General features: G+C 60.1%; 46 protein-coding genes (1 of these 46 running past the window's edge). 24 read left to right on the top strand and 22 right to left on the bottom strand.

Features of this window, described 5'->3' with window-relative positions:
• A protein-coding gene (locus E4021_RS16030; protein ID WP_168797653.1) for a BamA/TamA family outer membrane protein crosses the window boundary here: on the top strand, positions 1 to 2,270 show its 3' portion. The gene continues 1,393 nt to the left of window position 1, outside the view; the window shows 2,270 of its 3,663 coding nt (coding positions 1,394-3,663); its start codon lies beyond the left edge, outside the window; the stop codon is at positions 2,268 to 2,270.
• Position 2,271: 1 nt separating this feature from the next.
• On the opposite strand, the gene E4021_RS16025 is transcribed toward E4021_RS16030, so the two are convergent.
• Complete coding sequence (locus E4021_RS16025) at positions 2,272 to 3,276, bottom strand: NADP-dependent oxidoreductase (protein ID WP_136460393.1); 1,005 nt, start codon at positions 3,274 to 3,276, stop codon at positions 2,272 to 2,274.
• Positions 3,277 to 3,420: 144 nt separating this feature from the next.
• Between E4021_RS16025 and E4021_RS16020 the strand changes: the two genes are divergently transcribed.
• On the top strand, positions 3,421 to 4,527 hold the full coding sequence (locus E4021_RS16020; RefSeq protein WP_136460392.1) for an acyltransferase family protein: 1,107 nt from the start codon (positions 3,421 to 3,423) through the stop codon (positions 4,525 to 4,527).
• A 49-nt stretch (positions 4,528 to 4,576) separates the two neighbouring features.
• The gene (locus tag E4021_RS16015; protein ID WP_136460391.1) at positions 4,577 to 5,323 is read left to right on the top strand and encodes an SDR family oxidoreductase; all 747 of its coding nucleotides are present in this window, start codon (positions 4,577 to 4,579) and stop codon (positions 5,321 to 5,323) included.
• A gap of 169 nt (positions 5,324 to 5,492) precedes the next feature.
• Here E4021_RS16015 and E4021_RS16010 read toward each other — a convergent pair whose 3' ends face one another.
• On the bottom strand, positions 5,493 to 5,936 hold the full coding sequence (locus tag E4021_RS16010) for a hypothetical protein (RefSeq protein ID WP_136460390.1): 444 nt from the start codon (positions 5,934 to 5,936) through the stop codon (positions 5,493 to 5,495).
• 140 nt (positions 5,937 to 6,076) lie between these two features.
• On the opposite strand from E4021_RS16010, the gene E4021_RS16005 reads away from it, so the two are divergent.
• The 5 genes from E4021_RS16005 (at position 6,077) to E4021_RS15985 (ending at position 11,506) form a co-directional block, all read left to right on the top strand.
• The gene (locus E4021_RS16005; RefSeq protein ID WP_136460389.1) at positions 6,077 to 6,697 is read left to right on the top strand and encodes a class I SAM-dependent methyltransferase; all 621 of its coding nucleotides are present in this window, start codon (positions 6,077 to 6,079) and stop codon (positions 6,695 to 6,697) included.
• 3 nt (positions 6,698 to 6,700) lie between these two features.
• Positions 6,701 to 7,597, top strand: coding sequence for a sugar phosphate isomerase/epimerase family protein (locus tag E4021_RS16000; protein WP_136460388.1), 897 nt, complete (start codon positions 6,701 to 6,703; stop codon positions 7,595 to 7,597).
• A 208-nt stretch (positions 7,598 to 7,805) separates the two neighbouring features.
• Entirely contained in the window at positions 7,806 to 9,221 is a 1,416-nt protein-coding gene (locus E4021_RS15995; protein WP_136460387.1) for an AMP-binding protein, read from the top strand.
• Positions 9,222 to 9,431: 210 nt separating this feature from the next.
• Complete coding sequence (locus E4021_RS15990; RefSeq protein ID WP_136460386.1) at positions 9,432 to 10,793, top strand: D-arabinono-1,4-lactone oxidase; 1,362 nt, start codon at positions 9,432 to 9,434, stop codon at positions 10,791 to 10,793.
• A gap of 62 nt (positions 10,794 to 10,855) precedes the next feature.
• Positions 10,856 to 11,506, top strand: coding sequence for an SDR family oxidoreductase (locus E4021_RS15985; protein WP_136460385.1), 651 nt, complete (start codon positions 10,856 to 10,858; stop codon positions 11,504 to 11,506).
• A 220-nt stretch (positions 11,507 to 11,726) separates the two neighbouring features.
• On the opposite strand, the gene E4021_RS15980 is transcribed toward E4021_RS15985, so the two are convergent.
• Positions 11,727 to 13,916 carry a DUF5916 domain-containing protein gene (locus E4021_RS15980; protein WP_211097047.1) on the bottom strand — a complete coding sequence of 730 codons (2,190 nt, stop codon included), beginning with the start codon at positions 13,914 to 13,916 and terminating at the stop codon, positions 11,727 to 11,729.
• A gap of 777 nt (positions 13,917 to 14,693) precedes the next feature.
• Here E4021_RS15980 and E4021_RS15975 point away from each other — a divergent pair.
• The 4 genes from E4021_RS15975 to E4021_RS15960 all read left to right on the top strand — a co-directional run bounded on the left by E4021_RS15975 (position 14,694) and on the right by E4021_RS15960 (position 18,971).
• Complete coding sequence (locus E4021_RS15975) at positions 14,694 to 15,260, top strand: cupin domain-containing protein (RefSeq protein ID WP_211097046.1); 567 nt, start codon at positions 14,694 to 14,696, stop codon at positions 15,258 to 15,260.
• Positions 15,261 to 15,622: 362 nt separating this feature from the next.
• Positions 15,623 to 16,069 (top strand): VanZ family protein, encoded by a 447-nt coding sequence (locus E4021_RS15970; RefSeq protein WP_136460383.1) that lies wholly within the window; start codon positions 15,623 to 15,625, stop codon positions 16,067 to 16,069.
• Positions 16,070 to 16,201: 132 nt separating this feature from the next.
• Positions 16,202 to 17,641 carry an amidohydrolase gene (locus E4021_RS15965; protein WP_136460382.1) on the top strand — a complete coding sequence of 480 codons (1,440 nt, stop codon included), beginning with the start codon at positions 16,202 to 16,204 and terminating at the stop codon, positions 17,639 to 17,641.
• Between the two features lie 34 nt (positions 17,642 to 17,675).
• Positions 17,676 to 18,971, top strand: coding sequence for a metal-dependent hydrolase family protein (locus tag E4021_RS15960; RefSeq protein ID WP_136460381.1), 1,296 nt, complete (start codon positions 17,676 to 17,678; stop codon positions 18,969 to 18,971).
• 24 nt (positions 18,972 to 18,995) lie between these two features.
• Here the strand turns inward: E4021_RS15960 and E4021_RS15955 are convergent, their stop codons facing one another.
• Complete coding sequence (locus E4021_RS15955; protein ID WP_136460380.1) at positions 18,996 to 21,440, bottom strand: TonB-dependent receptor; 2,445 nt, start codon at positions 21,438 to 21,440, stop codon at positions 18,996 to 18,998.
• A gap of 35 nt (positions 21,441 to 21,475) precedes the next feature.
• A complete protein-coding gene (locus E4021_RS15950) occupies positions 21,476 to 22,282 on the bottom strand; it encodes a C1 family peptidase (protein ID WP_136460379.1) in 807 nt (268 codons plus the stop codon).
• A gap of 403 nt (positions 22,283 to 22,685) precedes the next feature.
• Here E4021_RS15950 and E4021_RS15945 point away from each other — a divergent pair, with 403 nt between their 5' ends.
• Together E4021_RS15945 and E4021_RS15940 are read left to right on the top strand one after the other, a co-directional pair.
• The gene (locus tag E4021_RS15945; protein ID WP_136460378.1) at positions 22,686 to 23,369 is read left to right on the top strand and encodes a transposase; all 684 of its coding nucleotides are present in this window, start codon (positions 22,686 to 22,688) and stop codon (positions 23,367 to 23,369) included.
• Between the two features lie 334 nt (positions 23,370 to 23,703).
• Positions 23,704 to 24,459 (top strand): glutamate--tRNA ligase family protein, encoded by a 756-nt coding sequence (locus tag E4021_RS15940; protein ID WP_168797652.1) that lies wholly within the window; start codon positions 23,704 to 23,706, stop codon positions 24,457 to 24,459.
• On the opposite strand, the gene E4021_RS15935 is transcribed toward E4021_RS15940, so the two are convergent.
• Positions 24,449 to 25,372, bottom strand: a complete 924-nt coding sequence (locus E4021_RS15935; RefSeq protein WP_168797651.1) for a YihY/virulence factor BrkB family protein — start codon at positions 25,370 to 25,372, stop codon at positions 24,449 to 24,451. The genes E4021_RS15940 and E4021_RS15935 overlap by 11 nt on opposite strands.
• Positions 25,373 to 25,458: 86 nt before the next feature.
• Here E4021_RS15935 and scpA point away from each other — a divergent pair, with 86 nt between their 5' ends.
• Positions 25,459 to 27,525 carry a methylmalonyl-CoA mutase gene (gene scpA / locus E4021_RS15930; protein WP_136460375.1) on the top strand — a complete coding sequence of 689 codons (2,067 nt, stop codon included), beginning with the start codon at positions 25,459 to 25,461 and terminating at the stop codon, positions 27,523 to 27,525.
• A gap of 192 nt (positions 27,526 to 27,717) precedes the next feature.
• Here the strand turns inward: scpA and E4021_RS15925 are convergent, their stop codons facing one another.
• From E4021_RS15925 to E4021_RS15915, 3 genes are read right to left on the bottom strand one after another with little or no spacing between them, the layout of a single operon-like run.
• The gene (locus tag E4021_RS15925) at positions 27,718 to 27,978 is read right to left on the bottom strand and encodes a hypothetical protein (protein WP_136460374.1); all 261 of its coding nucleotides are present in this window, start codon (positions 27,976 to 27,978) and stop codon (positions 27,718 to 27,720) included.
• Between the two features lie 10 nt (positions 27,979 to 27,988).
• Positions 27,989 to 28,849: an HAD-IIA family hydrolase gene (locus E4021_RS15920; RefSeq protein ID WP_136460373.1), complete on the bottom strand. Its 861-nt coding sequence runs from the start codon at positions 28,847 to 28,849 to the stop codon at positions 27,989 to 27,991.
• Positions 28,846 to 29,886, bottom strand: a complete 1,041-nt coding sequence (locus E4021_RS15915) for an aminoglycoside phosphotransferase/kinase family protein (protein WP_246050315.1) — start codon at positions 29,884 to 29,886, stop codon at positions 28,846 to 28,848. Before E4021_RS15915 ends, E4021_RS15920 begins: the two co-directional genes overlap by 4 nt.
• Before the next feature lie 92 nt (positions 29,887 to 29,978).
• Here E4021_RS15915 and E4021_RS15910 point away from each other — a divergent pair, with 92 nt between their 5' ends.
• Positions 29,979 to 30,371 carry a hypothetical protein gene (locus E4021_RS15910; protein ID WP_136460372.1) on the top strand — a complete coding sequence of 131 codons (393 nt, stop codon included), beginning with the start codon at positions 29,979 to 29,981 and terminating at the stop codon, positions 30,369 to 30,371.
• A gap of 10 nt (positions 30,372 to 30,381) precedes the next feature.
• Here the strand turns inward: E4021_RS15910 and E4021_RS15905 are convergent, their stop codons facing one another.
• Positions 30,382 to 31,719 carry a glutamine synthetase family protein gene (locus E4021_RS15905; RefSeq protein WP_136460371.1) on the bottom strand — a complete coding sequence of 446 codons (1,338 nt, stop codon included), beginning with the start codon at positions 31,717 to 31,719 and terminating at the stop codon, positions 30,382 to 30,384.
• Between the two features lie 53 nt (positions 31,720 to 31,772).
• Here E4021_RS15905 and E4021_RS15900 point away from each other — a divergent pair, with 53 nt between their 5' ends.
• Positions 31,773 to 32,465, top strand: coding sequence for a TVP38/TMEM64 family protein (locus tag E4021_RS15900; protein WP_136460370.1), 693 nt, complete (start codon positions 31,773 to 31,775; stop codon positions 32,463 to 32,465).
• Between the two features lie 6 nt (positions 32,466 to 32,471).
• On the opposite strand, the gene dnaX is transcribed toward E4021_RS15900, so the two are convergent.
• The 3 genes from dnaX to E4021_RS15885 form a co-directional block, all read right to left on the bottom strand.
• The gene (gene dnaX / locus E4021_RS15895) at positions 32,472 to 34,211 is read right to left on the bottom strand and encodes a DNA polymerase III subunit gamma/tau (RefSeq protein WP_136460369.1); all 1,740 of its coding nucleotides are present in this window, start codon (positions 34,209 to 34,211) and stop codon (positions 32,472 to 32,474) included.
• A gap of 90 nt (positions 34,212 to 34,301) precedes the next feature.
• Complete coding sequence (locus tag E4021_RS15890; protein ID WP_136460368.1) at positions 34,302 to 34,628, bottom strand: hypothetical protein; 327 nt, start codon at positions 34,626 to 34,628, stop codon at positions 34,302 to 34,304.
• A complete protein-coding gene (locus E4021_RS15885; RefSeq protein WP_136460367.1) occupies positions 34,625 to 35,122 on the bottom strand; it encodes a SixA phosphatase family protein in 498 nt (165 codons plus the stop codon). The genes E4021_RS15890 and E4021_RS15885 overlap by 4 nt, the downstream gene beginning before the upstream one ends.
• A gap of 100 nt (positions 35,123 to 35,222) precedes the next feature.
• Here E4021_RS15885 and E4021_RS15880 point away from each other — a divergent pair, with 100 nt between their 5' ends.
• The 4 genes from E4021_RS15880 (at position 35,223) to E4021_RS15865 (ending at position 39,512) form a co-directional block, all read left to right on the top strand.
• Positions 35,223 to 35,912, top strand: coding sequence for a response regulator transcription factor (locus E4021_RS15880; RefSeq protein ID WP_136460366.1), 690 nt, complete (start codon positions 35,223 to 35,225; stop codon positions 35,910 to 35,912).
• Position 35,913: 1 nt separating this feature from the next.
• Complete coding sequence (locus tag E4021_RS15875; RefSeq protein ID WP_136460365.1) at positions 35,914 to 36,963, top strand: sensor histidine kinase; 1,050 nt, start codon at positions 35,914 to 35,916, stop codon at positions 36,961 to 36,963.
• Positions 36,964 to 37,108: 145 nt separating this feature from the next.
• Positions 37,109 to 37,525, top strand: a complete 417-nt coding sequence (locus tag E4021_RS15870) for a BlaI/MecI/CopY family transcriptional regulator (protein WP_168797650.1) — start codon at positions 37,109 to 37,111, stop codon at positions 37,523 to 37,525.
• On the top strand, positions 37,518 to 39,512 hold the full coding sequence (locus E4021_RS15865; RefSeq protein WP_168797649.1) for a M56 family metallopeptidase: 1,995 nt from the start codon (positions 37,518 to 37,520) through the stop codon (positions 39,510 to 39,512). Before E4021_RS15870 ends, E4021_RS15865 begins: the two co-directional genes overlap by 8 nt.
• Here the strand turns inward: E4021_RS15865 and E4021_RS15860 are convergent.
• The 4 genes from E4021_RS15860 to E4021_RS15845 all read right to left on the bottom strand — a co-directional run bounded on the left by E4021_RS15860 (position 39,509) and on the right by E4021_RS15845 (position 43,155).
• Positions 39,509 to 40,276 (bottom strand): menaquinone biosynthetic enzyme MqnA/MqnD family protein, encoded by a 768-nt coding sequence (locus E4021_RS15860; RefSeq protein WP_136460363.1) that lies wholly within the window; start codon positions 40,274 to 40,276, stop codon positions 39,509 to 39,511. The genes E4021_RS15865 and E4021_RS15860 overlap by 4 nt on opposite strands.
• A complete protein-coding gene (locus E4021_RS15855; RefSeq protein WP_136460362.1) occupies positions 40,270 to 40,911 on the bottom strand; it encodes a histidine phosphatase family protein in 642 nt (213 codons plus the stop codon). The genes E4021_RS15860 and E4021_RS15855 overlap by 7 nt, the downstream gene beginning before the upstream one ends.
• A 350-nt stretch (positions 40,912 to 41,261) precedes the next feature.
• On the bottom strand, positions 41,262 to 42,452 hold the full coding sequence (mqnE, locus tag E4021_RS15850; protein ID WP_136460361.1) for an aminofutalosine synthase MqnE: 1,191 nt from the start codon (positions 42,450 to 42,452) through the stop codon (positions 41,262 to 41,264).
• A gap of 73 nt (positions 42,453 to 42,525) precedes the next feature.
• Positions 42,526 to 43,155, bottom strand: coding sequence for a hypothetical protein (locus tag E4021_RS15845; protein WP_136460360.1), 630 nt, complete (start codon positions 43,153 to 43,155; stop codon positions 42,526 to 42,528).
• 111 nt (positions 43,156 to 43,266) lie between these two features.
• On the opposite strand from E4021_RS15845, the gene E4021_RS15840 reads away from it, so the two are divergent.
• The gene (locus tag E4021_RS15840; protein ID WP_136460359.1) at positions 43,267 to 45,006 is read left to right on the top strand and encodes a sulfatase-like hydrolase/transferase; all 1,740 of its coding nucleotides are present in this window, start codon (positions 43,267 to 43,269) and stop codon (positions 45,004 to 45,006) included.
• Here the strand turns inward: E4021_RS15840 and porU2 are convergent.
• Positions 44,993 to 49,987 (bottom strand): putative type IX secretion system sortase PorU2, encoded by a 4,995-nt coding sequence (porU2, locus tag E4021_RS15835; RefSeq protein ID WP_168797648.1) that lies wholly within the window; start codon positions 49,985 to 49,987, stop codon positions 44,993 to 44,995. The genes E4021_RS15840 and porU2 overlap by 14 nt on opposite strands.
• A gap of 98 nt (positions 49,988 to 50,085) precedes the next feature.
• Entirely contained in the window at positions 50,086 to 51,783 is a 1,698-nt protein-coding gene (locus E4021_RS15830; RefSeq protein WP_168797647.1) for an ArnT family glycosyltransferase, read from the bottom strand.
• 1,078 nt (positions 51,784 to 52,861) lie between these two features.
• Between E4021_RS15830 and E4021_RS15825 the strand changes: the two genes are divergently transcribed.
• A complete protein-coding gene (locus E4021_RS15825; protein ID WP_136460356.1) occupies positions 52,862 to 53,356 on the top strand; it encodes a hypothetical protein in 495 nt (164 codons plus the stop codon).
• A gap of 6 nt (positions 53,357 to 53,362) precedes the next feature.
• Here E4021_RS15825 and aspS read toward each other — a convergent pair whose 3' ends face one another.
• The 3 genes from aspS to E4021_RS15810 form a co-directional block, all read right to left on the bottom strand.
• Complete coding sequence (aspS, locus tag E4021_RS15820) at positions 53,363 to 55,120, bottom strand: aspartate--tRNA ligase (protein ID WP_136460355.1); 1,758 nt, start codon at positions 55,118 to 55,120, stop codon at positions 53,363 to 53,365.
• A gap of 145 nt (positions 55,121 to 55,265) precedes the next feature.
• A complete protein-coding gene (locus E4021_RS15815; RefSeq protein ID WP_136460354.1) occupies positions 55,266 to 56,255 on the bottom strand; it encodes a hypothetical protein in 990 nt (329 codons plus the stop codon).
• Positions 56,256 to 56,949: 694 nt separating this feature from the next.
• The gene (locus E4021_RS15810) at positions 56,950 to 57,414 is read right to left on the bottom strand and encodes a transposase (protein WP_136460353.1); all 465 of its coding nucleotides are present in this window, start codon (positions 57,412 to 57,414) and stop codon (positions 56,950 to 56,952) included.
• A gap of 18 nt (positions 57,415 to 57,432) precedes the next feature.
• Between E4021_RS15810 and E4021_RS15805 the strand changes: the two genes are divergently transcribed.
• A partial coding sequence (locus E4021_RS15805; RefSeq protein WP_136459663.1) for a transposase occupies positions 57,433 to 57,671 on the top strand: 239 nt, incomplete at its 3' end.

Genomic DNA, 57,671 nt, shown 5'->3' with positions numbered 1-57,671 from the left:
TCAGTTACGAACTGCGCAATACCCTGATCGGGGATGCGGTACGCGACCAAACCTCCTCGGGCCACCCCTACGGTGGAGTCATCGTAGCGCCCCTGCTTGAGGAAATTGACATCCTCCACGCCACGCCGACCCTGTACTCCCTCGCACCGGATCCCTTGCTGGGCGACTACAACGCCACCTTCGGCAACATGCTCGGTACCCTGGAGATCCGGCCCCAGGGGGACAGTCGCAAGCAATCGCGGGAAGGCACATTCGGCGCCGACGAGGTCCTGAAAAGCTTCGAACTCTTTCGCGGCCGTTTTGACGACCAGGAGGTAAGGATCGACGATGCGGAGTTCGTCCGCGCGCGTCTGTTCGACCTGCTGATCGGCGACTGGTCGAAGCACGAAGACAATTGGAAGTGGGCCCGGTACGAGGAAGGCGGCGTGGACCGGATCCGGCCCATTCCTCGCGATCGGGACAATGCCTTCTCCCGCCTCGACGGACTGTTCCCCTGGCTGGCTTCCCGGCGCTGGGCGGTACCGAACCTCGAAAACTTCGGCTACGGGCAGCCCGATATCCGCAGTCTCACCTTTCAGGCCCGGCACATGGATCGCCTGCTGCTCAGTGGGGTGTCGCGGGAAACTTACCGGGAACAGGCGGCGATGGTTCAATCGGCCCTCACCGATGAGGTCCTCGCCCGGGCCGTGGCGCAGGTGCCCGACCCGGTATCCGATGGGCCACAGTCCGAGAAGTACCGGCGGGAGCAAGCCATCCTGCTCGAAAAACTGAAGCGAAGACGCGACGATCTGCCGGCCTACGCGGATGCCTACTACGCGCTGCACGCCCGGATCGTGGACGTTGTAGGGACCAACGACGAGGAAGCCTTTCTGCTGGAGGCCCTGCCCGATGGGCGACTGACCGTTACGGTCATCGACCTGAAGGGGAAAAGCGAAGGACAGGTGCTGTACCAACGCACCTTCCTGCCGGGGGAAACGGAAGAAGTAAGGGTTTACGGCCTGGGCGACGACGACACCTTCGCCACCCGCGGTGAGGTGGGCGATGAAATACGGGTACGCCTCATCGGGGGCAAGGGCGACGATGCCTTCAACGCCGGCCACCCCAATGATTACCCGGAAAAAGTATTCGTCTACGACGACCAGGATGCCGCCGAGCCCGACGTCGCGGTTCCCGGCCTGAAGTTCGTGAAGAGCTGGCGCGACGAGCTCTACTACTACGACCGCACCGCCTTCAAATACAACACCCTGACCCCCCTGGCCAGTGCCGGCTTCAATACCTACAACGGCGCTCAACTCGGCGTAGGCCTGACCTACACCCGCCGCAGCTTCACCCGCCGCGACTTCAGCACCCGCTACCGTTTCTTTGCCCAGGCAAGCTCATTGGGTAACGCCGCCCTGGATGCGAGTGTGGAATTTGGTGAGGTACTGCGCTACGCCGATCTTGTACTGGCCTCGCGCCTCGGTCGGCCCGATCTGTACAACTTCTTCTACGGCCTGGGCAATACCTCCGTGCAGGATCCCAACCTCGACCGCAATGTGTACTACCTGGTCAGCCTGCAGCATTTTTCAGTGGAGGGCGCGCTGCGCCGTCGGTTCGCGGGCCGGAGTTTCGTGAGCCTGAGCACCGGCTACCAGAACAATAAAACGACCGACCGGGAGGGGACTATCCTGGATCGCCCGGACCGGCTCTACGGCGACGGCGACCTGGTGTTCGCCTACCTCGAACCCGAGATGGTGGTGGACCTGCGCGACCATCCGATCTTCCCCTCGAAGGGCGTAATGCTGGAAGCCGGCCACAAGCAGGCATACGGCAAGGACGAGGCCGCCAATTTCGGCGTGAGCCGGATCGCCGCCGAGATCCACTTCAGTACCCGCCGCTTCCCGATCTCGCTGAGCTTCCGCACGGGCTACGCCTCCAGCAGCGGTAAGGCACCTTTCTACGAATTGCCCTCCCTGGGGCGGCAGAACGGACTCAGGGGGTTCCAGCGCCACCGCTTCGTGGGCGACGGCTATTTCTTCTACAATACGGAATTCCGCACGCCCCTGGCCCTCATCCGCAGTCGTATCGCCCCCTTCGCCATCGGCATCCGGGCCTTTTACGACCGCGGCAAGATCCTGCAGGACGGGGAGGAGCCCAGCGATTACCATTCCGCCTACGGTGGCGGCTTCTACGTGATCCCGCTGTCGCGTTCCTTCACGGTAAGTATGCTGCTGGGATTTTCCGAGGAGGAGACGGGTCTGGTACAGCTCGGGGTAGGGACCAATTTCTAGGTCACTCCTTCACCTTCAGCACCAGCTTTCCCTGCTTGTCGCCGGTGAATAGCCGGGTGAAGGTGGCGTGGAAGTTTTCGATGCCCTCGTAGATGTCCTCGCGGCTCTTGAGCTTCCCGGCCTGCATCCAGCCTCCCATTTCGCGGGCGGCGGTAGCGTAATTTTCGGCGTAGTCCATTACCACCATGCCCTGCATGGTAGCGCGATTGACGAGCAGTGACAGGTAATTGGAGGGGCCCTTGACGTTGTCTCGGTTGTTGTACTGGGAGATGGCTCCGCAGATGACCACGCGGGCGTGGCGGCGCAATCGGGCGAGTGCGGCGTCGAGTATCTCTCCGCCTACGTTGTCGAAGTAGACGTCGATCCCGTCCGGGCAGTGGCTTTTCAGGGCCGCGGACACCGATTCGTTCTTGTAGTCGATGGCCGCGTCGAAGCCCAGTTCGTCGGTCAGGTAGCGGCACTTCTCGGGTCCGCCGGCAATGCCCACCACGCGGCACCCCTTGATCTTCGCTATCTGGCCGACCACGGAGCCGACTGCGCCGGCGGCTCCGCTGACCACCACCACTTCCCCTTCCTTGATCTTGCCTACCTCGAGAATGCCGAAGTAAGCGGTCATGCCCGGCATGCCCAGGGTGCCGATATAAGTGGGCATGGGGGCCAGGGAAGTATCTACGGGGTAGTATCCCTCGCCGTTCGTAATGGTATACTGCTGAACGCCGCCCCAGCCGCTGAGCACGTCGCCTTCCTTGAACTGCGGATGGTTTTTGGCCCGGATCACTTTCCCGACGGTGCCGGCGCGCATCACTTCCCCGATGCCTACCGGGGGAATGTAGGAGCGGGAGTCGTTCATCCAGCCGCGCATGGCCGGGTCGAGGGAGATGTAGTGCTGCTCGATGAGGACCTCGCCGTCTTTCAGTTCGGGCACCTCACTTTCGGTGAGGGTCCAGGTGTCGGGGCCGGGCATGCCGGTGGGGCGTTTGGCGAGTATCTGCTGCTTGTTGATCATGTATGGGTCGTTTTCGGTTGGTCGTAAGGTACGCAGGCGCGGCCGCAGGTGCCGGGGGGCGGACCCAGGACATCCAGGTACGGTGGGAGGCACGTTTCCACCGGTAGGTACGCGCAGTATATTAGGCGCCACAAGTCGCCCTGCATGCACGATACGCCGCCCCCCCTGCCGCCGCGGGTCCTTTCCATCGATGTCCTGCGGGGCTTTGATATGCTGATGATCATTTTTGCGGATCGCTTTTTCTGGAGCCTCTACGAGGGGGTGAATACGCCGTTGACCGGGGCAGTGGCGCGGCAGTTCGATCACCCCGAGTGGTTCGGGTCTACCTTCTACGACATCATCATGCCCCTGTTCCTTTTCGTGGTGGGGGCGGTTATCCCGTTTTCGCTTTCCGCGCGGACCCAGGAACGACTGCGCCGGGGAGAGATCTATGCGAAACTGCTCCGCCGCTTCGTGATACTGTTCGTCCTGGGCTGGATCGTACAGGGCAACCTGCTGGCCTGGGACCTGGAACGCTTTCACGTCTTCAGCAATACCCTGCAGGCCATTGCGGTGGGCTACCTAGTCTCCTGTATCGCCTGGCTGCACTTGAGCCGGCGGGGCCGCTACGCCTTGTTCGCGGGTTTGCTGGTGGGCTATGCCTTGCTGCTTACCCTGCCGCACGTCCCCGGGGTGGGGCAGAGTGAACTGCTTCTCGATCGCAACTTCGCCCTTTACGTCGACCGGCTCGTTCTCGGTCGCTTCGACGACGGCCTGCAGTACACCTGGTTGCTGAGCGGGCTGGGCTTCGCGGCCACCACGCTTTCGGGACTCTTTGCCGGCGAGCTCATCAAGTCGGACCTTCCACGCAACAAGGTGGCCCTCTACCTCGCCGCGGGCGGGGCGGCCGCGCTGGCGGTCGGACTGATCTGGGGCATCTGGCACCCCATCGTCAAGAAAATCTGGACGAGCACCTTCGTCCTGGCCTCTTCCGGGGTGTGTGCCCTGCTCCTGGCCCTGTTCTATTACGTAATCGACGTCAAAGGACGAACCGGCTGGACCTTTCCCCTCAAGGTGATCGGCATGAACGCCATCGTGGCCTACGTGATCTCCCACGTCATCAGCTTTCCGGGCATCGCCGATGAATTGCTTTACGGGCTGGAGCCGTACCTGGGCGGCTACTATCCGGCGCTCACCGTACTGGGAGGTTTCGGGTTGCTCTACCTGATACTCTGGTACATGTACCGCAACGGCACCTTCGTGAAGGTTTGAAGTAGCGGGCAATTGTAAAAAAGAATCAAACCGGCTCAGGCCGTGATCAATGGAAAAACGAGTAATCATCATCACGGGAGCCGGGCAGGGTATTGGTCGCGCCACCGCCGTCTACCTGGCCGGCCGTCAGTACCGCGTGGCGCTCTTCGAGCGGGACGCAGAGGCAGGCCGTGCGGCCCTGGCGGAGGCGGAGCGTCAGGGAGAGGCCCGCTTTATGGAGACGGATGTCTCGTCGGAATCGTCGGTACGCGACGCGATCCGGGAAGTGATTGATGCCTGGGGCCGGATCGACGGGCTGGTCAACAACGCCGGCCATTTCGTGCACCAGCCACTCGAGGAGCTATCCCTGGGGGACTGGAACCGGATCATCGGGACCAACCTGACGGGTGCCTTTCTCTGCGCCAAGTACGCCGCCCCCCACTTGCGGTCCGGCAGGGGTGCGATCGTAAATATGTCCTCCACGCGCCGCCTGATGTCGGAGCCCCATACCGAAGCTTACGCCGCTTCCAAGGGGGGCATCTTTGCCCTCACCCACGCGCTGGCCGTGAGCCTCGGCCCGGAGGTGCGGGTGAACAGCATCAGTCCGGGCTGGATAGACGTAACGCCCTGGCAGAAGGACGGCGAACCCACCGAGCTTTCACAAGCCGACCACGACCAGCATCCCGTGGGGCGGGTAGGGGTGCCGCTCGACGTGGCTACCATGGTAGAGTATCTGCTCTCGGAAAAAAGCGGATTCGTGACCGGGCAGGACTTCGTGATCGACGGGGGAATGACCCGCAAGATGATCTATGGATGATCCAGCGATCGACTGAACGGTTGCCGCCAGCCAAATCCGTAAGGTTTATCCTGCTTTGCCCGGCACCCGCGTCCGCGCCCCTTTCATTTCGGCCACGTTTTAGCCTCAAGCGACCAAGGTGCCAAGAGCAGGCCACCTTGGGAAGGGCAAGTGAGAGGCTTCTCAACGCTTACCCATCACCGCACCGGCAATATCGTCCCTCGGCATCGATGGCCGCCTTGGCCATGTCCAGGGCCTTGTAAATCGCGGTCAGGGCATCGGCGGCGGACAGTGCCGCGATACCAACCCCGATGGGCCCCAGAAAGGCAGCACCGAGCGACTTGGTGCTTTGGGCCGCCGCCGCCTTTGCGAGGGATTTGGCTAATTCCTTGATGATGATGCCGCCGGCACCTTTGACGATGCCTACACCGGCCAGGGGCAGCACTTCGGACAGCCCGGCCAGCAGTTTCCGCTGTACGCAGCGGGCGCAGTCCTGGGCAGCAATTACGGGGTCGGATTCGCACGCTTCCTCGGTGGGAGCGCATCCGGCGTAGTCCTCGACGTCTTCACCGTTGATCGGGTTGGTGAGCAGTTGGTAAGCGGAATATCCCGGGATCAGGTCGGTCCATTCCATGGGGAAGTGATTTGTAGGGAATAAATGGGTGAGCCTCTATAATATAAGGGGGTCAAACCGCACATTCGGTGGACGTTTGGGACACTTTGCCGGCGACCGCAGGGAAAAACCGATATTGGACGTCCAATTTCTACCTCGATATGCAAGTTTTCGACCGCACCCGGCACTGGGACCAGATCTACCGGACCAAGAAGCTGGAGGACGTGAGTTGGTACCAACCCGACCCCGTGACCTCCCTGGCGTTCGTTGAGGAATTAAAAATCGGTCCGGAGGCCCGTGTCATCGACATTGGGGGCGGCGACAGCCTGCTGGTCGATCGCTTGCTGGACCGCGGGTACCGCAACCTCTCCGTACTCGATATTTCCGCCGCGGCGATTAACCGCGCCAAGGAACGGTTGGGAGAGCGGGCCGCGGCCGTGGAATGGATCGTGGCGGACGCCGCGGACTTCCACCCCACGGAGCGCTACGACTTCTGGCACGACCGCGCCGCTTTCCATTTTCTGACCGATGAGGAGGAGATCGAACGGTATTTAGCTACGGCCCGGGAGAGCCTGGTGCCGGGTGGGGCGCTGGTCATCGGAACCTTTTCGGAGCAGGGGCCCGATAAGTGCAGTGGCATCCGGGTTAAGCAGTATTCCCAGGACTCCATGACGCGCCGGCTGTCGGCCAGTTTCGAAAAGATCAAGTGCATTCAGGTGGATCACCGGACGCCCGCGGCTACGCTGCAGAACTTCGTATTTTGTAGTTTCCGCAAATCCTGAGTTATGCACCGCAGAACGTTCATCACCGGATTGGGCCTGCTGGGCGCCGGCACCTTACTGTCCCGTACTTCCCACCCGCCACGGCCGAACCCGCGCTTTAAAATGGGCCTGCAGCTCTTTTCTGTCAATGAGGACATGACCCGCGACGCCGCGGATACGCTGCGTCGGGTGGGAGAGATGGGCTACCAGGACTTCGAGATCTACGGGTTTGATGCAGACAAAGGCACCTTCTACGGCCACCCGGCGCCCGAGTTCCGGCAGATGCTGGACGACCTGGGCCTGACCGCCTCCAGCGGCCACTTCGGATTTTCTTCCTTGCTGGACGCCGGGGAAGATGCGATGCTGCGGTTCGTCGACCAGTGCATTGAAGGGGCGCACACCCTGGGCCTCCGCTACCTCACCTGGCCCTGGATGGCCCCCGAACAACGTACCGCAGCGACCTTCCGCGCCCTGCCCGACCTGCTGAATACGATCGGCGAACGCACCAAAGCAGCCGGTCTCGGCTTTGCCTACCACAACCACGGCTTCGAATTCGAGGAATACGACGGCAAGACCAGCTACGAACGCATCCTGCAGGAAACGGATCCCGCGCTCGTGAAGCTGCAGATGGATATGTACTGGGTGATGCACGCCGGCCGGACCACCCCCCAGGCGCTGGTGGCTGACCAGCCGGGGCGCTTCGTGATGTGGCACATCAAGGACATGCACAAGGAGAGCCGCGACTACACCGAACTGGGCAACGGGTCGATCGACTACGCTGCGGCGCTGCCGGATCCCGTTCGCTCCGGACTGGAGTTCTACTACCTCGAGCAGGGTGGAAATTTTACGCACAGTGCCCTGCGGAGCGCGGCGGATAGTGCCGACTATTTCCGGAAGCATTTGCTAGCCCATTTCTCGTAAGCGAAGCATATCCCCGCTCACCGGGCAGTTGTGCACGGTCTGAGCCTCAGTATTACCGATAAATAAATCTTCGAAACACGGGCTCAATTCGCGGCATTCGGGTTATTTCCGCTATTTTATTTCGGATTTCGGTGGTTAGACATCTTGTCTGCCATCGCTCTCCTGCCGGCTGTTCGGGCGGGATGTAACCCGTAAAAGGACTATCGTCATGCTGAAAGAAGACCAAACCCAGGCAGCACCCCGTGATGAAACGGCGGGGGAGGTACAACGGCTGCTGCAGATGTACCAGGGCTCGGAAATCCGGGTAGCCCACCTCCTCTGCGACCGCCACGCGGATGCAGCCAACGGCCTGGCCCTGATCTACGAGGATGCCTCGGGCGGGGGCACCAGTTGTACCTACGCCGAGATCCGTGACCTGTCGGTAAAATTCGCCGCCGTACTGCGCCAGTTGGGGGTGACCCGCGGCAGTCGGGTAGCCACGCTGCTGCCGCCCATCCCCGAGTTGCTCATCACTACGTTGGCGATCTGGCGACTGGGAGCCATACACGTGCCCCTGTCGGCCAACCTCGACGCCGAGGGCGTGCAGCAACGCCTGGAACACTCCGGTGCCGGGGTGGTGGTGACCGACGCCGACCGCCGATCCAGATTAAGGACCCGGGCCGAAGCACAGGGTTCCGATAACTCCCCCGGAGTAGTGACCATCACGGGGCGGCGGCAAGCGGATGAAGCCTTGGCCGACGAATCCGATACCCCGTTCTGGCCCAGTCTGCACTCAGCGAAGGAGGATGTAAATTCGGCTACCCTCAGCGGTGACGATCCCTTTGTCCTGCTCTATCCCCCCGGGCGGGTTGAGGCCTTCAATGGGGTTGAAGTACCGGTGCGAAAGCTGGCTTCGATCGAGGCCTATATGCGTTTCGGTCTTGGCTTGGAGGAGGCCGACCGTTTCTGGAACATTGCCGATCCCGGCGGGGCCTACGGGCTGTTCTACGCCCTCATCGGGCCGCTGCTGCTGGATCAGACTACCTTGTTCTACAACGCCCCCTTCAATGTGCAATCCAGCTACCGCATATTGATGAAGCACGGCATCACCAACCTGGTGGCCTATCCGAGCGTCTACCGCAGAATGCGCGCCGAGGGCCTGCCCGAGGGCTTCCGCAAGCAGATCCACCTGCGGGCGGCCTCATCCGTGGGCGATGCCCTGTCGTCGGAGGTGATCGAATGGGCGCAGGACCATCTGGGGGTGCGGATACACGAACACTACGGCTGGCCGGAGGTCGGCATGATCCTGGCCAATCACCAGTTTCCCGCCCTGCAACGCCCCTCGCGTGCCGGCTCCATCGGACACGCCGCGCCAGGTTTCCGGATCACCATCCTGGATGATGACGGCCGGGAAGCCCCGCCCGGACAGACGGGCCGCCTCGCGGTGGATACGGGGTCGCCCTTTTTCTTCCTACGGGAGCACCACCTGGGCGATGACCCGGCCGACCGCCGCTTTACGCAGGACGGCCACTACTACCTCACCGGGGATACGGCCAGCCAGGACGCCGACGGCTACTTTTTTCTCTCCGAAGGTTCTGGTGACACTACGAGCCGGGCTCATGGACACGCGCAGTCGGTGCATTAGTAGCGAGGCTGAACCACCTTGCCCGGCCCCTTGTCGGAATCACAGGACCCGCGACCGCGCCCCGGTTGCTTTATTGCGGCGGAGCGCAGGTGCAGAGTAATGCCATAGCACCCCGGGCTGTCCGGCACCCAGCGCCGCGTCGGGAACATGGGTGGCCGCCCTACGCAGGATTTCCGTAAGTTGGTAGGGGTCAAATCCCCCCGCACGCCTATGAGACGCAACGACTTTCTGAAATGCACCGCGGTGACCGTTGCCGGTGGAATAATCCTGCCCCTGGCCTCCTGCTCTACCCGGCCCCCCTCCGCGCTGGTCGAAAGCCCCGGGGTCCGGCAAAATTGGGCGGGTAACTACACCTACCGGGCCGACAACCTCTACGAACCCACGACCGTGGAGGAAGTCCAGGACCTGGTCCACCGGCTGGACCGGCAGAAGGCGCTCGGTTCGCGACACTGTTTCAACAGTATTGCCGACAGTCCCGAAAACCAAATCTCGACCCAAAAGCTCAACAACATGCTCGGGCTGGATGAGGCGCGGCAGACGGTTGACGTACAGGCCGGGGCGCGTTATGGCGACTTTGCCGAGGAGCTGCACGCTCGCGGCTACGCCCTGCACAACCTCGCCTCCCTGCCCCACATCACCGTGGCCGGGGCCTGCGCCACCGGCACCCACGGTTCGGGCGTTACCAATGGCAACCTGGCTACTTCGGTGGTCTCACTCAACCTGGTCAAGGCCGACGGTGAGTTGGTTACGATCGACCGGAAGCACCCGGACTTCCCGGCGGTAGTGGTAGGACTGGGAGCCTTCGGAGTAGTGACCCGGTTGACGCTGGCCGTACAACCGGCCTTTGAGGTGCGGCAGGATGTGTTCACGGACCTGCCCCTGGCGGCGGTTACTGATCACTTTCAGGCCATCATGTCGGCGGGGTACAGCGTGAGCCTGTTCACCGACTGGATGGACGGAAAGGTCAGTGAGGTCTGGATCAAGCGGCGCATGGACGCGGCGCCGGACGACCTGGGCGACGACTTCTACGGGGCCAGGGCGGCCACCGAGAACCTGCACCCCATCGCGGGCCTCTCCAACGAAGCGGTGAGCGACCAGTTGGGCCGCCCCGGTCCGTGGTACGATCGCTTGCCCCACTTCCGGATGGGCTTCACGCCGAGTGCGGGCAAGGAACTGCAGTCGGAATACTTCGTGCCCCGGGACCGGGCGGTGGAGGCTTTACTGGCCATAGAGGCCCTGCGCGACCAGATCCACCCCCACCTGATGATCTCGGAGATCCGCACCATTGCCGCGGATGAATTTTGGGCGAGCCCCTGCTATCAGCAGGATTCGGTGGCCATCCACTTTACCTGGAAGCCGGATGGACCGGAGGTCATGGCCCTGCTGCCCCGGATCGAGGCGACCCTGGAACCCTTCGGAGTACGGCCGCACTGGGGCAAGCTGTTCACCCTGGAGGCTGCCACGCTTCGCCAACGGTACCCCCGGCTGGCGGATTTCGCGGCGCTGGCCGACCGGTACGACCCGGCGGGGAAGTTTCGGAACGACTTTCTCAAACAACGGGTATTCGGTTGAGGGTGTCCGCAGGTTGAACATTGGGGGTTGGGAAGCCATTGGATCAGGACAACCCCAGCAAAATGAAGAATGTACTGATCGTCGGCGCCCACGGACAAGTGGGCCAACTCCTCACCGACAAACTGAATGAGGCCCCGGACTTCACGCCCGTAGCCCTCATCCGCAAGGAAGAGCAGCGCGAACTCTTCGCCGAGAAGGGAGTGGAGGCCCGCGTGGCCAGTCTGGAAGACAGCGTAGCCTCTCTGTCGGCCAACATGCAGGGCATTGACGCCGTGGTCTTTTCCGCCGGTTCGGGGGGGAGCACCGGTTCAGACAAAACGTTGACCATCGATCTCGACGGGGCGGTCAAATGCATGGAAGCCGCGCAGCGGGCCGGGATCAGACGCTTTGTCATGTTGAGTGCCTTGCACACCGACGACCGCAACCGCTGGACCGACGCGGAGGGGATGAAGCCCTACTACGTGGCCAAGCACTACGCCGACCGGGTGCTGAAGGGCACGGGCCTGGACTACACCATTGTGCGGCCGGGCGCACTGAAGAACGAGGAAGGTACCGGCCGCATCAACACCGAAAATCCCGACGAGACGAAGAGCGTCCCGCGCGACGACGTGGCGCAGGTCATCCTGGAGGTGTTGCAGCAGGACAGCACGATCGGCCAGATCATCACCTTCAACCGGGGGGATACCCCGATCGAGGAGGCGCTGACGGAGTGACAGACGTCGGACGTGGTCCGGCTGGGAGTTTGCTGGACGTCGGACGTGATGATCCAATTTGGGCCCGCGTTTTATCATACTTAAGAAAAATCGGGTACCACTACGAGAATTAAACCCGATTTAGGATTTAGACTGGGTCAAGAAGACCTAGAATAGGTCAAAAACGTCCGATGTGTATATGGTGACATTTTGGCAGACGTCCGACGTGTCACACCCACTACTACAGGTTCAGCCAGTACGTAACCTTGAGATTAATGGACCGGTAACGGGGCGAAAAGGTATCCGTGTAGTAATTATCGTTGTAGACCAGATAAAGGTCGGATAGGGGAGCGAAGCGCCACTGCAAACGGGAGTTGATGCCGAGGTTGTTGCGCTGGTTGCTGTATTGCAGCAGGGTGAGCCAGAAAAGTGATTTGGAGAAGGTCACGTCAAAACGCGGAGTCAGCAACCACAGATTGGCGTCGGGCTGGGGTTCCGGCAGGCGGATTCCGTCGTAGTTGAGGGCCAGGCTCAGCTGTGCCCAGGGTTGGATGCGCATTCCGATCAGTCCGCCCGCGGAATAACGCTGCCCATTAAAAAACTCACCCACCCCGGCGTTCGCGGCAAAGGTGACCAGGCTGCCCTGATTGGATTCAAACTCCGCGGTGACCTGATTAAAGTAATATCCCTGCTGGCCCGGTATCGGAACTCCCCCGGGCGTGCGGGTCGGATCAAAGGGGGCCGTAAGGAAAATGTAGTTGTGGAACGCCTGTACTTCAAAGGTCGACTGATCCCGCAGGTTGGCCGCCCACGAGAACCGCAGGGTGTAATCGGTCAACTTCAGATCAAGGCTGGGTCTGCGCCAGGTCAGGGCCAGTACTTCAAAGCTGTGGCTGGCCAGCGGTCCTTTCCGGGGATAGAAGTTGCGGCCGACGAAGTTGCCGGTCTTGAGAATGTCCTTCCGGGGAATGAAGCCGAGATCGGAGCGGAAGTCCTCGTTGACGTAGACCAGGTCGGCGGCAAAGCGCCATTTCCGGGTATCGCGGATGAGGAAGGCTTGCGAGGAAAAGTTCCCGTCGCTGTCGCCGGGCTGGAAGGATTTGTGCAGGTAGAACTTGCCGGTCCAGACGTTGTCGTCCGATGCCAGGTTATAATCGATGCCTACCACCCGGTTGTATTGGTCCTCTTTGCTTAGGAATGCGTGGTCACCGAAGGCTTGCCGGTTGACGATAAAGGCTCCCAGGTTAGAGCGGCTGAACACCCGTCGCTGGACGGCCAGCATGGAGTTGTTATTTGAGGCAATTTCGTTGCGGGGATCGGCCTGTCCCTGAATATTTAGGAAACCTAGACGCCAGTCTTGATTAAGTTTGCCGCTCAGGCGTGCCCCACCGAGAATGCCGTTCTCGATCAGGTTGCCGGCGGTATCGCGCGCCAGACCGATGCGGCGCGAAAAAAAGGGGACCGCGTCGCGTTCGCTCCCGAAACTGGCGAAGAGGTCGCTATTGTCGATGAAGAATTGCCGCTTTTCGGGCAGGAGCACCTCGAAGCGCGTCAGGTTGGTGAAGATGTCGTCCACCTCCACGTTTGAGAAATCGGGATTGACGGTCAGGTCCAGGTTCATCCCGTTGCCAATGGCCACCTTGGCATCACCACCGAAGGAGAAATTGTTGTCCGAATCGTCGGTAGTGAAGTCCTTGCCGGCTTGGGTATTCACGTAGGGAATCAGGGCCAGGGGAGTGCGCGACCGGGCCAGGGGGCGCTCGAAGACGAGTTCACCCATGAAAGCCAGGCTGGACATCCGCTGGTTTTGCGGCACTCTTACCCAGGTGGTCTGCTCATTGGTCAAAATGTTCCAACGGTAGGGTCGAAACCCCCACCGGTCGCCCGCATCGGGAAACTTCAGGGAAGTGAAGGGGATGGCCATCTCGATTGTGTAGTGATCGTCGTGCATCTCACTCTCTGCCAGCCACTTTATGTCCCAGGTGTTGTCAAAGCCTTCCCCACCTTCGGACACAAGTCCTTCCCGCTGCACGCCGTAGGGCGTCACCCCGAACATGAAAGCATTGATGCCGTCGCGGAAGGTGTCGAAGAACATGCTGACGTTATCGTTGCGTGTACCACGGAAGTCGCGCCGCAGACTGGTCACTACGTAACCCTGGCCGTTCGTCTCAGCGCGGATGCCGACGTAGAGCATGGTTTCCGAGTAAAGGATGCGGACTTCGGTCCCGTATTCAGCCTCTGCCGAATCGGTGGGGAAGTATTGCAAAAAGTCATCGATGGGTTCCGCCGTTGCCCAGGCCGCTTCGTCGAGCCGGCCATCCAGGGTTATCTCGGCCTCCGTGAACCGTGCAGTTACCGACTTCAGCGAGTCCTGCGCTAATACTGATTCTTGACCACCCACCACACCGGCGATGGCAGCGAGAAGTGCCAATAAAAAACGATGGCGCGCGGGGGAGGTCCTGAAAATTTGCATGAACAGTAGTAATACGGAGTGGCAAGGTCGGCCTATCGCGAGCAGAAAGCAATCGATTGTCAAATTTCTGTTTTAAGAAAAATAAATGTACGGACATTAATTCAAGTTAACAATCACGTCCGACGTTGATGGGGTGACCTTTTGTCAGACGTCGGATGTAGTCCGGCGTATTCAGGAGCCTGTTGGCAGGTTAAACGCTAAATAATTGCAGCTGGAAACCACAAATCGTTGCAATTAGGGTAGCGACATTTTGGCAGACGTCCGACGTCTGTCAATCCGTCACACCTGACACGTCCGACGTCTGCCACGTCCGGCCCACCGGTAGGGCTTCTACTATTCAGCTTGGCACCCGCGGAACCGCCCAATGATGTATCGATGGTAATGAACTGGAGCAGAAACTCATCCTGCGGCGGCGCGCGGGATCTGTATAAAACCTGAATGGCCGTACTCGTGGGTAGCCGCCCCGGCAAGACTCTGCCGGGCTAAAATATTCTGACTTTCTGTTTTCGAAGCCGTAATTTAGGAAGACAGGCAACTGCAGACTAGCCTGCTCCGCCGACGGACCTTGTGATGGCGTGGCGCATGAGTAGACTGTCGTTCAGTACCGTGCCCTTGTACCCTGGTGACGCCCCAATAGTGGCATGCTGGGTACCTTTTTCAATAAATATCGATCGACTGCACCCTTGCCGTAGGCCAAGGGGTAATCTGGCAATTGCTTGCCGCTAACCATGTAGTATGAAACGTAGGGATATGCTTTTGTCTTCGTTGGCAGTCCTTTCGGTGATGGGGTGTGCTGCCGAATCGGATGACGATGAGAACCGGTTGGATAATGGGTTTCAGGTCAGGAAAGGGGAGCCCCGACCGGGCAAACAGTACCATATGAAAGCCGTGACGAGGAATCGTATGGACGTAAAGATTTCCGGAGACGACACCCGGGGTTCCCTGGCGGTTTTCGAGCAACAGGGCCAGTCGCCCGGGATTGGACCGCCGTTGCACATTCACCCGCATCAGGATGAGTGGATGCATATTCTGGAAGGATCTTACCTGTTTCAGGTAGGTCAGGCAGAATATCAAGCCGGGGAGGGCGATACGATCTATATGCCCCGCGGTGTACAGCACGCCTTTGTGCAGCTTTCCGACCAATCAAGAATGCTGGTCTCCTACGCCCCGGCGGGCAAGATGGAGGCGTTTTTCAAGGCAACCAGTGAGGCCTCCGAGACACTCAATCCGGATCAGATGGCCCGGTTATTCAAGGATCACGACATGGAGATTGTGGGAGGGTTGCTGAGCGCGCGCGGGTAGACGTCGGGCGTAGTGGTGCCGTCAATTTGGCAGACGTCGGACGTGTTTCCCCAGGTTCTCCCCATGTTTTGTCAATTATCTATGCTTTAGACGGCAAATTGCATTGGGAATGGTCGGAAACCTTAGGGTGTCATTTTGACAGACGTCCGACGTCTGTCAATCTGTCACAACTGACACGTCCGACGTCGGCCACCTAAATCCCCTACCTTATATCCCTCACTCCGCTAACCTCCATGTGGCACCTCACCTCCCGTCGGGAACGACGTCTGTGGCTGTAGACCCTGGCTGCCGTTGCCGCTATCTTTTCCACCTTGGGTCTGGCCGGGGTGCTATCCGATGCCGTACGCGGAACGCCGCTAAATGTGTTTCTCTTCTTGACGGGCTGCTTCCTGGTATCGGCTACGGTCGTAACGCAGGGGCTCAAGACGTGGCCCGGGCCAGCTGATGCCGCCCTCGTCATTGGGGTAGCCACTGCCTATTTCATGATTCTGGTCAGAATGACCTCCCCCGTCGAGCGTAGCCACCTGATCGAGTACGGGGTAGTGGCAGTGTTTATCCTAGAAGCGCTCAGGGAAAGAATACGGCAGGGTCACCGGGTAGCCGCTCCCGCTCTGTTAGCTATCCTTTTCACCACCCTGATCGGCGTGGTCGACGAAAGTCTGCAACTGTTTATCCCCGACCGGGTATTCGACCCCGTCGATATGCTTTTCAACGCCGGTGCCGCTGCGCTGGCGGTGGGTATGAGTTTGCTGCTAAACCGGTGGCACAGGCGGCGCTCCGGTGATGGTGCCGGTAATTTTGAGGCATGAGCCTGGGAATAGGCAGCGACCGGCCCAGCATGAAGGCAACCTTCGCTGGCAGCTAAGGGGAACCTTACTCAAATTTATCCAATTCGCTACCTTGTACAATCCAAGTCCCCCAAACCCAAAGTCACCGTACGTATGAAAATTGCCTTTCTCCTGCTTTTCAGCTCCTTCATTGTCCTGCCCCTTTCCGCGCAATTCAGCGGACCGGAAACGAAGGTGCTACAGGAAATTGACCGCAACGCTGATGACTACTTCCAGGTAGCCAAGAAGATCTGGGACTTCGCCGAAGTAGGGTACCAGGAAACCCAAAGCTCCGCACTGCTGCAGGAAATGCTCGCAGCGGAAGGTTTTACCGTCGAGGCCGGTGTTGCCGAGATTCCCACGGCCTTCGTGGCCAGCTTCGGCAATGGAAAGCCGGTCATCGGTATCCTGGGTGAATTCGACGCCCTGCCGGGAATCACCCAAACGAGCAGCCCGGTCCGGGAAGAACGCACCGACGTACATGCCGGTCACGCCTGCGGCCACCACCTATTTGGGGCAGGCTCCGCGGCCGCCGCCATTGCCGTCAAGCATTGGATGGAGGACAACCAGGTATCCGGCACGGTCCGTTTCTACGGTACCCCCGCTGAGGAAGGCGGCGCCGGCAAGGTTTACATGGTGCGGGAAGGACTATTCGACGACGTGGACGCCGTCATTCACTGGCACCCGGCCGACAAGAATTCCGCCCACGCGGCCTCCTCCCTGGCGAATAAATCCGCCAAGTTCCGCTTCTACGGCGTCTCCGCCCACGCCGCTTCCGCCCCCCAGAACGGGCGGTCGGCCCTCGACGGCGTGGAAGCCATGAACTACATGGTCAACATGATGCGTGAACACATGACCATGGAATCGCGCACCCACTACGTCATCACCCGCGGCGGAAACGCACCGAACGTGATCCCTGACTTCGCCGAAGTATTCTACTACGTCCGTCACCCCGATATGGAGATCGCCGCGCAGAACTTTGACCGGGTGGTGAAGTGCGCCGAGGGCGCCGCCCTGGGCACCGGTACGACCATGGACTATGAGGTCATCCACGGCGCCTACAACCTGCTACCCAATGTCGCCCTGGCCGAGATCATGCACGAGAACCTCAGCCGGGTGGGGGGCGTGGAGTACAACGCTGAGGAGAAAGCGTTCGCCGAGACCATAGTTGAGTCCCTCCCCGATCCGGGTAAGGTAGACCTGGCCTCCGCCGGTGAGGTGGAGCCCTTTGAGGTGATCCGGAAGGGCACGGGTGGGTCTACGGACGTAGGCGACGTCAGCTGGGTAGTGCCGACCGTCGGACTGCGTACGGCCACCTACGTGCCCGGTACCTCCGCCCACAGCTGGCAGGCCATAGCTGCCGGCGGTACCTCCATCGGACAAAAGGGAATGATCGTGGCCGCCAAAACAATGTCCCTGACCGCCATGGAACTCTTCCAGAACCCGGAACTCCTCCAGAAGGCCCGGCAGGAACTGACCGAACAGCGTGGCAAAAACTTCGAATACCAGGCCCTCCTCGGTGACCGCGAACCGCCGCTGGATTACCGCGACTGATCCGGCGACACATCGGAAGTTCTATATTGGCGGAATGTACTACTCCCTGCGTGTTGCCGTCTCGTCTGTCCTTTTACTACTCGCTTCTCCCCTATTGCGCGCGCAGGAAGGACCGGAGTGCATGTTGCTCCAACCCCAACGCGTTTTCGACGGCAGCGAGATGCTGGTCGAACATGACGTACTGGTGGTAGGTGATACCATCTCCGCGGTCGGGCGTCGGGGCACGCTGTCCACGCCTGCCAACTGCTCCGTGCGGGAATATCCAGCGTCTACCGTGCTGCCGGGACTCATCGAAGGCCACGCCCACCTCCTCCTGCACCCCTACGACGAAACGCCGTGGAACGACCAGGTCCTGCGCGAATCCTACGCCGAACGGGCCATCCGCGGCGCCCTCCACGCCGGGCGAACCCTGCAGGCCGGCTTTACCACCGTGCGCGACCTGGGATCGGAAGGAGCGGGGTATACCGACGTAGGGCTCAAACAAGCCATCGAAAAGGGCGTGGTGCCGGGGCCACGACTCCTGGTGGCCGGCAAAGCCATCGTAGCCACCGGAAGTTACGGACCGAAGGGATTTACGGAGCAGGTCACGGTGCCCCTGGGCGCGGAGCAGGCCGACGGCATCGACGAACTCACGCGCGTGGTCCGCGACCAGATCGGACAAGGAGCCGACCTCATCAAGGTGTACGCCGATTACCGTTGGGGCCCCGACGGCACGGCGCAGCCCACCTTCACCCAGACTGAACTGGAGCTCATCGTAGAAGTGGCCAGTAGCAGCGGTCGCCCAGTTGTCGCCCACGCGGCCACCGCGGAGGGTATGCGGCGAGCCACCCTGGGCGGCGTAGCCACCATCGAACACGGCGACGACGGTACCCCGGAGGTGTTCGCGCTGATGGCCGAACGTGGGGTCGCCCTCTGCCCGACCCTGGCCGCCGGCGATGCCATCTCGCAATACCGGGGATGGAAAAAGGGCGTGGACCCGGAACCCGCCCGCATCACCGCCAAGCGCGCCTCCTTTGCCCAAGCACTTGCAGCCGGCGTGACCATCGTGGCCGGGGGCGACGTAGGGGTATTCACCCACGGGGATAACGTACGGGAGCTGGAGATGATGGTCGATTACGGCATGCCCACCATGGATGTACTGCGAGCCGCGACTTCGGGCAATGCGGATGTATTCGGCCTGGCCGATCGGGTCGGCCGGCTGCGGCCCGGGTTGCTGGCCGACCTGATTATTGTTACGGGGAATCCAGAAGCAGACATTTCTGCCCTGCGCCGCGTAGAGTTGGTATTACTTGGCGGCGAACAAGTCTTCACTGAGGGCCAACAGGATTAAACCCGCCTCGCGACTACTTTCACCTTACCACCGCCAGGTAGCCCCCACACCAATGTCGATACCGGGCGCGGCAATACCACTGGCGAAGGGTTGGTAGAAACGGTCGAGGGCATTTTCCACCTTCAGCTGCAGGGCCAGCCGTTCGCTGGTCCGGTAGTTGGCATAGCTGTTGAGCGTCCACCAGCCGGGAGTGCCCTCCCCGAAGGGTGTGAGCTCGGGATTATCCGCACTGCCAACCAACTCGAACGTGTATCCGTCCTCCGCCGATCCCTCGATGCCGTTGACGGCATAGTCGTCAAATTGCTTTCGGACCTGGAAATTCACCCGTAGTTCGGCGTCCCATCGGCCGGAGAGGTAACGCAGCCCGGTACGTCCGTAGGCCGGGGGGATGTGATCCTGGGGCAGTGTCAGGTAAGCTCCATCGGGTGCCAATTGCCGGCGACGGCCGCGGAGCCAGTGGACGTCGGAATGAAGTTCCCAACGCCGGCTAAGCCTCCACGCGAAAGCCGCATCGAAGCCGTAGATCCAGGCCTTCTCGGCGTTCACGTTGGTGTCGACAAAGAGGGTATCGCCCCGGCTGACGAAGTACGGAAGCCCGTTCGGCAGGGTGCCGGTACTCCGGATGACGGCGTCGCTCAAAAGGGTGCCGTAAGCCGTAAATTCAAGGCGCAGCGGACCTTCCGTACGGGCGTAGCCCGCTTCGAGGGTATTCGACCGCTCGGGTCCGAGGGCCGGATTAGGTACTTGTACCCGTCCGCTCTGCTCGCGGAACTTGGCGAAATCGTCCACGTTCGGGGCCCGGAATCCCTGGGCAAACAACACGCGCAGTTGGTTTCCGGAGCGGCGGTACTGCAGGCCGAGGGCACCGGTGAGGGCATCGGAGGGGTTCACGATGCCGTTGAGGTAGTCGACGGGCCAGGCGATCGGGTCGCCGGCTCCGAAGGTGGCGCGAAGTTGCTGGTAGCCGTAGCGCATCCCCCCCCGGAGTTGCCAGAAAGAATCCAGGTCGTGGCTGAGATCGACGTAGGCACCGCCGCCCAGCAGACTGCTGCCGCCGCTGGGGTAGCGGGTAGCTTCGGCGGTCGGGGTGGCGGTGGAGGTTACCCGGTCGTAGCGGGCATCCAGGCCGTAGCGCAGGTTTGTGTGCCCGCTCAGGCTCTTAGCATAATCAACCTGCAGAGTAGTGGCTCCCACGTCTTCCAGGTTTTGGGTGGTTACGGGGTCGCCGAGACGGCGCTGGATGCGGTCCTCCTCTACGTACTGGTGGGCTACCAGGTAGGTGGCTACATCGTAGAGGCCGGTGGCCCGCCGGTCGTCGAGCCGCAGGCTACCCAGGGCGCGGGTCTGGGGACCGTAGTCCCACCGGGCCCACCGTAGCCGGCCATTGCGCCGCTCGGCCAGGGCGTCGTATCGGGGCACGTCGCCGGTGGTGGAGAACTGCAGGTTGGAGGTGAGCTCCAGCTGGTCCCGCAGGCGGAATCGGAATTTCTGCAACACATTGTACTGCTCGTAGCCGCTGCCTACCTGCCGGTTGGGGTTGTCGTTGGTGACCACTTCGTCGCCGACCACGTATTCGTTGCGCAGGCCGAAGTCGCTGTAGTTGGCGGGCCGGTTGCCGCCGGCGCGCAGGTCGCCAAAGCGGGTAAACGATACGTTGGTTACGCCCGCCCAGTGCTGGCCGCCGTATTCGATCCCGCCGGACAGGTTGGCGGCGTAGGCCGCACTGCTCAGATTAGCCGTGGCGTAGCCCGTAGTTCCCCCGTCGGCCCGGAAGCGCGGCTGGCGGGTCCGGAAGTGGACCACCCCCCCCAGGGCGTCGCTGCCGTAGGCGAGGGCTCCGGCACCGTAGATGACCTCGATGCGTTCCAGGGCGTTGGGGTCTACGGTAATGGCGTTCTGCAAATGGCCACTGCGGTAGATGGCGTTGTTCATGCGCACGCCGTCGACGACCAGCAGCACCCGGTTGGCCTCAAATCCGCGGAGTACGGGGCTGCCGGCCCCGAGTTGAGATTTCTGGACGTACACCCCGCTCAGGGAAGAGAGGGCATCGACGGTGGTCAGGCTCTGCACGCGGCGGCGCTCCTCGTCGCTGATGGTCTGGATCTGGTACGGCAGGTCGGCGGCGGTTTCATCGCGACGGCCCACCACGGTGGCGGTGTTCAGGGAGATGCCCTGAGGATTAACCGGCAACGCCAGCGTTACCTCAGCACCCTGCACCCGCGTTCCCGCCAAAAGAGTGGTTTGAAAGCCTAGAAAGCTGACTTCCAGGGTGTCGCCGGCATCAATGGTAACCGCCAGCTCCCCCTGGCGGTCGGTCAGCCCAAGAAACTGCTCGGGCAGACGCACCACGCTGGCTCCCACCAGGGGATCGCCCCCTTCATCGGTGACGCGCAGGGTGGTTTGGGCGGTCAGGGAGAAGGAAAACAGCAGAGCAACCAACAGGCTGGGGACGATGGAGGGCAAACGCATGTCGCGAAGGTACCCCGCCGCTGGGAATCAAAAACTCACTCTTTCGGGATGAGCACGTAGCCCGTCTGGGCCAGGTCGCCGAAGTCGTCGTAGGTCATCGTGATGTAACCGCCGTTGCCCCAGTTGCGGCCCAGGGAACTGCGCAATTCGAAGGTTTCCCGCTCGCCGTCGTAGCCGATGACCGTCAGGAAGTGGGTCTCCGTGATGGGGCCCGAGGGCTCGTATCCGCTGCCCTTCAGGTTGCTGAAGGTGTTGTCGGTTGCCATCTCAACGATGACGGGGTTGCCGCGACTGAGGGCCTTGCGGGTCTCGAATATGCGGTTGCGCGCCTTGGTCTCCGGCCGGAAGAGGTAGCCGAAGTTATTGATGCCGAAGCGGGCCACCGAGTAGACCGAATTGGGGATCGTATTGCTGTTATAGGGCACGATGGCGGCTGAGACCGTGCCGGAGTTCATGAGGAGACCGAGGCCGTCGACGAGGTTCGGGCGGGTACCGGCGTTGGCCAGGCTCATGGAGATGTAGTCGGGACTCAGGTTGTCCTTGAAGTTGCTGTTCAGGTTCACGTAGTATTCCAGGGCATCGGCCAGGGCGTAGGCCCATTCCATACCCATTTGCGGTACCTGGCGGATGGGCATCATGTAGGGCTTGATGTTTTGCCGCAGGAGGTCTTCCCGCGCCGAGCTGCCGATGCCGGGGATGTAGTACATCATCTGGTCGATGACGGCCAGGTCGCTCAGTCCCTGCAGCTTCTCGGCGCTCTTGGCCGTCCCGTAGGGCTGCTGGGCGCGTACGCCGGTGCAAAGGAATACCAGTAAAAGCAAGGAAAGGAGGTATCGGTACATAGTGATCGTAGTATCTGAAAGTGACTGCACAACTTGTAACGTCAAAGGTAAAGACTCGCGTATCTAACAGGTCGAGGCCTTGCAGGCCGAGTTGTCGGGGCCTGTTTCGGATGTTACGTGTTGTGCTCGACCCATAGGGTTGCGACCGTAAATGAGTCGAGGCCTAACAGGCCGAGTTAGTGAATACCGCTGCGGAGTCTTCGTATTGGGCTCGACCCACAGGGTGTCGATCATAAGGGGTCGACGCCTTACAGGCCGAGAGGTTAGGTGTTGTTGCGAATTTTCCGTGCTTGCCTTATCAATATCACCTAGCCACCAAGATTTACTATCACGAGGGTTTCATAAATTTGTAAAAACTACATATTGTTTTAAATTAAGGCCGAATTACTTTTACTATTGAGTTATGCACCCATCACCTTTATTAGCTACTATAACCGACCGCGATCGCGGCAACATTTCTCATTTCTGGCTAGGTCATCGTCCTGTGCACATCACCTATCGTTTGCATGGCAGCATTCCACGGGTTGAACTATTACGGATTGCGCAGCACAGAACGGAAGCACTATTGGCCCGCGATAAGAGAATGGAAAAAGTGTCTTCGCGGTATCATGCTGAAGCACTTGCTCAGGAAACGCACCGTATCAGTAGCCACGTGGAACTTGAACTGGAAGCGGCCCTCCACCGGGGTAGCCAAGGGCCATTTCACCTGGAGCAGACCGAATTGCGCAACATCGTGCTCGACTCCTGGAAATTCCTTCAGAAAGAAATTGAGGTTTATGCGGTATGTGTGATGTCCAACCACGTACATGCAGTTGTGGGCGCACCTCCCAGTTCCCATTCGATAGACCTGGGTAGGCTTATGGATCGACACAAGTCCCACACCGCAAGGCACTGCAACCGGATTTTAGGGGCGACCGGACAACCTTTTTGGGCCACAAACTACTTCGACCGTACCGTCCGCGACGGCAAGTTCTTAACCGTGATGTGGTACGTACTGAATAATCCGGTCAAAAGTGGATTGGTCACATCCTGGGAAGCCTGGCCCGGTACTTATCTGAACTCGCGTTATTTGGCCCATTTCGTTTGAGGTCGAGGCCTTGCAGGCCGAGTGGTTAGATCCGGCTGCGGAGTCTAGGTTTGTGCTCGACCCATAGGGTCTCGACCAGAAACGGGCCGAGGCCTTACAGGCCGAGTGTTTAGGTATTGTTGCGGAGTTTACTTGTGGAGCTCGACCCAAAGGGTCTCGACCAAAAATGGGTCGACGCCTTGCAGACCGAGTGGTTGAGTCCGGCTGCGGATTCTACGTGTTGTGCTCGACCCACAGGGTCTCGACCTTTGAAACTCTACCCACAGGGTATCGGCGATGCACGCCTCAGCTGCGGCCGGTTCCGTACTATTGTCCGCAATACCTTTTAGATGAAATGGTAAGAATTGCTCCCACCCCCTCCGGATTTCTCCACCTCGGCAACGCGGCCAACTTCGCGGCCAATGCCTTGTTGGCCGACGGTGGCCGGTTGCTCTTGCGGATCGATGACCTGGACCGGGCGCGGTTCCGGCCCGAGTACCTGCAGGATGTGTTTGACGTGCTGGAGTGGCTGCAGATCACCTGGACCGACGGGCCGCGGGATGCGGTGGACTTTGCAGCCCACTGGTCACAGGAACACCGCATGCCGCTCTACCATGAAGCACTTGATCGCCTGGCCGGATCAGAACGAGTTTTTGCCTGCCCCTGTTCCCGCCGGGAATTGGCGGAGGGAACCCACCAACACGGATGCCTGACCCAAAAAGTGGCACTGAATTCGCATGGCATTGCCTGGCGCATGGATACCCGCGGAACCGCCCTACACGACACTATCCCCTGGTTCGCGGTGCGGAAGAAAGACGGTAGGCCCAGCTACCAGCTGGCCTGCACGGTGGACGACCAACATTTTGGGATTACGGCCTGCGCCCGGGGGGCCGACCTGCTGGCGAGTACGGAAGCACAGGCCCTGGTATCGGACTTGCTGGGCTACCCGCCGCTGCGGGAACGCATCCGCTTCGTCCACCATCCATTGTTGACCGATGGGGGAGAGAAGATATCGAAAAGCCAGGGAGCGCGTAGCGTCCGCGATTGGGGGGTAAGCCCGGAGGAGGTGTTCCACATCGCGCGGGAGTGGATCGCTGCCGCTACACCTTGATGCCGTCCACCTTACGTACCTCCTTGATCACCCGCACGGCGTGCTTGTTGGGGCGGATGGGGAAGCCCCGGCGCTCGGCCCACACGAAGGTGAACTCCGCGCCAAGGAACAAAATGAGACTGTTGTAGTAGGTCCAGACCAGCAAGGTGACCAGGGCCCCGGCCGCACCGTATGTGCTGCTGAAGTTGGAATTGCCGATGTACAGGCCGATCAGGTAACGCCCCAGGCCGAAGAGTAAAGCCGTGAAGATGGCCCCCGCCCAGATGTCTTTCCACCGGGCCCGGGCGTCGGGGAGGTAGCGGAAGAGCAGCGCGAAGATGACCGCGGTCACCGCCGTGCCAATCAACCAGGTAGCGGACGCCAGGACCGCTGGCCCGAGGGCGGGAAGCATACTGGCGAGCTGATCGATGAAACCAATAACGAGGGTGTTCACGATGAGGGTGATCATCAACAGAAAGCCCAAGCCGATCACGAAACTGAAGCTGAGCAGACGGGTCAGCAGGAAGCCTATGATGTTATTGGTGGGGCGCGCCTCGATCTCCCAGATCTTGTTGAGGCTCATTTTTAGCGTCGCGAAAACCGTGGAGGCCGTGAAGAGCAGGGTAGCCACACCGATCACGGTGGCCAGCACGCTGTCGCCAGTAGAATAAGCGTTGCTTACGATCTCCTGCAGGGTGCTGGCCGCATCCGGGCCGAGTAAACCCTCCAGTTCTCCGTACAGGCGACCGGTTACGGCCTTCTCTCCTACGAAGTAGCTGGCAACCGCGATCGCCACCACGAGCAGGGGCGCAAAGCTGAAGACAGTGTAGTAAGCCAGCGCCGCCCCAAGTGTGAAGGCGTCGTCTCCCCCGTAATTGTTGAACAGTTCTTTTGTAAAAGATAGGGTACGCTGGAAAAAATTCTTTCGGGCCACTAAACGCTGATTTCTTGTTACAAAGCAGTTGGGCCCGATAGTGTTCGACCCATCGATTTACGTATTTTGCCCGCCACCCTAACCATATGGAACGTCCTACTTTTCCCGCCCGGCCCGATCACGACCTCGCCCGCGAAAGCGCGGCAGCGCCCCCCCCGGAACCCCTGCGGTCGGTTGCCGGCTACCCTCCTTATCTGCGCGGCCCCTACGCCAGTATGTACGTGGGCCGGCCCTGGACCATCCGACAGTACGCCGGCTTCAGTACCGCCGCCGAATCGAATGCCTTCTACCGCCGCAACCTGGCCGCCGGGCAGCGGGGGCTGTCCGTAGCCTTCGATTTGGCTACCCACCGGGGGTACGACAGCGACCACGAGCGGGTGCGCGGTGATGTCGGCAAGGCCGGCGTAGCGATCGATACGGTGGAAGATATGGAGCGCCTCTTCGACCAGATCCCGCTGGAAAAAATGTCCGTCAGCATGACCATGAACGGGGCTGTATTACCCATTATGGCCTTCTACATCGTGGCGGCCGAGCGGCAGGGGGTGGCTCCGGAACGGCTGTCCGGCACCATCCAAAACGATATCCTGAAGGAGTTCATGGTGCGGAACACCTACATCTATCCGCCCGCCCCTAGCATGCGCATCGTCTCGGACATCTTCGCTTACACGGCGGCCCATATGCCGCGCTTCAACAGCATCAGCATCAGCGGTTACCACATGCACGAGGCCGGCGCGCCGGCGGAGGTGGAGCTGGCCTATACCCTGGCGGACGGACTCGCTTACGTGCGGGCCGGGGTAGCGGCCGGACTGGATGTCGACGACTTCGCACCCCGCCTCAGCTTTTTCTGGGGCATCGGAATGAAGCACTTCACGGAAATCGCCAAACTGCGGGCGGGCCGGCAGCTATGGGTCGAACTGATGGCCGATTTTAATCCCCGGAACCCTAAAAGCTCCATGCTGCGCACGCACTGCCAGACGAGCGGGTACAGTCTCACGGAGCAGGACCCTTACAACAACGTGGCTCGCACGGCCATCGAGGCCCTGGCCGCCGTATTCGGAGGGACCCAGAGCCTGCACACCAATGCTCTGGACGAGGCCATCGCTCTGCCCACCGACTACAGCGCCAAAATTGCCCGGGATACCCAGCTCTACCTGCAGCGGGAACTGAGCATCGTGCAGGCCGTCGACCCCTGGGGCGGGAGCTACGATCTCGAACGCGAAACCCAGCGGCTGATTCAGGAAGCCCGCAAACTTATGGCCGAAGTGGAGGAGGCGGGTGGCATGGTCCAGGCCATCGAGTCCGGACTGCCCAAACTGCGCATTGAGGAGGCCTCGGCCGTCAAGCAGGCGGCCATCGACTCCGGCCGGGAGCAGATCGTAGGGGTAAACGTGTTTCGCAACAATCAGGGGGCGGATTTCGACCTGCTGGAGGTGGACAACGACCGGGTCAGGCAGGAACAACTGGCTCAGATCGAACGCCTCAAGCGTTCCCGCGATCAGGCCGCCGTCACTGCGGCTCTCGAAGCGCTCACCCGGGCGGCGCGGGGAGAGGAAAACTTGCTTTCAATGGCCGTTGAGGCGGCGCGCGCAGGTGCCACGCTCGGGGAGATCAGCCAGGCATTGGAGGAGGTATTCGGGCGCTACCGGGCTACGAATCAGCTTATCAGTGGAGTTTATGCCGGACACGCGGCGGGCGAGAAGCTGCAGCAGGTGCGGGCGCTGTCCGATCAGTTTTACTCAGCTCACGGGCGCAGACCGCGCATTCTCATTGCCAAGTTGGGGCAGGACGGCCACGACCGGGGCGCAAAGGTCATCGCGTCGGGCTTTGCCGATCTTGGCTTTGACGTCGACGTGGGCCCCCTGTTCCAGACCCCCGCCGAAGCGGCCCGACAGGCAGTGGAGAACGATGTGCATCTGTTGGGCATCAGTTCGCTTGCCGCCGGCCATAAAACGCTAGTACCTGAGGTCATCGCCGCTCTGGCTGAGCAGGATGCCGCGGATATCCGGGTGATCGTGGGCGGAGTCATTCCTCCGGCCGATTACCAGTATCTCTATGATAGAGGGGTGGTCGGGGTATTTGGGCCAGGCACGAACATCGCCTCCGCCGCGGAAGAGATTCTCCGGATGATGCTGGGGGAGGAGGTGAAATCGTAGCGTGGGGCTGGCAGACGTCCGACGTGTCAGTCCTGCTGAATTGACAGACGTCGGACGTCTGTCATATTGACAGCCTAGCATTTACTGAAGATTGAATCCAAGTACGCCGTGATATTGTACTTTCAATAGCCAAATACGCTCAAAAACGTCCGACGTCTGTCATATTGGCGCAACTGCCACGTCCGACGTTTCTCAGCTGCCCAGGCTCCGTATCCGATAGAATTCCAGCAGCCGATTCGAAGTCCGGTGCGGATAAAACCGCGGCTCCACCCCCCATTCGTTGATGTGGATACCCGGCTCGTCGCGTTCATCAACGTATTTGCCCAACTTTTCGGGGTCCAGGTGGTCGGGCAGACTGGCCAGGATGCGCTCGCGGGCCACGGTCCATTCTTCCCCCAGCTGACTGCGGATGATGCGTATGAAATCCCGGTCTTCTTCGGTGTATTGTTGCATGATAGGGGGGTTAGTCTCCGATGGAAGGGCAAACGTAGTCCGGGATAATACCCGAAGCTTCGATCTCAAGTTCGGCGCTTTCCGGGCGGGTATTACCGCTGAGGACCAGGGCCGTAGCCATCCCGTAGGTGTTGCCGCCTAGAATATCCGTGTGCAGGGTGTCTCCGACCATTAGGATGTCACCGGGGCATACGTCCGGCAAGTCCTGCGCCACGCTGTCGAGGCCCATCTGGAACATCTGCGTGGCCGGCTTGCCGAATTTGACAAATTTGCGGCCCAGGACATACTCCGCCAGCCGCGCCACGCTGCCGGTGGCCAGCGCCACGTCGTTGGCGGTAGTGGGGTAGAGCAGGTCCGTGTTGGCCACCACCACCGGTACGCGGCAGCGCCGCAGGATGTTGATGAGCAGGTTAATGTCGACGTTCATATCGTAGCCCTCGTCGTCGAGGAAGGCCACGGCGCCGATTTCGTCGAGGCGATCAAAGTCGACCTGCGAAATGGGGATCGCCTCCAGGCCGGCACCAATGATGTACTCCGCCGAAGTGGCCGTGCCCAGGTAGGCCACCTTGCCGTGCTTCACCTTTTGCTCGAGGAAGTGACGGGTAGTGGCCCCACTGGTGATGATCTCCTCAGCGGGAATGTTCTTCATGCCGTAGTAGGCCAGCCGGTCGGCCGCCATGGCCGGACTGCGCGCGGCGTTGTTGGTCAGGACCCGGATGTGCTTGCCGGCCTCCCGCAGGCGGTTGACGGTCTCGACCGCGCCGGGGATCAGTCCGCGGTGGTTGCGCAGCACCCCGTAGCTGTCGAAGAAAATAACGGGGTAGGCGTCGGCGATCGATGCGAATCGGCTGATGGTAAAATTGGAACTCATAGCTTGAGGGCCCGGAGGATTTTGTCGGTCGATAGTTTATCTTCCAGCGTGGGAAGGTGGACTTCCAGCGCGTCGTGGGAAAGTTTCTTGGCGAAGGAGGGGCGGAAAAAGTACTGCCCGAGGCGCAGGACGTAGTTGAGGAGGAAGAAGCGGTAAGACTCCTTGATGAAGAGCACTTCTGGCCGGGTCAGGGGGAAGATCTCGTGGTAGGCCTGTAAGAATAGCAAAAAGCGGTCCTCCGTCAGCCGGTCCGCCTCGTAGGTGAAGGCCGTCCGGTCGCCCACTTCGCTTACCACGCGACTGAGAAAGTAAAAGTCCGTCACGCGAGTTGATACCCGGAACCAGTCGTAGTCCCACCGACTGGCCAACCGGCCGTTCTGGTCCACGCTGAAGTTCCCGATGTTCCAGTCCACGAATACCGGAATTTTCTTGAATCCGTACACATTGATGCGGAAGGTGTTTTCCAGGAACAACCGGCAGTGGTGGGCGATCAGTTCGTAGTAATCCGGATAGTCGGCCTTGGCAGAATTCAGCAGAGCGTTCACGTCGGTCGTCATGTCGCGGTCGCTGCGGGGCAGGGTGTTGGCCACCAGGGTACAGTCGCGGTGGAAGTAGGCCATCTCCCGACCCAGTTGCCGCACCTGGTCTTCGGTGAGGCGGCGGGGCGGATTCTCCTGGATCTGGATCGGGCGGTAGAAGATAATCCAGGCGTCCTGCTCCTCATCAATGTGGCGGTGGAAGAACAACTGGGTACCCTTCATCAGTCCCCGGCTAAGGAAGTTGGCGTAGCGCACCGGGAGGTTGTTGGCCAGCACGTTGATGATGGTATGGTCCTCGGCAAAGCCCTCAAAAGACCCGAAGTAGGTCACCTTCGCGATGAGCACGTTGCCGTCTTCCATGAGGAGCTTGAAGACGTGATTGGTCGACACCTGCGCACTGATGTCCTCGATGGATCGGATCGAACGGGTATGGTCGTAGGCCCTCCACGCGTAGCGCAGAATGTTCTCGTAGTTGGCCATGGAAGAGATACGCGACATGCGCCGAAGGTAGGGTACATCCCTAACAACTACCTTTGTGGAAGTTTCAACCCCGACGGCGCGAGCGCCGTTCCTTCTAAAAGTCCTGGATCGTGCGAGAAAATCCCTTACCCCTCCTGGTACTCTTTTTGGCCGTTGCGGCATTGCCCAGCCTGGCCAAAGCCCAACTATCCCCCCCAGCCCCGGCTACGGTGACGGAGGTAGAGTATGAAGATTACGCCAAATTGAAACGGGTGCGGGCCCGTCTCAACCACGGTCCTCACCGCAAGAACCCCCTTGCAGCCGGCCGGTTGCGCGTGATCAACCGTACGAAAGCGGCCACCACTCCGGCCCGCCGACCCCTGCCCCGCACCCGCGGCCACCGGAGCAATTCCACCTTCACCGCGCTGCATTACGAACGGCGGGAGGCAAAAGCGCGCACTACCGGGCCCCGTTACAAGAACCGCCGACCCACGCCCAGCGCCGCCGCCGGCGGGGAGGGCTGACCGGCCGCCATCAAGCCAATTCAAAATAGCGCCGACGCTCCCAGTCGGTGACCGCCCCGAGGTACTGCTCCCATTCCCATAGCCGGGTTTTTACGAAATGATCGCGGAATCCAGTACCCAGGATCGTGGCGGCTTCGCCACTACCCTGTAGGGCACCCGCGGCCGCGCCCAAATGCTTTGGCAGCGACTCACCGATCGATTGCTCGTAGGCGCTTCCCACTACCGGCGGCTGATCAAGCGACCACCCCTGTTCGATGCCGTAAAGTCCGGCGGCCAAAGCACCGGCGATAGCGAGGTAAGGGTTGGCGTCGGCCCCTGGCACCCGGGTCTCCAGGCGCGTAGAGGTGGGGCCTTCCGGGATCACCCGCAGGGCCACGGTCCGGTTGTCGATGCCCCAATTGGCGCGGGTAGCCGCCCAGGAGCCGGCCACGTAGCGCTTGTAGCTGTTGACGTTGGGAGCGAAGAGCGGCATCAGCACCGGCAGCAGACGCAGTTGCCCGGCCAGGTACGACTCAAAAGTGCGACTCATGCCGTGGCGCCCATCCGGATCGGCGAAGACGTTGGTGTCGCCCTGCCAGAGCGACTGATGCAGGTGACCGCCGCAGCCCGGCAATGCCGCGGAAGGCTTGGCCATGAAACTGGCCACCAGCCCGTGCCCATAACTGATTTCCTTCACCGCCTGCTTGAACAGGATGGCCTGATCGGCCGCCTCGAGCGCGTCCCGATAGGTGATGGCCGCTTCCAGTACCCCCGGACCGGTCTCGGTGTGCAAGCCTTCCAGGTGGATGCCGAAAGCTGCCAGTTGATCGAAGAGATCCCCCATCAGGTCGCCGCGCTGCGCGGTGCGCAGTCCGGAATAGCCTAACATACCGGGCGACAGGGGGGTAGGGGAGCGGAAGTCCTTTTCGGCCAGGCTGAGGGGCGTCTCACGGTAGCTGAACCACTCGTACTCCGGGCCGAAGCGGGGGGTGAAACCCATTGCTTCGGCCCGGGCCACGATCCGCCGGAGCAGCGAACGCGGGCAGGCCGTGCCGGCTACCGAGTCGTCGGTGTAGAAGTCGGCCAGAAAAAAGGGAATGTTGCCCTCCCAGGGCAACGTGCGGCCGCTCTCGGCCACGATGCTGGCCCGCGCGTCGGCGAACCCGGGGTCGGCCACGGCGTTTTTGTAGGGCACGTCCTGGCTGTCCCAGCCGAAGATCACGTTGCAGAACCCGAAGCCGTTTTCCCGGGCGGAACCAAACTTGTCGCGGGAAACGTACTTCGCCCGCAGTACCCCATCGACGTCGGTGGCTGCGATCTTAACGCGGAGGGCGGGGTTGTCCCCGAACAGGTCAGGCTGTGTTTGCATTTGGACAAAACTAGCGGAATTATCGAGTTCCGCCCGGCACCTAATCCGACCCCATGCCCGCCGAGAAGCCATTTCCCATCCAACACTACGTTTACGGTCTGTCCGCACTGCTCTTCCTCGGTGCCATAGTGAGCTACTTTGCCGTGCCCGCTTTCCAGGCGGAGGTGCAGCAAGCCTACGAGGTGCTGAGCAGCGGCGATAAACCCCGGATTACGGAGTACGTCCGGCATTTTGGCTTCTGGGGGCCGGTGGTGGTAATTTTGCTCATGACATTGCAGATGTTCCTGATCGTCGTGCCCTCCTGGCTGCTGATGATCATTGCCATACTGGCCTATGGCGGCTGGTGGGGCGGATTGCTATCGGTGACCGCAGTGACGATCGCCTCCACCGTCGGTTACGGTGTGGGGAAGGCCCTCAGCCGCGCAGCCCTGACCAATCTCGTAGGCCGGCGCACGGAGGCCAAACTCGAAAATACCGTAAATGAATACGGAACCGGTGCCATCGTACTCTTCCGGCTGGCACCTTTCCTAAGCAACGACGCCATCAGTTTCGTGGCCGGAATGCTCAAGATGGGCTACTGGCGCTTCATCCTGGCCACCCTGGCCGGCATTGTACCGCTGACCGTGTTGCTGGCTTTCTTCAGCCGCGACATCCAGCAGTTGAAAAGCATCCTGATGTGGGTGGGCGGCGGTGGCCTGGCCCTCTACCTGATCTACCTGGCTGTACAGTACTTCCGCAGCAAGTAGTTGCGCCTATTCTTCCGGCCGTAGGTCAAAACGCCGGCGCAGTTCGTCCAGGGCCGGGTTCTTTTCCCGCATTTTCAGGTATTTGTCTTTGGCGGTGAGCCGCTTTTTGACCTTAGTCTGTACGGGCTTCAGGCTTTCGTCGTGCTCCAGGATCATGACCAGGTTGGGCCGCTCGAAGGTCTTGCGCAGGTGGGCGATGAGGGATTCGTCGTCGCGTAGGGAAGCAATGGCGCGCGCCGATCCTACCTTGACCACCACCTCCTCTTCGCCGCGGACGAGCGGCAGGGCCTGTTTCAGGAAAACGGCCAGCGTGGTCCCTTTTTGCTCGGCCAGGAAGGCATCCCAGGCGCCGCGCAGTTGCTCGTCGTCGAGTTCGGGCAGTTCGTCGGAGGGCAGTTCGTGGTCGGTCTCTTCCTCCGCTTCGGCGATCATGCTGTTGAGGTCGACGCTGGCAAAGGAGGCCGGGCCGGGTGCGGAAGGCGGCGCAGCCGTCGGACTTACGGGCGGTTTTTCGGCGAGCTCAACGGGTTCGTCTTCCGGCTCAGGACTTTTTTTTTCCGCTACGGGCGCGGGTGCTACTTCGACCGTGGGCGCGGGCGCGGGTGCCGTGGCGGGTTCCGCGGGGGCCAGGCTTAGGGGTTCTTGCCGGAAAGCACGGCGGATGGTGACCATGCGCATGAGGCTCATCTCTACGTGCAGTCGCTTGTTCCGCGCCAGGCGGAAGCCGAGGTCGCATTCATTGGCAATGTCGAGGGCCGTGAGCAGCAGATCGGCCGGAGCGATACCCGCTTGCTGGTGGTAGCGCTGGCGGAGGCGTTCGCCCACTTCGAGCAATTGCAGGGTGGAGGCATCCTTGCACACCAGCAGGTCGCGCAGGTGGGCGGCCAGACCGTTCAGGAAGAGGTCCTCGTCAAAACCCCGCCGCAGTACCTCGTCGAAGAGCAGCAGCATACCGGCCCGGTCTTCGGTGAGGAGGTAATCAACGGCCCGGAAAAAGTAGTCGTAGTCGAGTACGTTGAGGTTCTCGATCACGGCCTCGTAGCGGATGGTGTCCCCGCTGAAACTCACGATCCGGTCGAAGATTGACAGCGCGTCCCGCAGGGCCCCGTCGGCCTTCTGAGCGATGATGTGCAATGCCTCTTCGTCGGCGGTGATGCCCTCCTGCCGGCAGATGCCCTGCAGGTGCTCGATGATGTCGTTGGGCTGAATGCGCTTGAAATCGAAGATCTGGCAGCGCGACAGGATAGTGGGGATGATCTTGTGCTTCTCCGTCGTAGCCAGGATAAAAATGGCGTAGGGCGGCGGCTCCTCCAGGGTTTTGAGGAAGGCGTTGAAGGCCTGCTGCGAGAGCATGTGCACCTCGTCGATGATGAACACCTTGTAGGCCCCCTGCTGCGGCTGGAAGCGGACCTGCTCAGTAAGGGCCCGGATGTGGTCGACGGAGTTGTTGCTGGCCGCATCGAGCTCGGTGATGTTGAGGCTGGCGTTGTTGTTGAAAGAAACGCAGCTCGGGCAGGTGTTGCAGGGCTCGTAGTCGGCCGTGCGCTGTTCACAGTTAAGCACTTTGGCCAGGATCCGGGCGGAGGTCGTTTTGCCTACCCCCCGCGGCCCGCAAAACAGGAAAGCGTGGGCGAGGTGATCCGTCTGCAGCGCATTCTTCAGGGTCTGCGACACGTGCCGCTGGCCGATCACTTCGTCGAAGCGGACGGGACGGTACTTACGGGCGGAAACGACGAAGTTGCTCATTGGGGCGAAGATAGGAATAAGTGGGGCGGCCCGTGGGGGGAAAAGGCGTTGCGTTGGCCGTCCGACCGGGGGTAGGAACGATGGTTGTGGCTACCGTTCAATCATTTCCCGGGAGACGATCTCACCGGCCCGCGTATAGACCGAATCGATCCAGGCCGGTTCCTGCCGGATGATCCACATGATGCTGTCGAATTCCCGGCGGGTGAAGCCGTGATCGGCCAGTACGGAATCATAGTAGACGGCCTGCATGGAGTCGCGGACCAGCACGGGCACTTCCGCCACGAGCGCCTCGGCGAGCTGCAGGTCTCCGATGACCCGACCGAAGCGGGCGGTATCAACGGGCGGTGGCCCGGGGTTCATCTCGGCGCAGCCCAGCAGTAGGAGGGTCATCGATACCGTGGCCAGGCGTGCCCTCATATCTTCTGTTTGGGGTAATAGTAGGCGGTGCGCTTGGCGCGGGCCATTTCCCAGTCGGACCAACTTTTGACGTCGAGTTCACTGCCTACGATACCGCAAGTGGGTACGTTGCCGATGTAGTCGTCGTGGCGCAGGTGGTTAGCGGCTTCGGTGTAGCCCGGATTGTGACCGAAGATCAGGACGGTGTTCCAGGATTCAGGCAGGTTGCGGACGCACTTTTCGATCGTCCTGGGGCCGGCGTGGTAGAGTTTTTTCTCCTTCAGGATCTGGTCCTTACCCAGTCCGAACGCTTCGGCGAATGCCTTGGCGGTTTGCCGGGTGCGCTTGGCGCTGGAAGTGAGAATTCCGTCCACCTTCAGGCCCGACTTGGCGAGGCGTGCGGCCATGGCCGGTGCATCGCGGCGGCCGCGGGAATTGAGGGGACGGTCGTGATCTTTGAGGTTCGGGTCCGCCCAACTGCTTTTGGCGTGGCGAACGAGGTAGACTTGCTTCACGTTGCTTGATTGATCCGTTGCTTTACCGGGACTTAACGCGTAGTTAAGGCCAAAGCCACATACGCGGCCTACTTTTACACCTTATATAACCTTACACGCAATGAATGGTACCCCGGCGAAGATACTCCTGGTAGACGACGAACCGGATATTTTGGAGATCCTCGAATTCAACCTCCGCAAGGAAGGCTTCGAGGTAGAGACGGCCGGCAACGGGGAAGACGGCCTGGCCCGCGCCCGGGAGTTTCGCCCTGACCTCATCGTCCTGGATATCATGATGCCGATCATGGACGGCGTGGAGGTCTGCCGGCAGTTGCGGGCCGATAGCTCCTTCGACAATACCGTGATCACCTTCCTGACGGCCCGCGAGGAGGACTACAGCCAGATTGCCGCCCTCGATACCGGCGGCGACGACTACATCACCAAGCCCATCCGTCCGCGCGTGCTCATCAGTCGTGTCAAGGCCCTGCTCCGGCGCAACGTCCGGCAGGAAGAGGAGGAAAGCGAAAGCTCCATCCTGATCGGCGACCTGGAGATCGACCTCGAGCAGATATTGGTGCGCCGGGGCGACGAGCGCATCGAACTGGCTAAGAAGGAGTTTGACCTGCTAACCCTGCTGGCCTCCAAGCCCGGCAAGGTGTTCAGCCGCGAAGAGATCTTCAACAAAGTATGGGGTACGGACGTCATTGTAGGTAACCGGACCATCGACGTGCACATCCGCAAACTGCGGGAAAAACTCGGCGACCACTACATCAAAACGATAAAGGGTATCGGTTACAAGTTCGAGTTCTAGTATGCTCAAGAACAGTACCCCCCGGGAAATTTCCATCCGCACGGCGCTCTTCATCTCGCTGGCGGCGGAGGGAGCCTTGCTGCTCGTGCTGGCCCTGCCCACCGTGGCTTTCAGCTGGTGGCTGCCACTCCTGATGGGCCCGGCCATATTTGCCATCAGCTACTTTATCGTGTTGGTCACGCTGGACCGCTATATCTACCGGAAGGTCAAGCTCATTTACAAGACCATCCACAGCCAGAAGGTCAGTACCGACATGAAGCGCGAGGGCATCGACCCCGACCAGCCTATCATTGACGACGTGGAGCAGGAAGTGGCCGAATGGGCCGAGAACCAGCAGGAACAACTCGACCAATACGAGCGGTTCGCTGAGTACCGTCGCCGCTACGTGGGCGACATCAGCCACGAACTCAAGACGCCCATCTTCAACATCCAGGGTTACCTGCATACCCTGATGGACCACGGCTACGACGACAAGAAGATCACCAAGTCTTTCATCAAGAAAGCTGCCAAAAACGTCGAGCGCCTGCAAACGATCGTGGAGGACCTCAGTGCCATCAGCCGACTGGAGAGCGGCGACCTCATGTTCGACCCCGAACCCTTCAACATCAAGGATCTGGCCCAGGAAGTCATTGAGGAACTCGACCTCAAGAGCCGCCAGGCGGGCATCACCCTCGGGTTCAAGCCGGGGGCCGACGGCGGCTTCATGGTCAGCGCCGACCGCGAGAGCATCCGGCAGGTGCTGGTCAATCTCGTATCCAATTCCATCAAGTACGGCAACAGCGGCGGTGCCACGCGATTCGGCTTTTACGATATGGAAACCTACATCCTCTGCGAAGTGGCCGACAATGGGATTGGGATACCGGAAAAACACCTGCCCCACGTCTTCGACCGCTTTTACCGCGTAGACAAAAGCCGCAGCCGGCAGAAAGGGGGTAGTGGTCTCGGACTTTCTATCGTGAAGCACATCATGGAAGCTCACCAGCAGACCATCAACGTCCGCAGCACGCCGGGGATGGGCAGCACCTTCGGAATTACGCTGGCCAAGGCCTAGACCTGATAACCGTTGGACGGTGGGCGCACCGTCCGCTCCAAACCCGTTGGACGGTACCCCCACCGTCCAACGGTTACACCCCCGGAGCAGGAAAAACTTGCAAATACGAAGCGCTTCGTATATATTTGTACGAAACGCTTCGTATATGTTGTCTCCCACGGATGGTGAACTCTCTATTTTGCGCGTACTCTGGGACGCCGGACCGCTGACGGTACGGGAAGTTAACGACCGACTGAACCGCCGCCTGCGAAATAAGCAAACGGCCGAGGCGCCGCCCGACAAGCCGATCGGGTACACCACCACGCTTAAACTGATGCAGGTAATGGCCGACAAGGGGCTCGTGCACCGGGACACCTCCTCACGCAGTCATGTATACACCGCCGCGGCCGGGCGCGAGCGCACGCAGCAGGGGCTGCTGCGGCGCTTCGTACAGTCCACCTTCGGGGGGTCGCGCACCCAACTCGTACTCCGGGCCCTGGGGGAGGGAGATGCCTCTGCCGCGGAATTGGCGGAGATCAAGCGGCTGATCGAGAAACTGGAAAATGAAGACCGCCATGCTTGAGCCACTGTTCCCGGCGGCCTCACTTTACGCTACGGGCCTGACGATCCTGCATTCGTTCTGGCAAGCCACCTTGCTTGCTCTGGTCCTGTGGTGGGTGTCGCGGTGGCCGCGTACCTCGGCGGATATACGCTACTTACTGGGGGTAGGCTTGCTGCTTGGTCAGGTGGTGGTTTCTGCCGTGACCTTTGGCTACTACTATTCACCGGCACCGGCCGGTGGCCCATGGAAGGACGTACACGCCGCCGCGCCGCTTATCGTTGCCGTTCCTGAGCATGTTTCACAACCCGGGCTGTTCTGGTCGGCGGATTTCTGGCTCACCGCCCTGGTTGCTGGTTGGGCCGCCAGTATGATCGCGGGAGCCGTGCGGCTCAGCTGGTCGTACGGACAACTCCGCCGCCTGGCCGGCACCGCACAGCCCATCACCGCCACCGGGGAGTACGCGCTCATCTTCCAGGAGGTAGCTCGCCTGGCCAACCGTATCGGCTACCGCGGAACCCTGCGCCTCGGTCTTACGGAACGGATCAGCGGGCCGATGCTCGTCGGGCACATCCGGCCGATCCTGCTCTTTCCCGTTGCGCTGGTTAACCAGCTTACCAGCGAAGAGGCCGAGACGGTCATCCTACACGAACTGGCCCATTTGCGGCGCTGCGACCACCTGCTGCACCCGGTGCAGTGCCTTGTAGAGGTCCTGTTCTACTACCACCCGGCCATTCACTGGATCAGTGCACGGGTACGGGAGGAGCGCGAGCACTGCTGTGACGACCTAGTACTCCGGCACGGCCCCGGTCGCCTGCCCTATGCTCGCGCCCTGCTCTACTTCAGCGAACACCCCGTCGCCCCCGCCGCCCTATCCCTCGCGGAGGGTGGGGGACTGCTCGGTCGGATTCGCCGCTTCATCGATCACCAGGAAATTAAGTACACCATGAACCACAAACTTCTGCTATTGCCCCTGCTGGCCCTCCTTACCCTCATCAGCACCGCTGCCTATGCACCCGATGCCGAACCCGTAGCCGCCGACCCCGGCCCTGCGTTGACGATCGTGAAACCCGCGCTCGCCGCCCCGGATACCTTGCCACCCGGCGATCATCTAGTGACCAAGATTTCGGATGGTAAAACCACCCGTGTGCGGGTCGAGGATGGCGAGATCACGGAGCTGGAACTCGACGGGCGAGCTATACCCCCGGAAGAATTCGATGAGCACGAGGCCACCGCCGAGCGGTTGCTGGGTATGGAAAGTCGACCGTACCACCTGCGTGTCTGGAACGACAGCGCCTTCCGCGCCCCGATGCATTTTGGCCCGCTCGACTCTTTCCCGGAAATGCGGGCGCGCTTCTACCTGGACGAAATGGACTACGACGACTTCCATTTTGACTTTCAAGGCCTCGCCGAGCGGATGGACTCACTGCAGGGGAAACTCGCCCGCATCTACCACTTCGAGGGAGAAGATGGCGAATTCGGTTTCCGCTGGGAGGGCATGGACCTGGACAGTTTCACGATGCCCGAGCTGCCGGAAATGCCGGACATAGAGTTCTATCAGCCCTACCTGCGCAAGATCGATGAACTCGACCTGAAGGCCATCGAAGAGCGGGAACGCCAGTTACGGGATGCCCTGCGGGAACTGGAAGCCCGCAAGAAAAAGCTATCAGAAGAGCAGGATATTCGCGGTGAGGCCCTTTATCTGGCCCCAGCTATCGACCCGGCGGGCGAAATGGAACGGTCCATCGCCCAGCGAAAAGCGGCCGCCCGCCAAACACGGGAGCAGCACCTCGCCGAAGGCCGCCGACTGCGGGAGCAACCCTGGAATCATGCGGAGGTTTCTCCCCCCGTGGTTGCCTTCGCATTTCAGACCACCTGCCCTGATGTACGCCGCGCTATTCGGATGGAACGGTTGGCGCCCCGACTATTGGACAACGACCGGATGATCATCCGTGAGGTACAGCGGGCCGTTGCTCCGGTACGGGCGCTGCGCCATGTCTATCCCGGTTAGCCCTTGACGGCCATCTCGGCTTCAACGAAACTCAGGAAACGATCGAGGGCGCGGCGCTTGCCGTCGTCCAGGTCGTAATCGATGTGGTGGGTGAAGTAGTGCTCCAGGCTGAAATCAGGACTCGGTGAAGGCAGCAGATACTGCAACTGCGGCAAATGGTCCAGACCTTCCCGCAGGGCGGCGTTGAAATCGGCCACGAACTTGGAGGACAACGTCCGCGTCGTCACCCAGGCCGCAAAGACAAAGGGAAGTCCGGTATGTGCCTTCCACGCCGATCCGAGGTCGTAGACGTGGGCGAACCGCTTTTCCAGTCCGATGCTGCGATCGCCAATGACGAGTCCGCCGATAGGGCCATTAATGTGGTTGATATACCCGTCGCGTGCCTCGAGGAAGGTGATGTCGTGCCGCCAGTATTCGGCCAGGAGCAGGCGGGCCAGCATCACGGAAGTACGGCTGTGGTGATCGAGGTAAAGGTGGGTCATTTCCTCCAATGGTACATCGCCGTAGATGCACACGGTGGCCACCGCCCCGTCGGTTCCGATGCAGTAATCGCTGATGATCTCGTAGTGCGGCAATTCGGGCAGGACGGCCACGGGCACCAGCGCGATGTCGGCTTCTCCCGCTACCAGGCGGCGGGCGCATTCACTGGGAATGGCGAGGTCCATCTGCAGGTGATCGCTGATCGGGTTGCGCAGCAGGCCGTACAGGAGGGGCTTGGTGTTCAGGTAACTAACGGCGACCAATCGGTGGGTCTGGCTTACCATCTTTCGACGTTTAGGGGACCGGGGATGTGGCTGCGGTCGTTTTGCAGATGAAATTCGTACTGTCCGGGCTGTTGCTGTTCGGCAACCCAAAGGCCGAGGTTATTGTGTTGGAGTTCGTTCATGCGGTGCAGGGGCCGGCCCATCATCAGGGTGACTAATCCGCACATCGCCCGACCGTGACTGCACACCAGGATACGGGATTCGCGGCGCTCGTCAAGGTGGCGGATAAACCGCTCGAGCCTTTCCCCCAGTTCGCGGGCGCTTTCCCCGCCGCCGATGCGGCCGTCGAGTTGGCCTTCGCCCCACCCGTCCTTCACGGCGCGGTACTCGGCAATGCTTTCCGGAGTGCCGAGTTGTCCTTCGTGACTTCCCCACGACATCTCATTGATGGTCTCGTGCTTCTCCCAGGGCAACCCCGCCTCAATGAAGGGCCCCACCGTTTCCCAGGTCCGTTTCAATCCGCTGGTGATGACCACCTCAAATGGTTCGTGCCGGTACTGCTCGTAAAAATGACCTGCCTGTAGTATACCCGTCTCGTTCAGGCTGGAGTCGACGCCGCTCCCCTGCACGATGCCGCGCAAGTTGTAGTCCGTTTCCCCGTGGCGTACGATGTAGATCAGTTTACGATTTCCCATCGGTATTTTTGATTTACCATTTACCATTTTCGATTTACAATTTTGGTCTCCGCTCGCTGAGTTTCGTTTGCCTTTTTCTCGCTCGTCTTTGTTTTCAATTCTTACTCAGCCGCACGAGCGTAGCGAGCTGCCCCGCAAATTGTAAATTGTACATATTCAATTGTCAATCCGGAACGCATTTACAGTTTTCGATTTTCAATTTTTGGTCTCCACTCGCTGAAGCTCGTTTGCCTATTTCTCGTGAGTCAAGGTTTCCAAAACTCAGTCGCCTCCACGAGCGCAGCGAGCTGCCTCGCAAATAGTAAATGGTAAATTGTATATGGTAAATGCTAAATTGTCAATCGTAAATCCTAAACCACCGGCAAAGAAGTATACCCCCGAAACTCCTTGTCGCCGGCAAACTCCACGTCCGTAAAATCTTCCACCACGCCGTAAAGGGTATCGCGTTCGATGGGTTGGCGCCCGACTGAGCGGATCATTTTTACCAGGTCTTCGGTGCTCAGGGCGGGGTGCTTTTCCTCGGCGCCGGCCATGGAGTAGATCCGGGTGGTATCGTCGATGGTGCCGTCGAGGTCGTCCACGCCGAAGGCCAGGCTGAGTTGGGCGGTGGTGCGGCCGATCATGGGCCAGTAGGCCTTCACATGGTCGAAGTTATCGAGGTAGATGCGGCCGATGGCGTAGTTGCGCAGGTCTTCCACCACGCTGGTTTCGGGCAGGTGACTCAGTTCGTTGTTTTCGTTGCGGAACTTCAGCGGGATGAAGGTCTGGAAGCCCCCCGTCTTGTCCTGCAGTGCCCGCAATTGCTCCAGGTGGTCAACGCGGTGACGGTATTCCTCGATGTGGCCGTAAAGCATGGTGGCGTTGGACCGCATTCCCAGTTCGTGCCAGATTTCGTGGATGCGCAGCCACTGCTCACCAGAGCATTTTCCGCCGGCAATTTGGTCGCGGATCTCGGGAGCGAATATCTCCGCCCCGCCGCCGGGCATGCTGTCGAGACCGGCCTCTTTCATGAGCCGCATACCCTCCTCGTAGCTGATTTTGGCCTTTTTGAATATGTAGTGGTACTCCACCGGCGTGAGGGCCTTGACGTGCAATTCCGGACGGTGAGCCTTGATCCGGCGGAACAGCTCGGTATAGAAGGGGACGTCGTACTGCGGCAGTACCCCGCCGACGATGTGGACCTCGGTGACGGGCTTGCCGTCGTACTGTTTCACAATGTCGAGAATGTCTTCCAAAGAGTATTCCCAGCCGTCCTCACGCTTTTTGATGCGGCGACTGTAACTGCAAAAGGAGCAGGTATACAGGCAGACGTTGGTCGGCTCCACGTGGAAATTGCGGTTGAAGTACGTGCGATCGCCGTGCTTTTGCTCCCGCACGTGGTTAGCCAGGGCGCCGAGGTAGCCCAGGGGCGCTTCATCGTACAGCATCAAGCCCTCTTCGGGGGTGATCCGCTCACCGTTCTTCACCTTCAGGGCGGCGGCGCGCAGGTGCGGGGCCAGGCGGGAATCGCGGAGAAGGGTGGTGAGGGAAGGAGTAGTCATACGGTGATTGTTGCAGTCGGCAATACAACACCCATCCTAACTTTCAGTTTTTTTTGAAACTAATATCTCCCGATTATTTCATTTCCAGCAGCTCGAAGGTCACGCGGCGGTCATCGCGGGTCCAGTTAGCGGCGTAGATGATGAGCAGGCGCTGCCCCACGCGTGGAGCGGCACGTCGGAGTTGCCGGGGCTCATAGCGGAAGGCCATGACGCGACCGGATGCCAGAAGGATCATGACGGCTTCCCGCCCAACCTCCAGGAGCTCGCCCTCGGTCTGGTACACGGTCGGGGCGTCACGCAAGGTGACGGATCGGGGGTCGGGTCGCGGATGCTTTGCGGCTACTGGCGAGTCGAGCGCACGGGCGAGGGGAAAGTCGCTATACTTCAATTCTGGCTCGGTCGCTTCCGGCTCCCCCAGTTCGAGAAGGGCCGTGCAGTGTTCGGCGAGCGGATCGACCAGGAGTTCGCCCAAGCGTCGCCGGTCGCTGGCCAACAGGACCGACAACTGCAGTTCGTCTTGTATGCGACGTGGGTGGGCTTTGGCAACGTCTTCAATGCAGCGACCGGCCTGCAACCGGGGATAGACGATCTCCCCGGTCGTCATGCAGGAGCAAACCTCGTCGGCCAGTTGACGCAGCAGCGACTGCGCCGAGAGGGGCAGGCTGAAGAGACAACAACAGAGGAATATTAAGGATACGTTCATGTCCGTAAGGGGATAAGCACGGCCGATCCCAAGATACGCCATGGCATTACAAATCAATTGCGGTTGCTATGCGTGCGCCGCCCTACCTTAATATCTTCATATTGCTTCCGTATGCGAACCACCCTGTGTTGCCTGCTTGTCGTCTTGCTCGGCACCTGCGCCCGCGCCCAGAACGCCCCACCTAACGTACTCTTTATCCTGACCGACGACCAGGGGATCGGGGACCTGTCGCTGCACGGAAACGACAGCATCCGCACGCCCAATCTGGACCGCCTGCTCACCCGCGGCGTGCGCTTTGAACGATTTTACGTGAGTCCGGTATGCGCGCCCACGCGGGCGGGGTTTCTGAGTGGACGCTATCCTCCGCGTACCGGATCGATCTACGTGACCCGGCGGCTCGAGACTATGGACGACGACGTGGTGACGCTGGCCGAACACCTGCAACGCGCGGGCTACCGTACCGGCCTGTTCGGGAAATGGCACAACGGTGCCACCTTCCCTTACCACCCCGCCGCTCAGGGCTTTGAGGAATTTTTGGGTTTCACCCTGGGGCACTTTAACGACTACTTTGCCGGCGAGCTGCGCAACGAGAAGGATGAGGCGGTGCCGTTCCGTGGTGACCTGACGCAGATTCTCACCGACTCCGCGGCCCAGTTCATGCTCTCGTCCAGCACTCCGTTCTTCTGTATGCTGGCCTACCAGGCACCACATACGCCAGTACAGGTCGCCGACCGCTACTGGGAAAGCGTCAAGGAAAGGGGGCTGACCGACTATAATACGGGTATCTACGCCATGATCGAAGCGGTGGATGAGCGGGTAGGGGAGTTGCTGACGGCCCTGGAAGCGGCGGGTAAACTGGAGCATACCCTGGTGATCTTCGCTTCGGACAACGGCCCGAACGGCGACCGCTTCCGGATGGGATTGCGCGGGACGAAGGGCCAGGTAGATGAGGGCGGGGTGCGCGTGCCGTTTGGCATGCTGCTGCCGGACCACCACCCGGCTAATGGTCGTGTAATCTCCCGCCCCGCCGCCCACATCGACCTGTTACCGACCGTGCTGGATCTGCTCGGCCGGCCGATACCCGAGGCGTTGGACGGGGTGAGTCTCCTTCCCTTGCTGGAGGGCGGACAGATGGACCACCGCTTTATCTACGGGTTTGGACAGGGGCCGCGGTTCACCGGTTATCCCGGCACGATGCGGGGAGAGCGGTACCTGTACGTCGCCCGCGATAGCGGCAGCCACGAGTTGTACGACCTGATTGACGATCCGGGACAGACCCAAAACATCTACGTCGCGCGGGGTCACGTCGGTCCGGCTATGGCCGAGCGTTACCGCACGAAAGCGATGGAGGTTGGTGCCCCCGGTCTTGTGGCACCGCCGATCGATCTCGAAGCCGGTCCGACTACGGTACAACTGCAGGCACACGAGGGTGAATCCCTGGGGCGTACCCGCTATAGCGAGCCCAACGGATGGGCGAATGATTTTTTCGTGGATGTGGGCATCGATGGTGCTTACTGGCCGGTTTTGACGCGGCGCGCAGGCCGGTACCGGGTCACGGTTGAGTATCACCTGGACGCTCCGGGTCCGCAGGACGTAATAATACGGCCCGAGGGGGGAGAGGGGCTCGCATTTCAGTTGCCCATAGCGGTGACCTGGCAGCAACCGGTGGCTGACCGCGTACCGCGCAAGGAAGTCTACCCGCGAGCGTGGGCTACGCAAGAGGTCGGGGTGCTGGAGGTGCCGGCGGGGTGTACGCGATTGACCCTGTCCACGCCCATCCAGGCCGGCGAGGAGACCGGTTTGTGGATCAAAGAGGTGCGGCTTACCCGCCTGGAACCTATCGGAGGATAACTACCTTACCCAGTCCGTTGGCGAAGAACTGATCGGTGCCGTTGTCGTAGGCTTCCAGGCTATCTCCGTTTCCGTCGGAAGTGATGACGCGATACAGATAAACGCCGTTGGCCAGCAGATCGCCGTATTCATCGGTTCCGTCCCAGGTAAAGTCTGTGCGGTGCGTGCCGACCGTAACATTCTCGTGGGCAAGCAGGTCTATATCGCGAACCACCCGGCCGGAAACCGTCATGATCTGAATTCGGAATACCTCGGGTGGGGTACTTCCGGTGAGGGTGTAGACGAAGCGGGTCTGGGTGGTGAAGGGGTTGGGGTAGGTCAGTACGTTGGTGATCAATTGTTGGTTGATTACTTCGAACGTTTGCTGGTACTCAAGCGCTCCGGCGCGATTGCGGGCACGATCGCTGGCTTGCACCACCAGGGAGTACACGCCGTCCTGTAGGAGTTCTGGCCGGAAATACACTTCGGCAAGGTTGGCCCCGTCGGCGGGAGCCGGAACGAACTCGACCCGTTCATCCGAAAGGCGAATGGTTTCTTTGTTGCCATCGGGACCGGTAAGCTGAATGGTATAGGCGCTCGAATCGTCCAGGCGGCGGAATTCATTTTCGTCGCGGAGCTGAATGAGGATCTCCGGTTTGGCGCTGACCAATTCGCCGTCGCGGATGATCCGTCCGTCGTAGTACACCTTCAGATCGGGGGCAACGTAATCCACCTCCACGCCGAGGTCGGTGGTCAGGAGGTTGTTGAAGAGTACGTCTTCGGGTTGGTCCCGTTCGGGGTTGAGGCGGAGTTGCACGCGCAATCGGGAGGCAATATCCTGCGTCGGCAGAGTGAATACCGCCTTGCCGGATCCGTTGCCGGCCAGCGGGGGCTGGCGTTTGCGGAGGGTAGTCACTTCGTTGCTCTCGTCGACCACCGTCAGTTCGACCAGGAGGCTGTCCATGGGAATGGGGGAAACGTTCTCGTAGCCGATTTCCAGATTACCAACCTGGCCCTGATCGAGGCGCTCGGGAACGGAGTACGCAACGGCAGGGCTAACGGCGACGTCACCCGGGCGGCGGTAGTTGGCGAAGATTTTTTCGATGGTAGCCACGGTGCGTTCCGTCTCGTCGTACAGTTGGAAGGCGGGCAGGATGTAGGGATATTCCCGGGCATCGTAGGCTCTCAGGTCCACCGTGAAGGTGCGCTGGGACCGGATGTCGAGGGGGTATTCCTGCAGTACGCGTCGTTCTCCTGTGGGCGTCTGACCGATCAATTGGAAATAGGAACTGTCGGCGGGCCCGATGGCTGCATCGGAAAATTTGATGGTCAGATCGGTCCACTCCAGGGCCGGTCCGATGGGGGGGGCGGTATAGTTGCCGCGTTGCCAGTTTTCCTGGATGGGGATGAGCACGTACGTCTGGGCGTCCTGGGAAGTGGCGACGGCTTCCGCGAGCGGTCCGAAGCCTTTTTGGTATCCGAAGGTATACGGGACGGACCCCAGGCTTTCCAGGAGACGGATCTGTTCGGCCCCTTCTTCCTCGAGCATGCCGTAAATGGTGCGCCCTACTTCCGTGGAATCGGTGAGCCAGTCTTCATTGTGGTACTCGAGGTCGGTCCCGCGTTGTACGCTGTAGACGAATACGTACTGTCCGTCCTGTACGAATTCCTCCAGAAAGCGGATGAGGCCGTGCCGTCCCGCGGCCGTGCGGGTGTCAAAACTCCAGGGTGTCGCAGTACCCGTAGGCGTATTGTAAGACCCGTCACCGGCCCGATACCAAATGCTATTATTGATGCTGTCGACTACCATGACCTGGATACCAGTCCTGATCTTCCAAGGATGGGGCGAATTGAAGCGCGTTCCGTTCCAGACCAGGCGAGGCATCTCCCGGCTTTCGTAAACGCCATTGAAAATTTCAATGTCGTTTACTGTGCGGGTGTAGTTCCAGTCGGCGGAACGGGGGTCCAATTCGATATTCTCAATTGTACCCTCAATAAATTGACCGGGATCAGCGACCGCAAAACCGACCTGCTCGGGTGCCTGGTCGGCCAGGTAAGTAAAGCTGCTTTCGCTCCACAGGTAACCCGCGCCGAGGGTTTGGGAACTGTCCGGACTGATCCGCCAATAATAGGTCGCACTATCGGTATAAGTCAGGGAAGGGGTATACCGGATGACGCCCCCGGGGGCGGTGATCTCATCATCGACTACAGTGGTGCGGAAGTCAGACTCCCGGGCCATCTGAATGCGGTATTTGCGTTCCGGAGCCAGCGGGTCGGACGATCCGGCTACCAGGGATTGACCGGGCCCGATGACGGCGAAGTCGGGTGGATAAGCCGTTTTTGCGGTGTTGGCCACCACGGTGAAGGGGGCTCCGGGGCGACCACCGATCACCACATTGTTATTGACCTCGGCGGCCGGGGCGGGTAATTCCGTAATGGTGTCGCCGGCATCCACCGTTATGTGCAGGCGATTGAGGCCTACCGCGTCAAATCCGGTATTGGGCAGGGAGATCGTCAAGGGGTTTTCGTAGTAGGGAACTTCAACGGTGCGGAGGCCCAGGTCCACTAGGGTACCGCCGGGGAGCTCCTGCCGAAATCGGAGGGTTACACTGTCCGGGAGATTGTCCGGACGGGTACCCAGGTTCATGACGCGCAGGCTGACCGAGAAACTGGAATCCTGGGCCGGGATGACGGTGGGCTCAAACTTTACCGAAGCGGGGTCGATCACAAGGTCCGGACCGGGGCGGGGATGAAAACGGAAGGCTGGGTCGCCGCTGAGTGAGAACTGTTCCAACAGAATGCCCAGCGTAAAATTGTTGGTACCGGCGTAATCGGCAATCGCCGCCCGCAGGACATCGCCGATTCCTTCTCCGTACTGATCGTTGCCCAGGTGCTGAAAGACACTACGCCCGTACGTGCCCAGGGCACTGATGTATCCCAAGCCCTTGGAAGCAGCAAAGGTGATGGCCCCGCCGTCGGGCAGAAAAATGAATCGTTCGCTAATGCTGCGGTTCGACGTAAACGCATCGCCGCTGTAGCACCCCAGGCTCATCATGAAGGGATACTTGCCGACGTTTTCGTAATTGTCGGGGTTGTCGATATTGAAATCGAACCCTTCACTGCTGGAATGGCCATAAAAGGTGATGATGGAGGTGCCGGCGTTGATCCGGTCGAAAATGGTCTCGGTTCGCGCGTCTTCGATGGGCTCGCTACTCGTACGAAAGACACTGTTGACGTTGCCCCCGAATTTGCTGGTTTCAAAAATCTGCTCCATGGTACCGAGGTTATACCGGATAGACGCCTGCTCACCGGCCGACTGACCGCCACCAAGGAACAAGGCCTGTTTCATCCAGTCCAGATCTTCTACCGTCTGGTTCGCCAGGGTGATCTGCCGCTCTACATCCTCCAGTTTTCGGGCGTAGAGGGCCACTTCCGCCGGAGTGATCGCGGCCAGGCGACCGGTAGACAAGCGGGGCAGTACGCTGCCCAAGGGGGCGGACAGGAGATTGTCGGAGGCCGGAAGCCCGAAACTGGGAACGAAAAAGGTCGACCAGGCCGCCGCCAGGTTGTCGGCACTGCGCAGACTGGTATACTCCCGACCCTTGCCAATAAGGAAAAGGTATTGCAGATTTGGTGCGCGCTCCATGGCAGCAGCCAGGTAGTTACGAATGGCCTGCGGGTGGCGCCGTAGTCCGAACCCGAACGCCTCATAAAGGTCTTCCACATAGGCCACGTGAACGCGGTACGCTCCACCGAGCCCACTGCGGCGGTAGTTGGCCAGGGCGTCCAATCCGGGCCCAGCCAGCCGTCGGCTGCTGATGATGAGGTAGTCGGTCGCTGCGGGGGGGAGGTAATCATTGAGCACCAGCGGTACGCTGCCGGCCGGAGCAAGAAAAGCACTGGCCAGCACAAACGACCGCGGGGTAGCGGCGGCGGGCAGATTGAAGCGACCGGCGGTGACGGGGGTATACACCCGGCCGTTTGTCAGGTCGTACAGGCGTGCGGTGGAAGTATTGCCCGTAAATGCGAGGGTTAGGGCATCGCCGGCCGGAAGGGTGAAGGGCAACTGGATGCCGTCCAGGGTGGCCGCGGCGGGGTAAGTTACGGTGACGTAGGCCAGGTTGGCCTTGTCTTGGTCGCCCGCCAGGCCGTCAATTTTGAGCGTTGCCTGTTTGCCGGAGAGGGAGAAAGGGTAGCTCAGTTCGTTTACGCTCCAGTCCTCGGAAATGAAGTTGTCGACGGTCTGCCCATTGACCGTGATTCGCTGCCGGTGGTCGTTGCCGAAGGCCAGTCCGAAGCGCAGGGTAAGTTCCGCCGCACCATCGACCGCACCGGGGAGTGCCAGATCGACGGTTGAGGAGGTAGTGCCGTTACTCGAAAGTAGGTCATTATTCGCGCGTTGGCCGTACCCTTCCGCCAGTTCGTAGTGGGAAAACTGGATGGTGGAACCCGAACTCCGCTGAAAATACTTGCTTGGCACATCGGTAAACAACCGCTCGGCCGTGCGCTGGATGGTGGTAACTACCGGTCCACCCGATCCATCACCCGGCACGTACCGATCTGCGCCGTCCACCGATTCAACGGTGGTAAGGTAATAGGCGGCTGTATCGGTGTACATACCGTAGCGCGGGTTTAACTGTTCGCTGCTACCCCCCGGGAAGAGAAGGCTGTCCATTTCGCCCCGTGCCTGTCGGCCGTAGAAGGCCAGTCCGGACGGCGAAATATCCAGGGGCACGATCTCTCCGCGGTGATAAAGGCGGTAGCGCTGTCCTTCGCTCTCCGATGCGGGGAATCCGGCCGCGATGAGGGCATCCGGGCCAATTTGATAGAGTCCGTCGCGCGCGACCTCGATGCGGAGGTACTGCTGGCCCGGTACGTACCATTCGTTGCCGTGAAGCGTATCCTGACCGACCGGGATCTGCGCCATGAGGTCACCAAAAAACAGGGAGAGCAGGAGGAAAAGCGTAAAGGTGCGCGGCATAGAGGGGCGTTCGTCGGGCATCAGGCCCGTAGGTAGGATAGGGAAAACACTAAAGGTAACGTCGCCGTAGCGCCGTGGCATACAAGTGAAGGCAGGAAATTGTCCGGCACAAGACCGTCCTACTTCCCAACCACGAGCTCTATTGAGTGGGAAGGGATCTGTCCGCGCAGCGGCGGCATTCCACGGTAGGCCAGGCCAAAAGCTATCTGGGCCGATCCGGTAGGAGCATTCGGCGGCAGGTGCATCTGACCCGAATAGAGCAGCACCTCGCGGCCAGCGGGCAGACCGGTAGCCGCAAGGGGTTCGAGTGGCCAGTATAGCCTTTCTCCGTCGGGATACATCAGAATGGCGAAAAGCCGGATCGGCCAGTCCGTTTCGAAGTCCACCGCGACCGGGGAGGCGGCATACAATTCCAGGTCCAGGCTACCTGTGGTGGCAAGTTGCGCGGGCAGGGGTTCGGCCGGTTGGAGTTGCGTGAGTCGGGCTACCTGAAAATCTGCCACTGGCCGGAGAAGCAGGTCGCTTTTTTGGGCTTTGAACGGTATGGTGCCAAACCAATTCCAGTTTTTCTGACCGGCGATCAGCACCGAGTCGCCTTGAAAACTTGTATCCCGCTGCCACAAGTCGTACTGATTCGGACGGTAGGCCACATCGGTAAAGGTCCAGGCCGGCTTCCCTCCGCTGTAGAATTCATAGAGGGATGCCAAGCGGTAACTGTCTTCGAAAATCACCGGCATATCTCCTGCACGGTGGCTGAGCTCGGCCACCCACGGGGCGTGATCGAAAGGTTTTTCAAAGGGCAACCACGCTCTGGGGGCCATGAGCAGCAGTCGGGCAACGACCAGGAGGAGGCCGGTCGCGACGCACATCCTCCACAATCCCGACTGCCAATTTGGAAAGCGTTGCACGAAGCGGAAGGTGAGATACACGAGGGGAATCGCCAGCGCCGCGGTCCACTGGGCTTCGGTCCGCCCCTTCGTAGTCGTATAGAGGAAAAACAGCAGGAAGCCCGCAATCAGCCACCGGCAGGCCCGCTCGAAGGCGTCGCGCGCGTGGTCACGGCGAAAGGTCAGCCAGTAATGGTAGAGCAGCAGCGGGCTGAATATGAGCAGTTGGTTGGCGATGTACTGTACCGTGAAGCTGAACCGGTAGGGGTCGTCGCGCCCGCTGAGGTGATAGCGGAAAGAAGGGTAGTCGTGCACGTATTGCCAGTACAGGTGCGGGAGGAATAGCGCGGCACCACCGAGGGCGGCCAGCCACGCGCCAGGGCGGCGCAGGAGGAAGGCCAGATTCGGCAGAACGCTGAACAGGATGATCACCGCCCCGTGGTACTTGCTGTACATCAGACCCGCCATGGTCAACCCCCATACCGCTCCCTGTCCCAGGGTGGGGCGGTCGAGGAAATTCCGGTAAGCCAGCAGATACAGGGCGGTAAAGAGCAGGAGGGGGCCATCGGGGGTGGCGATGAAGCCATACACCTGCAGCATGGGTTGCGCAAAAAGCAGTCCGGCCAATAACCACAGGTCACCCCCCCGGGGTCGTCCCGCCAACTCGTAAACTACGGCAAAGGCAGCCGTACTGGCCAAAACGTGGCCGAATCGCAAGCCCAATGCACCGGGCAACCAGTCCCGCCCCAGTGAAACCAGCAGGGCTACAGCGGGCGGATGATCGAAGTAGCCCCAGTCCAGGTCACCCGCGTACATCCAGTAGTAGGTCTCATCGGGGTCCAGCGGAGTGAGGCCGGCCTGCAGCATATTGAGCAGGAGCCAGGCCGTCAGGAGCCAAAGGGGCCGGACGTCGCGGGGAAGTGCTTGCATCCTGCGAAGGTACTTCCGTTCGCGTGGCCGGCCCCCGGCCTCCCTGTTGACGGTAGGAGAAAGCCCCGCTGGGGGCGGAGCACTGCCCGAAAATGCCAAAGTCCTCCACCCGGACGAATGCCGGGAGAAGGACGGTAAAGGCGAACAAGAGACACTGTATTTTCTTGTTCCGAAAGTAAGTCGTTCATAGTGCCGGCCAATTGGCCATGCGTTAATCATAGTGCTGACCTCAGGCGGGTAAGCAGGCGTAACAAGAATGCCGTAAAAGGAGTCGCTTAGATCAGGGGTTGCCAATAGGGGGCGGCGGCGCGAAAAAGCAACAGGCACTACCGTGGTGCAGCAATGTGCCGCGGTTTACCTCCAGCGCCACAGGATGGCCCTCAGGCCGTGAACCCGTAGCCCGATCGGGCAACTGGGGGGTGAATTGGATAGGAACATAAGCTACACTTTTAGGTGATATTTCCAGACAACAAATCAATTTCCCGGTCATTCATTCCACGCGGTCACCAGCCATTGACCGACGTGACGTGCGGTCGGCGCGAACCGATCGAAATGCATTATTTCGGGTAGAAATAGGGTTTATAAGTTAATACCCAGGACAGGGGAGCCGGAACATCCCGGATCATATCAAAGGCAAACTGGGGCGCTTCCTAACATAAGGCAGAAAACGGGGGGTGGAAGCTGGTGTAAGGGTTTTAGTACACTTTCAAATCTATTGTAACATACGAAATTTTCACGGGCAAGGTTCTCTCGACACATATAAAATTTTAAGAAATATTAAATGTCGGAACATTGCATTGCGAACGTTAAATGTATATACATATATTTGGTGACCATTGATTTTGGCACATACCTACAATGCTGCCTGGCAGATAATTTCCTGGAGTATAACACCTCCATTGGTGGCCCGGCAATTGGGAACATGACCAGTGGCTCCAAAAAGAGCCTGGTCTTCGATGCCGGATCTTGGCTGAACCCCCGGTGGAAGTCCATTCCCTTAAACTTCCCAATCGAAGTAATTACATAAGTCAAGCGATTGGTGGGTGGTTTTCCGGGCGGTTTCGGATATTTGCGGACTATGTCCTACCAAACCCCGATTCAAGCCTTTCTTATCCTTTTGCTGCTGACCGCCTGCGGTGACCCGGAACCCGACCCGCAGCAGCCGGACAATGCCGAACTTTCGTCCGCCCTTCTCGGTACGTGGGAAACCGTGGAATACAACGTCGATTACGCCACCTACCTGGGGGGCGACACCGCTTACGTGGAGCGGATCCGGGAGGCGGACTGGGGCCGCAAGTACGGCGTCAACCCGCCCAGTACGGTCTTTACTCCCGACGGTAAACTGCGGCGTACGCACCGGCTCAAGACGGGGCAGGTGGCCAACGTGACCAACGGCATCTGGCGGGCACAGGGCGATAGCCTGTTCGTTATCGAACCCAACATCACGTACACCTATTACCCCGAACTGGAGGGCGACCGCCTGGAACTTAGCGGAGTAGTGGACCAGGACCAGGATGGCGCCCGCGACGATACCTTCCGGGCGGTTTACCGGTTGGTCAGTCGCACCCGCTAGGCGGATTTACAGATCCAGTTTCAGGTTCAGTTCGCGTAGTTGATCGGTGTCGATGCGGGAGGGAGCATCGATCATCACGTCGCGTCCCTGATTGTTTTTCGGGAATGCAATGAAGTCACGAATCGACGACTGGCCATTCATCACGGCGCACAGGCGGTCGAAGCCGAAAGCAATACCGGCGTGCGGTGGGGCTCCGTATTCAAAAGCACCCATGAGGAAGCCGAACTGCTCTTCCGCCTCCTCCGGCGTGAAGCCCAGCAACTGAAAGTTCTTCTCCTGCAGCCCCCGGTCGTAGATACGGACTGACCCTCCACCGATTTCCGCCCCGTTGATAACCAGGTCGTAGGCGTCGGCCTTCAAGGATTTCATGGTCTCGTGGTCGCCGGTCAGCATCCGTTCCACCTCCTCGCGTTTGGGACTGGTAAAGGGATGGTGCATGGCGTGGAAGCGATTGCTTTCCTCGTCCCACTCCAGCAGCGGGAAATCGACCACCCAGAGCGGCTTGAACTCCCCGGCCGGAATCATATCGTATTCCGCCGCGACGTGCAGTCGGAGGGTACCCATCTGGGTCCGCGTTTTTTCGGCCTCACCCGATAGGACAAGCAACAAATCTCCCTTCTCGGCACCCGCGCTTTGCGCCCAATTGGCCAGTGCGTCCTGATCGAAAAATTTGTCTACGCTCGATTTAAAGCTGCCGTCGTCGTTGCACTTGACGTAGACCAGGCCCTTGGCACCCACCTGCGGCCGCTTGACCCAGTCGGTAAGCGCGTCGAGTTGTTTGCGGGATAGGTCCGCCTTGCCCGGGACCCGGATGCCCACCACCAGTTCTGCAGCATCGAAGACCTGGAAACCACGCCCCTGGGCTACCGCGTTCAGGTCGATCAGCTCCATACCGAAGCGCAAATCGGGTTTGTCGGAACCGTAGCGGCGCACGGCCTCATCGTAAGGCATGCGGGGGAATTCACCCAGTTCGATGTTTTTTACTTCGCGGAAGAGATGGCGGGTAAGGCCCTCGAAGGTATTCAATACGTCTTCCTGGGTAACAAAAGCCATCTCGCAGTCGATCTGGGTAAACTCCGGCTGACGATCGGCACGCAGGTCTTCGTCGCGGAAGCACTTCACGATCTGGAAGTAACGGTCGTAACCGGCCACCATCAGCAATTGCTTGAAGGTCTGCGGGCTTTGGGGCAGCGCGTAAAACTGACCTTCGTTAAGTCGGCTCGGCACCACGAAGTCGCGGGCGCCCTCCGGGGTGCTTTTGATCAGGTTTGGCGTTTCGACTTCAATGAAATCCTGACCGCTCAGGTAGGCGCGTACCGCCAGGGCGAGTTTGCTGCGGAACAGCAGGTTGCGCTGGAGCGGACTGCGGCGCAGGTCGAGGTAGCGGTAGCGCATGCGCAGATCGTCGCCGCCATCGCTTTCGTCTTCGATGGTGAAGGGGGGAACTTTGGACTTATTGAGCACCTGCAGGTCGCGGGCAAGTATCTCGACGTCACCGGTCGGGCGGTTGGGGTTCTTGTTGGTGCGTTCCCGCACGGTACCCGTGACCTGGACAACCCATTCACGGCCGAGTTTTCGGGCCCGCTCGGTCAGGGCCGCATCGTCGTCGCTGTCGAACACCACCTGGGTGATGCCGTAGCGGTCGCGCAGGTCCACGAAGGTGAGGCCTCCGAAGTCGCGGCCGGCCTGGACCCAGCCGCTGAGGGTCACTTCCTGGCCGGCGTCGTTGAGGCGGAGTTCTCCGCAATTGTGGGTGCGAAACATGGTGCGGTATTTTGGCGCGAAGGTAGTTGTTTGCCGCGTAGTGGAGCCGCTCCGGCGCTCGCCGATCTTCCAACAATAAAGAAAGCGCCCGACCGGAAGGTCGGAGCGCTCTCGACTAAACACAATTATTATGGTAGATGGATCTTTAAGGGGTCACCACGAGGCGGGCCAGGTGCTGGCCGGCGCGCAGCGTGTAAACTCCGGGACTAACCGGTGGTAGTTGGAAATTGGAACGGTCCAAAAGGTAGGTTCCGATCAGCCGGCCGGCGGGGCCGTACAACTGTACTTCGGAGCCCGCGGCATCCGGAAAGTGAAACCGCACTTCGGCGCCCGGACGGACAGGATTGGGGCTGACCCTAAGGGCCGATTCGGCGGTGGTGGCCAGGTTGACCGACTGCACGCCTAGTTCCGTTCGGGTGCCGTCGAAGTCATACTGCTCCAGGCGGTAGTAGTTCACGCCCCGGCTGGTAGGAAGGTGCCGGAAACGGTAGCTGCTGACGGATTCGGTGGTGCCTTGCCCGTCTACCGTGCCCAAGGCTCGGAAGTCGATACCATCGGTGCTGTGTGAGATCTGGAAGTGGCTGTTGTCCGCTTCCGCTGCCGTTTCCCAGACAAGTTCTACCGTGCCGTTGCGCGCCTCGGTCTCCCAGTGCATAAGGCTGACGGGCATAACGGCGGCCTCCGTTGGACGGAGCAGGGTACACGCCCCGGAGCACTGGGCCAGCTGCTGGTTGTAGGCATTTACACTGTTCGCGCCGTTACCGTTGTTTTCACTGGATACACTGATGTGGTTGTCGCCGTCGCGAATCTTGATTTGCGTACCACCGTCGGGAAATAAGAAGCGCGTACCGCTGGAACTCAGGCTGCTGCCTTCAAAACGGGCGTTCACGTTCTTTTCGACGGTGATGATAACATCGCGCAGGTCTTCCAGGTGATAAAGGTCGACGTTGCCAACGCCGTTCTTCAGGGTGAGGGCGCAGAGCTTCTGGCTGCGGTCTGCGGGGAAGCAAGCTTCCGAGTAAACTACCTGGCCGCCTTTGTTTTCGACGACGCAGTGGCAGTAATCCTGGGCCGAAAGGCCAAAGGAGAGGAGGGAGGCTGCGAGGAGCAGCCCGGTGAGGGTAAAAAATTGCATGTAATTGTGTTTGTGTTGTTCAGGAAAGACCCGCGGGGGAGCCGATGAGCGGCTCCCGGGGTGGGTGTTTGAAAAAAGGAAAACGGTGTGTTGTGTTGTTCATGTGCTACGTTCAAAGTGTCATGTAGCCGAATACGGAAAATCAGTAATGCCGAAAATTAAAAACGGTGTGTTGTGTTGTTCATGTGCTACGTTCAAAGTGTCATGTAGCCGAATACGGAAAATCAGTAATGCCGAAAATTAAATACAGTGTGTTGTGTTGTTCAAGTAATACGTTCATAGTGTTATGTAGCCGAATACGAAAAAGTATTCATAAAAACGTCAGCGCTGAATACAAACAGCATTAGGTAATACCATACGAAGACCCTTTAGGGGGCGGTTCGCACACTATTACCAAACAGGGGACAATAACTTGTCGAGGAAAGCTCAAGGATATTGTGTTGTTCAGTGTGTCTCGAAGCGCCCGTAGGAGCGTGCTGATCAAAGTTCTTGGACCATTAAAACAATGGCAAAGAGCGAGCTATGGGGCTCAATTAAGCAGCGAATAAAATCTGTAGACTAATACCTAAATAACAAAAGTCAGCTAAGTCAGTGATCCAACGCATCAAAACGCTCGATCTATTTACAATACAAATTTACGCCGGAGAGGTTCATGCACACAAGTGATTTTCTACTTTATTGCCTTTTTCACACTCTATTTAACGTTTGTGAAAAATACTACCGGGTTGCCACATTGACTTTCCGCTTTTCTGAGGGAGTATTTCAGAAAGTGTGTCACCTGGTTTTTTTTGCAGTGGAAGTATTCTTTGGCCAAGCCCCGGTCCAGGCGTAATCGGTCATCGTAGAGGATGGCCAGCTGAGAGAGGATGCGGTTCCAGTTGTGCATGGGCTTTTTCCACTTGGCAGTGACGTCGCGCTGGACGAGGTACAGCAGCTTCATCAGCGCCGTGTCGGAAGTGAACGACCCCTTGGTCTTGGTGACCCGCCTGAGCTGTCGGTGGAAGGCCTCGATGGCGTTCGTAGTGTAGATGACCTTGCGGATCAGCGGGCTGTAGTTGAACATCAGCGTCAGGTTGTCCCAGTTGCGGCGCCAGGAGGCGATGATCTTGGGGTACTGCTGTATTGCCCCCCTAATTGATCGGAACGGATTACAGTTCAAAAACTGTAATTTTTCACCATGTCAAAGCGCAAATTCACTACCGAAGACAAGCTGCAGATCATCAAAGAGGCTTCCGAAAAAGGCGTCAAGGTTACGCTGGAGAAGTACGACGTCTACCCGGCCACCTACTACGCTTGGCGCAAGAAGTTCTCCGAGATGGGTGAGGACGGCTTCCGCCACGGCGTCACCGTCAAGCGGCTGCGAGAGATCAAGTCCCTGGAGAAGGAGAATCGAAGTTTGAAGGAACTGGTCGCCGA

Source organism: Neolewinella litorea, from assembly GCF_004803465.1.
GTDB lineage: Bacteria > Bacteroidota > Bacteroidia > Chitinophagales > Saprospiraceae > Neolewinella > Neolewinella litorea.
Note: the sequence above shows the minus strand (reverse complement) of the source record. Positions and strands in the feature narration are given on the sequence as shown.

Bases quoted from the DNA above. Each gene is read 5' to 3' on its own strand.
- E4021_RS16025 (WP_136460393.1), bottom strand. From the start codon at position 3,276: ATGATCAACAAGCAGCAGATACTCGCCAAACGCCCCACCGGCATGCCC.
- E4021_RS16020 (WP_136460392.1), top strand. From the start codon at position 3,421: ATGCACGATACGCCGCCCCCCCTGCCGCCGCGGGTCCTTTCCATCGAT.
- E4021_RS16015 (WP_136460391.1), top strand. From the start codon at position 4,577: ATGGAAAAACGAGTAATCATCATCACGGGAGCCGGGCAGGGTATTGGT.
- E4021_RS16010 (WP_136460390.1), bottom strand. From the start codon at position 5,936: ATGGAATGGACCGACCTGATCCCGGGATATTCCGCTTACCAACTGCTC.
- E4021_RS16005 (WP_136460389.1), top strand. From the start codon at position 6,077: ATGCAAGTTTTCGACCGCACCCGGCACTGGGACCAGATCTACCGGACC.
- E4021_RS16000 (WP_136460388.1), top strand. From the start codon at position 6,701: ATGCACCGCAGAACGTTCATCACCGGATTGGGCCTGCTGGGCGCCGGC.
- E4021_RS15995 (WP_136460387.1), top strand. From the start codon at position 7,806: ATGCTGAAAGAAGACCAAACCCAGGCAGCACCCCGTGATGAAACGGCG.
- E4021_RS15990 (WP_136460386.1), top strand. From the start codon at position 9,432: ATGAGACGCAACGACTTTCTGAAATGCACCGCGGTGACCGTTGCCGGT.
- E4021_RS15985 (WP_136460385.1), top strand. From the start codon at position 10,856: ATGAAGAATGTACTGATCGTCGGCGCCCACGGACAAGTGGGCCAACTC.
- E4021_RS15975 (WP_211097046.1), top strand. From the start codon at position 14,694: ATGAAACGTAGGGATATGCTTTTGTCTTCGTTGGCAGTCCTTTCGGTG.
- E4021_RS15965 (WP_136460382.1), top strand. From the start codon at position 16,202: ATGAAAATTGCCTTTCTCCTGCTTTTCAGCTCCTTCATTGTCCTGCCC.
- E4021_RS15960 (WP_136460381.1), top strand. From the start codon at position 17,676: ATGTACTACTCCCTGCGTGTTGCCGTCTCGTCTGTCCTTTTACTACTC.
- E4021_RS15955 (WP_136460380.1), bottom strand. From the start codon at position 21,440: ATGCGTTTGCCCTCCATCGTCCCCAGCCTGTTGGTTGCTCTGCTGTTT.
- E4021_RS15950 (WP_136460379.1), bottom strand. From the start codon at position 22,282: ATGTACCGATACCTCCTTTCCTTGCTTTTACTGGTATTCCTTTGCACC.
- E4021_RS15945 (WP_136460378.1), top strand. From the start codon at position 22,686: ATGCACCCATCACCTTTATTAGCTACTATAACCGACCGCGATCGCGGC.
- E4021_RS15940 (WP_168797652.1), top strand. From the start codon at position 23,704: ATGGTAAGAATTGCTCCCACCCCCTCCGGATTTCTCCACCTCGGCAAC.
- scpA (WP_136460375.1), top strand. From the start codon at position 25,459: ATGGAACGTCCTACTTTTCCCGCCCGGCCCGATCACGACCTCGCCCGC.
- E4021_RS15925 (WP_136460374.1), bottom strand. From the start codon at position 27,978: ATGCAACAATACACCGAAGAAGACCGGGATTTCATACGCATCATCCGC.
- E4021_RS15920 (WP_136460373.1), bottom strand. From the start codon at position 28,849: ATGAGTTCCAATTTTACCATCAGCCGATTCGCATCGATCGCCGACGCC.
- E4021_RS15915 (WP_246050315.1), bottom strand. From the start codon at position 29,886: ATGTCGCGTATCTCTTCCATGGCCAACTACGAGAACATTCTGCGCTAC.
- E4021_RS15905 (WP_136460371.1), bottom strand. From the start codon at position 31,719: ATGCAAACACAGCCTGACCTGTTCGGGGACAACCCCGCCCTCCGCGTT.
- E4021_RS15900 (WP_136460370.1), top strand. From the start codon at position 31,773: ATGCCCGCCGAGAAGCCATTTCCCATCCAACACTACGTTTACGGTCTG.
- dnaX (WP_136460369.1), bottom strand. From the start codon at position 34,211: ATGAGCAACTTCGTCGTTTCCGCCCGTAAGTACCGTCCCGTCCGCTTC.
- E4021_RS15890 (WP_136460368.1), bottom strand. From the start codon at position 34,628: ATGAGGGCACGCCTGGCCACGGTATCGATGACCCTCCTACTGCTGGGC.
- E4021_RS15880 (WP_136460366.1), top strand. From the start codon at position 35,223: ATGAATGGTACCCCGGCGAAGATACTCCTGGTAGACGACGAACCGGAT.
- E4021_RS15875 (WP_136460365.1), top strand. From the start codon at position 35,914: ATGCTCAAGAACAGTACCCCCCGGGAAATTTCCATCCGCACGGCGCTC.
- E4021_RS15870 (WP_168797650.1), top strand. From the start codon at position 37,109: ATGTTGTCTCCCACGGATGGTGAACTCTCTATTTTGCGCGTACTCTGG.
- E4021_RS15865 (WP_168797649.1), top strand. From the start codon at position 37,518: ATGCTTGAGCCACTGTTCCCGGCGGCCTCACTTTACGCTACGGGCCTG.
- E4021_RS15860 (WP_136460363.1), bottom strand. From the start codon at position 40,276: ATGGTAAGCCAGACCCACCGATTGGTCGCCGTTAGTTACCTGAACACC.
- E4021_RS15855 (WP_136460362.1), bottom strand. From the start codon at position 40,911: ATGGGAAATCGTAAACTGATCTACATCGTACGCCACGGGGAAACGGAC.
- mqnE (WP_136460361.1), bottom strand. From the start codon at position 42,452: ATGACTACTCCTTCCCTCACCACCCTTCTCCGCGATTCCCGCCTGGCC.
- E4021_RS15845 (WP_136460360.1), bottom strand. From the start codon at position 43,155: ATGAACGTATCCTTAATATTCCTCTGTTGTTGTCTCTTCAGCCTGCCC.
- E4021_RS15840 (WP_136460359.1), top strand. From the start codon at position 43,267: ATGCGAACCACCCTGTGTTGCCTGCTTGTCGTCTTGCTCGGCACCTGC.
- porU2 (WP_168797648.1), bottom strand. From the start codon at position 49,987: ATGCCCGACGAACGCCCCTCTATGCCGCGCACCTTTACGCTTTTCCTC.
- E4021_RS15830 (WP_168797647.1), bottom strand. From the start codon at position 51,783: ATGCAAGCACTTCCCCGCGACGTCCGGCCCCTTTGGCTCCTGACGGCC.
- E4021_RS15825 (WP_136460356.1), top strand. From the start codon at position 52,862: ATGTCCTACCAAACCCCGATTCAAGCCTTTCTTATCCTTTTGCTGCTG.
- aspS (WP_136460355.1), bottom strand. From the start codon at position 55,120: ATGTTTCGCACCCACAATTGCGGAGAACTCCGCCTCAACGACGCCGGC.
- E4021_RS15815 (WP_136460354.1), bottom strand. From the start codon at position 56,255: ATGCAATTTTTTACCCTCACCGGGCTGCTCCTCGCAGCCTCCCTCCTC.